General features: G+C 39.3%; 52 protein-coding genes and 2 pseudogenes (1 of these 54 running past the window's edge). 27 read left to right on the top strand and 27 right to left on the bottom strand.

Translation table 11 applies throughout. The features are described from left to right. Nucleotides 1-118: 118 nt before the first annotated feature. The gene (locus tag B3297_RS01360; protein WP_201639170.1) at nucleotides 119-1,459 is read right to left on the bottom strand and encodes a M60 family metallopeptidase; all 1,341 of its coding nucleotides are present in this window, start codon (nucleotides 1,457-1,459) and stop codon (nucleotides 119-121) included. 925 nt (nucleotides 1,460-2,384) lie between these two features. Here B3297_RS01360 and B3297_RS01365 point away from each other — a divergent pair. Further along, on the top strand, nucleotides 2,385-2,786 hold the full coding sequence (locus B3297_RS01365; protein ID WP_070561060.1) for a helix-turn-helix domain-containing protein: 402 nt from the start codon (nucleotides 2,385-2,387) through the stop codon (nucleotides 2,784-2,786). A 151-nt stretch (nucleotides 2,787-2,937) separates the two neighbouring features. Here the strand turns inward: B3297_RS01365 and B3297_RS01370 are convergent, their stop codons facing one another. The 3 genes from B3297_RS01370 to B3297_RS01380 form a co-directional block, all read right to left on the bottom strand. Then, nucleotides 2,938-4,236 (bottom strand): hypothetical protein, encoded by a 1,299-nt coding sequence (locus B3297_RS01370; RefSeq protein WP_070561061.1) that lies wholly within the window; start codon nucleotides 4,234-4,236, stop codon nucleotides 2,938-2,940. Between the two features lie 210 nt (nucleotides 4,237-4,446). Continuing rightward, nucleotides 4,447-4,962, bottom strand: coding sequence for an N-acetyltransferase (locus tag B3297_RS01375; RefSeq protein WP_070561062.1), 516 nt, complete (start codon nucleotides 4,960-4,962; stop codon nucleotides 4,447-4,449). Nucleotides 4,963-5,047: 85 nt separating this feature from the next. Continuing rightward, a complete protein-coding gene (locus B3297_RS01380) occupies nucleotides 5,048-6,463 on the bottom strand; it encodes a PLP-dependent aminotransferase family protein (protein ID WP_070561063.1) in 1,416 nt (471 codons plus the stop codon). A 58-nt stretch (nucleotides 6,464-6,521) separates the two neighbouring features. Between B3297_RS01380 and B3297_RS01385 the strand changes: the two genes are divergently transcribed. The 5 genes and pseudogenes from B3297_RS01385 (at nucleotide 6,522) to msrB (ending at nucleotide 9,725) form a co-directional block, all read left to right on the top strand. Then, nucleotides 6,522-7,172, top strand: a complete 651-nt coding sequence (locus tag B3297_RS01385) for a 1-deoxy-D-xylulose-5-phosphate synthase N-terminal domain-containing protein (protein WP_286778301.1) — start codon at nucleotides 6,522-6,524, stop codon at nucleotides 7,170-7,172. Between the two features lie 52 nt (nucleotides 7,173-7,224). Further along, nucleotides 7,225-7,317, top strand: a pseudogene (locus B3297_RS01390) (1-deoxy-D-xylulose-5-phosphate synthase N-terminal domain-containing protein); the annotation flags it as partial. A 54-nt stretch (nucleotides 7,318-7,371) separates the two neighbouring features. Then, nucleotides 7,372-8,442, top strand: a complete 1,071-nt coding sequence (locus B3297_RS01395) for a transketolase C-terminal domain-containing protein (RefSeq protein WP_286778302.1) — start codon at nucleotides 7,372-7,374, stop codon at nucleotides 8,440-8,442. A gap of 287 nt (nucleotides 8,443-8,729) precedes the next feature. Then, nucleotides 8,730-9,197, top strand: a pseudogene (gene msrA, locus B3297_RS24695) (peptide-methionine (S)-S-oxide reductase MsrA); the annotation flags it as partial. A gap of 108 nt (nucleotides 9,198-9,305) precedes the next feature. Continuing rightward, nucleotides 9,306-9,725: a peptide-methionine (R)-S-oxide reductase MsrB gene (msrB, locus tag B3297_RS24700; protein ID WP_349676162.1), complete on the top strand. Its 420-nt coding sequence runs from the start codon at nucleotides 9,306-9,308 to the stop codon at nucleotides 9,723-9,725. 59 nt (nucleotides 9,726-9,784) lie between these two features. Here the strand turns inward: msrB and B3297_RS01405 are convergent, their stop codons facing one another. Continuing rightward, nucleotides 9,785-10,540, bottom strand: coding sequence for a response regulator transcription factor (locus B3297_RS01405; protein WP_070561065.1), 756 nt, complete (start codon nucleotides 10,538-10,540; stop codon nucleotides 9,785-9,787). Between the two features lie 150 nt (nucleotides 10,541-10,690). On the opposite strand from B3297_RS01405, the gene B3297_RS01410 reads away from it, so the two are divergent. Together B3297_RS01410 and B3297_RS01415 are read left to right on the top strand one after the other, a co-directional pair. Next, the gene (locus tag B3297_RS01410; RefSeq protein ID WP_070561200.1) at nucleotides 10,691-11,497 is read left to right on the top strand and encodes a DUF5694 domain-containing protein; all 807 of its coding nucleotides are present in this window, start codon (nucleotides 10,691-10,693) and stop codon (nucleotides 11,495-11,497) included. An 86-nt stretch (nucleotides 11,498-11,583) separates the two neighbouring features. Then, on the top strand, nucleotides 11,584-12,315 hold the full coding sequence (locus B3297_RS01415) for a DUF3667 domain-containing protein (protein WP_236560211.1): 732 nt from the start codon (nucleotides 11,584-11,586) through the stop codon (nucleotides 12,313-12,315). Nucleotides 12,316-12,360: 45 nt separating this feature from the next. On the opposite strand, the gene B3297_RS01420 is transcribed toward B3297_RS01415, so the two are convergent. From B3297_RS01420 to B3297_RS01430, 3 genes are all read right to left on the bottom strand, one after another. After that, nucleotides 12,361-14,076 carry a hypothetical protein gene (locus B3297_RS01420; protein WP_070561066.1) on the bottom strand — a complete coding sequence of 572 codons (1,716 nt, stop codon included), beginning with the start codon at nucleotides 14,074-14,076 and terminating at the stop codon, nucleotides 12,361-12,363. Between the two features lie 140 nt (nucleotides 14,077-14,216). Beyond that, nucleotides 14,217-15,161, bottom strand: a complete 945-nt coding sequence (locus B3297_RS01425; protein ID WP_070561067.1) for an aldo/keto reductase — start codon at nucleotides 15,159-15,161, stop codon at nucleotides 14,217-14,219. Between the two features lie 190 nt (nucleotides 15,162-15,351). Further along, complete coding sequence (locus B3297_RS01430) at nucleotides 15,352-16,407, bottom strand: NAD(P)-dependent alcohol dehydrogenase (RefSeq protein ID WP_070561202.1); 1,056 nt, start codon at nucleotides 16,405-16,407, stop codon at nucleotides 15,352-15,354. Nucleotides 16,408-16,606: 199 nt separating this feature from the next. Here B3297_RS01430 and B3297_RS01435 point away from each other — a divergent pair, with 199 nt between their 5' ends. Continuing rightward, entirely contained in the window at nucleotides 16,607-17,173 is a 567-nt protein-coding gene (locus tag B3297_RS01435) for a YceI family protein (RefSeq protein WP_286778303.1), read from the top strand. A gap of 234 nt (nucleotides 17,174-17,407) precedes the next feature. After that, a complete protein-coding gene (locus B3297_RS01440) occupies nucleotides 17,408-17,992 on the top strand; it encodes a hypothetical protein (protein WP_070561069.1) in 585 nt (194 codons plus the stop codon). A 32-nt stretch (nucleotides 17,993-18,024) separates the two neighbouring features. Here B3297_RS01440 and arr read toward each other — a convergent pair whose 3' ends face one another. Further along, entirely contained in the window at nucleotides 18,025-18,768 is a 744-nt protein-coding gene (gene arr / locus B3297_RS01445; protein ID WP_083295751.1) for an NAD(+)--rifampin ADP-ribosyltransferase, read from the bottom strand. 268 nt (nucleotides 18,769-19,036) lie between these two features. Continuing rightward, on the bottom strand, nucleotides 19,037-20,263 hold the full coding sequence (locus B3297_RS01450) for an amidohydrolase (protein WP_175441938.1): 1,227 nt from the start codon (nucleotides 20,261-20,263) through the stop codon (nucleotides 19,037-19,039). A gap of 390 nt (nucleotides 20,264-20,653) precedes the next feature. On the opposite strand from B3297_RS01450, the gene B3297_RS01455 reads away from it, so the two are divergent. Then, entirely contained in the window at nucleotides 20,654-21,298 is a 645-nt protein-coding gene (locus B3297_RS01455; protein ID WP_201303541.1) for an ankyrin repeat domain-containing protein, read from the top strand. Between the two features lie 149 nt (nucleotides 21,299-21,447). Here B3297_RS01455 and B3297_RS01460 read toward each other — a convergent pair whose 3' ends face one another. Next, complete coding sequence (locus tag B3297_RS01460) at nucleotides 21,448-22,632, bottom strand: metallophosphoesterase (protein ID WP_070561070.1); 1,185 nt, start codon at nucleotides 22,630-22,632, stop codon at nucleotides 21,448-21,450. 317 nt (nucleotides 22,633-22,949) lie between these two features. Between B3297_RS01460 and B3297_RS01465 the strand changes: the two genes are divergently transcribed. The 5 genes from B3297_RS01465 (at nucleotide 22,950) to B3297_RS01485 (ending at nucleotide 27,826) form a co-directional block, all read left to right on the top strand. Continuing rightward, nucleotides 22,950-23,465: a DUF2975 domain-containing protein gene (locus B3297_RS01465; RefSeq protein WP_070561071.1), complete on the top strand. Its 516-nt coding sequence runs from the start codon at nucleotides 22,950-22,952 to the stop codon at nucleotides 23,463-23,465. A gap of 3 nt (nucleotides 23,466-23,468) precedes the next feature. Beyond that, nucleotides 23,469-23,675: a helix-turn-helix domain-containing protein gene (locus B3297_RS01470; RefSeq protein ID WP_286778304.1), complete on the top strand. Its 207-nt coding sequence runs from the start codon at nucleotides 23,469-23,471 to the stop codon at nucleotides 23,673-23,675. A 69-nt stretch (nucleotides 23,676-23,744) separates the two neighbouring features. Then, on the top strand, nucleotides 23,745-24,617 hold the full coding sequence (locus B3297_RS01475) for an ABC transporter ATP-binding protein (protein ID WP_070561072.1): 873 nt from the start codon (nucleotides 23,745-23,747) through the stop codon (nucleotides 24,615-24,617). A gap of 2 nt (nucleotides 24,618-24,619) precedes the next feature. Then, on the top strand, nucleotides 24,620-26,836 hold the full coding sequence (locus B3297_RS01480) for a hypothetical protein (protein ID WP_070561073.1): 2,217 nt from the start codon (nucleotides 24,620-24,622) through the stop codon (nucleotides 26,834-26,836). A 261-nt stretch (nucleotides 26,837-27,097) separates the two neighbouring features. Continuing rightward, the gene (locus tag B3297_RS01485) at nucleotides 27,098-27,826 is read left to right on the top strand and encodes a M1 family aminopeptidase (RefSeq protein WP_070561074.1); all 729 of its coding nucleotides are present in this window, start codon (nucleotides 27,098-27,100) and stop codon (nucleotides 27,824-27,826) included. Nucleotides 27,827-27,899: 73 nt separating this feature from the next. Here the strand turns inward: B3297_RS01485 and B3297_RS01490 are convergent, their stop codons facing one another. Beyond that, on the bottom strand, nucleotides 27,900-29,105 hold the full coding sequence (locus B3297_RS01490; RefSeq protein ID WP_070561075.1) for an aminotransferase class I/II-fold pyridoxal phosphate-dependent enzyme: 1,206 nt from the start codon (nucleotides 29,103-29,105) through the stop codon (nucleotides 27,900-27,902). A 144-nt stretch (nucleotides 29,106-29,249) separates the two neighbouring features. Here B3297_RS01490 and B3297_RS01495 point away from each other — a divergent pair, with 144 nt between their 5' ends. After that, nucleotides 29,250-29,708: an Lrp/AsnC family transcriptional regulator gene (locus B3297_RS01495; protein WP_070561076.1), complete on the top strand. Its 459-nt coding sequence runs from the start codon at nucleotides 29,250-29,252 to the stop codon at nucleotides 29,706-29,708. 6 nt (nucleotides 29,709-29,714) lie between these two features. Here the strand turns inward: B3297_RS01495 and B3297_RS01500 are convergent, their stop codons facing one another. Beyond that, the gene (locus B3297_RS01500; protein WP_046672841.1) at nucleotides 29,715-30,737 is read right to left on the bottom strand and encodes a bestrophin family protein; all 1,023 of its coding nucleotides are present in this window, start codon (nucleotides 30,735-30,737) and stop codon (nucleotides 29,715-29,717) included. Between the two features lie 266 nt (nucleotides 30,738-31,003). Between B3297_RS01500 and B3297_RS01505 the strand changes: the two genes are divergently transcribed. Next, nucleotides 31,004-31,540: a hypothetical protein gene (locus tag B3297_RS01505; RefSeq protein ID WP_139144872.1), complete on the top strand. Its 537-nt coding sequence runs from the start codon at nucleotides 31,004-31,006 to the stop codon at nucleotides 31,538-31,540. Between the two features lie 37 nt (nucleotides 31,541-31,577). On the opposite strand, the gene B3297_RS01510 is transcribed toward B3297_RS01505, so the two are convergent. Both B3297_RS01510 and B3297_RS01515 read right to left on the bottom strand, forming a co-directional pair. Next, complete coding sequence (locus B3297_RS01510; RefSeq protein WP_070561079.1) at nucleotides 31,578-32,147, bottom strand: gluconate 2-dehydrogenase subunit 3 family protein; 570 nt, start codon at nucleotides 32,145-32,147, stop codon at nucleotides 31,578-31,580. 21 nt (nucleotides 32,148-32,168) lie between these two features. Further along, nucleotides 32,169-33,857, bottom strand: a complete 1,689-nt coding sequence (locus tag B3297_RS01515; protein ID WP_286778305.1) for a GMC oxidoreductase — start codon at nucleotides 33,855-33,857, stop codon at nucleotides 32,169-32,171. A gap of 348 nt (nucleotides 33,858-34,205) precedes the next feature. Between B3297_RS01515 and B3297_RS01520 the strand changes: the two genes are divergently transcribed. Together B3297_RS01520 and B3297_RS01525 are read left to right on the top strand one after the other, a co-directional pair. Then, nucleotides 34,206-35,258: a sugar phosphate isomerase/epimerase family protein gene (locus B3297_RS01520; RefSeq protein WP_070561081.1), complete on the top strand. Its 1,053-nt coding sequence runs from the start codon at nucleotides 34,206-34,208 to the stop codon at nucleotides 35,256-35,258. Between the two features lie 34 nt (nucleotides 35,259-35,292). Beyond that, the gene (locus B3297_RS01525) at nucleotides 35,293-36,450 is read left to right on the top strand and encodes a Gfo/Idh/MocA family protein (protein WP_070561082.1); all 1,158 of its coding nucleotides are present in this window, start codon (nucleotides 35,293-35,295) and stop codon (nucleotides 36,448-36,450) included. Nucleotides 36,451-36,515: 65 nt separating this feature from the next. Here the strand turns inward: B3297_RS01525 and B3297_RS01530 are convergent, their stop codons facing one another. The 6 genes from B3297_RS01530 to B3297_RS01555 form a co-directional block, all read right to left on the bottom strand. Beyond that, the gene (locus tag B3297_RS01530) at nucleotides 36,516-37,739 is read right to left on the bottom strand and encodes a retropepsin-like aspartic protease (RefSeq protein WP_083295753.1); all 1,224 of its coding nucleotides are present in this window, start codon (nucleotides 37,737-37,739) and stop codon (nucleotides 36,516-36,518) included. Between the two features lie 106 nt (nucleotides 37,740-37,845). Beyond that, a complete protein-coding gene (locus B3297_RS01535; RefSeq protein ID WP_070561083.1) occupies nucleotides 37,846-38,385 on the bottom strand; it encodes a helix-turn-helix domain-containing protein in 540 nt (179 codons plus the stop codon). A gap of 67 nt (nucleotides 38,386-38,452) precedes the next feature. After that, nucleotides 38,453-39,457, bottom strand: coding sequence for a YihY/virulence factor BrkB family protein (locus B3297_RS01540; protein WP_070561084.1), 1,005 nt, complete (start codon nucleotides 39,455-39,457; stop codon nucleotides 38,453-38,455). Between the two features lie 65 nt (nucleotides 39,458-39,522). Beyond that, entirely contained in the window at nucleotides 39,523-40,803 is a 1,281-nt protein-coding gene (locus B3297_RS01545) for a hypothetical protein (RefSeq protein WP_115048823.1), read from the bottom strand. Between the two features lie 312 nt (nucleotides 40,804-41,115). Further along, nucleotides 41,116-41,748 (bottom strand): response regulator, encoded by a 633-nt coding sequence (locus B3297_RS01550; RefSeq protein WP_070561086.1) that lies wholly within the window; start codon nucleotides 41,746-41,748, stop codon nucleotides 41,116-41,118. Nucleotides 41,749-41,760: 12 nt separating this feature from the next. Continuing rightward, nucleotides 41,761-43,911: a sensor histidine kinase gene (locus B3297_RS01555; protein WP_201639164.1), complete on the bottom strand. Its 2,151-nt coding sequence runs from the start codon at nucleotides 43,909-43,911 to the stop codon at nucleotides 41,761-41,763. A 250-nt stretch (nucleotides 43,912-44,161) separates the two neighbouring features. Here B3297_RS01555 and B3297_RS01560 point away from each other — a divergent pair, with 250 nt between their 5' ends. Together B3297_RS01560 and B3297_RS01565 are read left to right on the top strand one after the other, a co-directional pair. Then, nucleotides 44,162-44,491: a DMT family transporter gene (locus B3297_RS01560; RefSeq protein WP_070561088.1), complete on the top strand. Its 330-nt coding sequence runs from the start codon at nucleotides 44,162-44,164 to the stop codon at nucleotides 44,489-44,491. Nucleotides 44,492-44,544: 53 nt separating this feature from the next. After that, nucleotides 44,545-45,843: a DEAD/DEAH box helicase gene (locus tag B3297_RS01565; RefSeq protein WP_070561089.1), complete on the top strand. Its 1,299-nt coding sequence runs from the start codon at nucleotides 44,545-44,547 to the stop codon at nucleotides 45,841-45,843. Nucleotides 45,844-45,983: 140 nt separating this feature from the next. Here B3297_RS01565 and B3297_RS01570 read toward each other — a convergent pair whose 3' ends face one another. The 3 genes from B3297_RS01570 to recQ all read right to left on the bottom strand — a co-directional run bounded on the left by B3297_RS01570 (nucleotide 45,984) and on the right by recQ (nucleotide 50,182). Further along, nucleotides 45,984-47,078: an SGNH/GDSL hydrolase family protein gene (locus B3297_RS01570; RefSeq protein ID WP_070561090.1), complete on the bottom strand. Its 1,095-nt coding sequence runs from the start codon at nucleotides 47,076-47,078 to the stop codon at nucleotides 45,984-45,986. Between the two features lie 84 nt (nucleotides 47,079-47,162). Further along, nucleotides 47,163-47,978 (bottom strand): 3-deoxy-8-phosphooctulonate synthase, encoded by an 816-nt coding sequence (gene kdsA / locus B3297_RS01575; RefSeq protein ID WP_070561091.1) that lies wholly within the window; start codon nucleotides 47,976-47,978, stop codon nucleotides 47,163-47,165. Between the two features lie 14 nt (nucleotides 47,979-47,992). Beyond that, nucleotides 47,993-50,182 carry a DNA helicase RecQ gene (gene recQ, locus B3297_RS01580; RefSeq protein ID WP_070561092.1) on the bottom strand — a complete coding sequence of 730 codons (2,190 nt, stop codon included), beginning with the start codon at nucleotides 50,180-50,182 and terminating at the stop codon, nucleotides 47,993-47,995. A 101-nt stretch (nucleotides 50,183-50,283) separates the two neighbouring features. Here recQ and B3297_RS01585 point away from each other — a divergent pair, with 101 nt between their 5' ends. From B3297_RS01585 to B3297_RS01600, 4 genes are all read left to right on the top strand, one after another. Then, a complete protein-coding gene (locus B3297_RS01585) occupies nucleotides 50,284-51,249 on the top strand; it encodes a KpsF/GutQ family sugar-phosphate isomerase (RefSeq protein WP_070561093.1) in 966 nt (321 codons plus the stop codon). A gap of 98 nt (nucleotides 51,250-51,347) precedes the next feature. Beyond that, entirely contained in the window at nucleotides 51,348-51,722 is a 375-nt protein-coding gene (locus B3297_RS01590) for a DUF1573 domain-containing protein (RefSeq protein ID WP_286778306.1), read from the top strand. Nucleotides 51,723-51,819: 97 nt separating this feature from the next. Then, nucleotides 51,820-53,019, top strand: a complete 1,200-nt coding sequence (locus B3297_RS01595) for a pyridoxal phosphate-dependent aminotransferase (protein ID WP_070561095.1) — start codon at nucleotides 51,820-51,822, stop codon at nucleotides 53,017-53,019. A gap of 162 nt (nucleotides 53,020-53,181) precedes the next feature. Next, nucleotides 53,182-53,475 (top strand): hypothetical protein, encoded by a 294-nt coding sequence (locus B3297_RS01600; protein WP_070561096.1) that lies wholly within the window; start codon nucleotides 53,182-53,184, stop codon nucleotides 53,473-53,475. Nucleotides 53,476-53,527: 52 nt separating this feature from the next. On the opposite strand, the gene cmk is transcribed toward B3297_RS01600, so the two are convergent. The 3 genes from cmk to topA are packed head-to-tail and all read right to left on the bottom strand — an operon-like array spanning nucleotide 53,528 to nucleotide 57,038. Further along, complete coding sequence (cmk, locus tag B3297_RS01605; protein WP_070561097.1) at nucleotides 53,528-54,223, bottom strand: (d)CMP kinase; 696 nt, start codon at nucleotides 54,221-54,223, stop codon at nucleotides 53,528-53,530. Beyond that, nucleotides 54,223-54,636, bottom strand: a complete 414-nt coding sequence (locus B3297_RS01610; RefSeq protein WP_046672862.1) for a hypothetical protein — start codon at nucleotides 54,634-54,636, stop codon at nucleotides 54,223-54,225. The genes cmk and B3297_RS01610 overlap by 1 nt, the downstream gene beginning before the upstream one ends. Nucleotides 54,637-54,638: 2 nt before the next feature. Further along, nucleotides 54,639-57,038, bottom strand: a complete 2,400-nt coding sequence (gene topA, locus B3297_RS01615) for a type I DNA topoisomerase (RefSeq protein ID WP_070561098.1) — start codon at nucleotides 57,036-57,038, stop codon at nucleotides 54,639-54,641. Between the two features lie 378 nt (nucleotides 57,039-57,416). Here topA and B3297_RS01620 point away from each other — a divergent pair, with 378 nt between their 5' ends. Then, nucleotides 57,417-57,671, top strand: the beginning of a protein-coding gene (locus B3297_RS01620) for a glycerophosphodiester phosphodiesterase family protein (RefSeq protein WP_070561099.1). It continues 660 nt past the right edge of the window; 255 of the gene's 915 nt are visible here — the first part of the coding sequence; its start codon is at nucleotides 57,417-57,419; its stop codon lies beyond the right edge, outside the window.

Raw genomic sequence — 57,671 nt, forward strand, 5'->3', positions numbered from 1 at the left:
AACGTTTAGGACGCAAGTGTTTCCATGTTTTTATTGTAAAACAACGATTAATTTTTTTTCCGCGATAACGTACTTGTTTCTATCCGTCTATCCTGTCCAACAGGGTATTTAAGAATGTTTAATCTCTTAAAGTAGTTAGATCCTGCATTGGCGCTGGCAAATTCAAATCAGCTATTGCTGTATAGACAGATTCATCAACTTTAAACCCCCATTTTCTAAAAAAATCCGAGAGATCTTTTTGAGCAATCTGACATGCAGACAGCATAAAATAGCGCATTTTCTCTGCATCTGTCGAAACTGCGGGCCTGTTCTCGCGCGTAGTTTTGCTAAGTTTGATGTAAAAATCGTCGCCAAATCCCAACCAGAGTTGATGAAACATAATCATTTTCAAATCATTATCCCCCAAATTAAAGTTACGATCAGCGATATTTTTTTGAAAGTAAGTCGTCAATTTAGGCCAGGAATTATTGGCTGTCACTCGACTTACCGGCAATCCAAATCCCCTTTCGCTGGCTAGGGAATAGACATTCACGGTTGTTTCTGTCAGATTGCCCCAGGTCCAAGCTTTTTGTTGATAGGTGTGGCCGACCTCATGCCATATTCCCCATCCATTTGTATTGGACAGATATTTTGGCTGCAACATACGATAAGATAAGGCATCGGTAAAATAAATAGAAATACCGGCTGCCATATAGCCTCCAGCACTCGAATCCCTCACGGTAATCAGATGCTTATTGTAAGGTATCGCATGAACTCCACTGGTACCATTCAAGCCACTGATCCGATTGGAAAAGTCAATAATTGAATCCAGTCTATTAACAATCAGCTGTTGATCTTCGTCCCTGTACAACAGGGCATCGGCAATTTTGGCTACCATAATGGTGTGATCCGACGAGAAGATGACATCCGGAACGGTACTTTTCAACGAATCCAATGTAGCTACCCATTGCTCATGGGAGGTTATCCCCTTTTGAAAGTAAGGGACCGGAATAAATCCATTGCCAAAAGAAAGCTCGATTTCTCCAGTTGTTGTATAATTATCAGCTGTATAAATCACATAAACCAATCCCCCGTATTGATCCACTGTGAAAGTTTGCGTACCTGCCTGGAGATTGAAATACTGCCGGACTGGTCGAATATTATCTCTAAAAGGCGTCCCGATCGCTAAGCGTGCTGCTGTAGTACCCGAGTTGACTTTTACGTTTATGGTTATGGTACTGTTTGGCGCCACATAAAATCCGGTCATTTGCATTTCATTGTGATTCGCTCGAAATTGAAGTCTATCAGCCTCCGTTGCGGCCGAAGGACTTACGTTGAATAGTTGGACCGAATCCGCTATTGCTAAGGATTCTGCGCCGGTATCGTTTGGTAAGGTGTACATTAAGCTGCCATCTTTCCGGCAGGAAATGCTCATAGCGATCACTAAAATCGTGATTAAGGAAAACACGGTCTTTCTCATAATTTTTAAATAAAGTTTATAAATTGTATTAATTGTCCGCACTTCTTCCGATCATCCTACAAAGCCTCAGCGGCTGTTTCGAAGTTTTTTATTTTTTTTATCGATTTAGGATTCCACAAAACTTGAAACAAGATGATCCATACAAAGAATTCTCTTCACCTTCGGTAAAGTATTAGTTCATAATCTTAAAGCAAGATATAATATATTGTACAGAAAAATAATCAACTGCTTCAGATCAAACGTTTGCACAATCAACGAAAACCTTTTCGCTTAGACAAACATCAAATAACCCAAAAGAAAGTATATTTTATAAAAAATGACAAGAATCGAGTAATAACCTTATTCTGTACCGCGATAGAAGCTAGATGTTATTCAAACTAATCGCTCAGATCTAACGCTATTCGCTCGAACACTCCATCATCCAGCACTAGCGGAGCTGCGCATGATCATCTCAATAACCATGATTAAATTATAGATGAAGATGACTTGAAGTGGATTAATTAGACGTGAATCCTAAAAAACCTAAAAAAAAGCAGTATAACCAAAGGTTATAATCAACGTATTTCATAGTTTTATTTTTAATAAAGATAACATACGTAAAAACCTATATTACAAAGAATAATACAAAATAAAACAAGAGAAAAATGAAATCAGAAAATAGAACAAAAAAACGATTTCTCTCTTCTCGGAGCCAAGTTTTAATTTATCCTTCTATTTTTCAAAGGATAATCTGCTTCGCTTCAGTTTACCAGAATCAATTATAAAAAATTATAATTTTAAAAAGCGAATCGTTAATTTCGAAAAGTACACTATGAAATTAATACCCTAATTTTGCTTGTATTCAAAAAAGTTTGATGAAACATTTAATCTAAACTATAGCCTCAGAACACTATAGTGAATCAATAACAAGCGATTATCTTAAAACATGAAAAATAACATAAAGGAACAAAAAGAAACATTAAATCAATTGGATCAAAATTCAGCACCGCTAGCGGAACACCCCATTATAGTAGAATTTAAAAAACTCATTCACCAGTATCCTCAGAATCACTGGGATCTCCAATTCTACTTGAAAAAGCTCAACGTTTCAAGAATGGCCTTACATCGATTGACACTTTCAAGCAGTGAAACTTCACCCAGCACGATCGTCAAGGAAATTGTCGCAAGTGAGATTGCCAAAAAACTTGCTACCACTGAAATTCCGATTAAAGAGTTGACTTCGTATTATGGTTTTAGTTCTTCAGCATCATTAACACGGTTTATAAAAAAGCATACCGGTCTGAGTCCCCGAAAATTTAGGGCATTAAATGCGCTGGATTATATTTAAAAAATAACTCGAAGCTATCTCCCGATCGATAGCTAAAAATTGAATAGCATAGGGTAAGCTTTTTATGAAATTTGGGCGATATTCCTATATTTACCAGTATTTAATGCTGATTTGGTAAAGCTGCATAGTACAAAAAATCAAGATAGTGTATCTACTGCTTTTTGATAAGCCTGTAGTTATTCAGCGGTTCGTCCTTTTGCACGGCATACTGATCTTTGAGTTGCATCACCCAGCCCTCACCCTCTACGCGTTGCCCTTCGATTTTTGTAGGCCTACTAACTGTTATTTTATCCCAATTGGGCCCCATAAGCGCTCCACTTTTGACTTCAAGAATCCCCCAGTTATCAGTAATCCTTATGGTTGGATAAACAGTTCCCAAATCTGCGATTGGAAGGATATTTCTCGGATCAAAAGACACATTCATTTTCTCGAATTTTATAGTCATATGAGGCTGGTCTACAAACAAGGAACGATAAAATGCGATTTGCTTTCTTATTTTTTCCGCACGTAGCCGCTCTTCTCTGAATACCAGGTTCCCGTTATACTTCGCTGCTATGACTTTTACTGTTGCCGCAAGATCTTTCGGAACCTCAATGTTCAATTCGCGCATAAAAAATGCGGTTAAATCCGTATTTACTGAAATCTTTTGGTTCCAAAGCGGATCCTTTAAACTCATTATATAACCATAGATCGGCGTGGTATTATAGGCAAAAGACCTTACATAAGTGGGATTCGAGAAAAATCTGTCTACAACATTAGTAAAATGTTTTTTTGTTTTTTCTTTGTTTCTCCCACTAATCATTAGCCCGGTATACTCTGCGATTCCTTCATTAAGCTCCAATTGGTTTTCAATGTGGGCAGAACCTGGAAAAAGTGAATTTCGATACTTCCGAAAAATCAAAGCACCCTTCAAATGCATTCGTTGTTCATCTTGCGCGTCTGAACAAACCGCCTTTTTAAGTGCTTCCAATTCTAAACGTAAATATATTCGTCCATTCTCTTGGTCGAGATGGATACTTTCGCTGTTATTTTGAACAAATCCCAAAACCGATTGTGCTGAATGAAACAATTCATGGGCCAACAAATTGATCCGTGTATAATAATCTTTAGATAAAGGCAGCATAATCATCGCCCAAGTAAGCCCATTCCACGTTAAAGATGTATTGGCAATATTTACACTATCGGGTAATTTACCGATATAGCTATTTTTGTATTGCACAAACGAACTATCGGCACCAGAGTTATTACTAAATAGCTGCCGCGTATCAGGGTTTACCAAAATAATATTATCATATAAATCCCTATTCCACAACGAATAACCAATCTTAGCCGCAGTTTTAATTTCACTAAAGTACTGAACGATACTCTCTGGCTTTATGTCCTTAAATTCTTGCCCAAATGCGAATACACAGAACCAAAGATATAGAAGCGTTATAACTATTTTCTTCATTAAACAATTATGAAAAGGGATTATAAACGATATTTTTTAGTTTAAAGATATTGTTAAAGTTTGACAAACACCTTCTTTTTAAAAACTAAAAATACACATTATAAAACTAAAATATCTATCATTAAACAAAAAAAAGCGCACTAATCTGTGCACTTTTTTTGCTAAACATTATTATGCTTTGTTTAAACTTCACGATAAAGTTCCTTTGAACTATGAGGTCGCCTTAAGATATATTGCTGATTCCAAGGCCAATCCCTCGAATCTGCTAATCCCTGGCTGTTTTATAAATCCATTCTGCTCAAAAAATCCTATCGACGAACTTATTATGGGTTCATTCACCCATATCACGTCATAGGGATTGCAGACGGCAAGACATTTGTCCATTAAAGATGTCTCCATTTGCTGCCGAGCTGCATGTTGGCAGACACCAAAGTCCGCGATTCGAATCGCACGTGTACCTGCCAGGGCATCCGGTTTCTGCCCTTTCGAGGTTATTCTTGCATAACCCATTGGTTGATCGTCGGCATACACCACCAGCCATTGGTTTGACATGCTGTTTATTTCGTTGACAAGTGTTCTGGAATTAAAATTGTCAGCGATGTAATGTTCCAGTTCAGCTGGCTCCACTAAGTTGGCGAATTTTTCTAGCGCCAGTGTTTTGGTGATCATCGACAACGCTTCAATTCCCTGCTCTGTTGCCACCGTAAATTTTGTAACTATATTCATATATGCATCTCCTATTAAACAAACAAATGTACATGCTATCACTTGCTATTATTCGATACACATTATTCATTTAGCATCAGTACAGCTACAGGTTCCCACATAAATACCGACCTATATGCTGGATCGCTTCAATTCGTTTATCAGAAAATTTATCCGCGATGACCAACCTAAAATAATGTCCAAAAGTATTCGCAAAAGAGAACGTATAACCCGGTGTGAATCTCGCACCAATTTTTTCACATTGCGCATAAAAATCCGACATATCTGTACTTTCGGGCATTTTAACCCAAAGACTATATCCACCTGCCGGGGCAATCACTTTGGTTTGTTCGGGAAAACTGGAAGCGATTAGGTTGGTGGCTAGATAGGCATTTTTTGCCAGTTGCATCTTCAGTGAACGAATATGCCGATCGTAACTACTGCTGCCGATTAAACGGCTTACAGTCTCCTGATTCAAAGGGGAAACTGTACTGCCCAACGCAAACTTGATCTGTTCGGCATCTTTCAGAAATAGCCCTGTGCTTAACCAGCCCAGTCGAATTCCAGGTGCCAGGGTTTTTGAATAAGATGAATAAGTCATCACCAATCCGCTTTCATCAAATTGTTTTAAAGTAGATGGTCTACTCCCGTGAAAGTTTAGGTCGCCATATATATCGTTCTCGATAACAGCAACATGATATTGATGAGCAATCGCCAATAAAGCAATTTTCTGTTCATCTGCAAGCAAAATACCTGTTGGATTATGAAAATTCGGTGTTAGCACGACGGCTTTTACAGCACTTCTTTGACATGCTCTTCTAAAAAAATCAATATCGAAGCCTTCTTTAGTCAGAACAGGAACTTCAATGACACGCAGTTTGAGCACCCGAATGACCTCCAATACAGAAAATACACATGGACTTTCCACAGCAACAATATCTCCGGCTTCGCATACGGCTGCCAAGGCGATATACAAGGCCTGTAAAGCGCCATCTGTGATCAGCAGTTCATCTGTATGCAGCAAGGTCTGATGAGAGGCCGCACGGCTGACAATGTTGTCCTTCAATTGTACAGAGCCATTAGACGGATAATAGCGTAGCAATCCTGCCCCTAGTTCCCGAATGACCTGTTGCATCGTCCGAAGTAAAAGTTTTTGCGGAACAAGGAGATCCCCTGGAGCCGCAACATTAAATTCCGAAAAACCCCGCCCCAAAGGTGACGCTGTTGTCAGGCCCAGCCTTTGTTCAAAGACAGCATCCCTTACTATTGGTGGACGACCATGCCCTCCTGGTTCTGCCAGCATTTCATTTTTCGCACTGACATAGTAGCCAGATTTCGGAACGCTTTCCACTAGGCCACGAATCATAAGATATTCGTATCCAGCTTGAACAGTACTCATACTTAAACCATAATAATCTTTAAAATCACGTACTGAAGGTAGCTTTTGTCCGGGTTTATAGACCCCTGATTTTATATTTTTCTCGATTGCCTGTGTAAAGATTTCAAATTTATAGTTCTTCATCTGTATTGATCACTTTTACCTATACTGTACCTGTATCGCAAATCTAATCAATCTAAATTTGTCTAAAAAAGAAATGACAGGTAATTATCAAATCAACAGCCCCAGTGAATTACGAGCTCTTCCACAGGAGGTATTACCCGAATTAGGTCAGGAATTAAGGAACCTCCTCATTGACCATATTGCTACACATGGCGGTCATTTTAGTTCAAGCCTTAGTGTTGTAGAACTTACCATAGCAATACATTATGTGTTTAACACCCCTGAGGATAAATTGATATGGGACGTTGGTCATCAGGCTTATGTCCATAAATTAATCACAGGTAGAGCGCCTCGCTTCCATTCGAACAGGCTTCTACATGGCATCAGCGGATTTCCTGTTATGGAAGAAAATAACTTTGACGCCTTTGGTACTGGTCATTCATCCACATCCTTATCAGCAATTCTGGGTATGGCCTGCGCGGCCAGGTATAAGGGTGATCATAACCGTCAACACATCGCTGTTATCGGTGACGGCGCCATGACTGCCGGTCTAGCATTCGAAGCTTTAAATAATATTGGTTTCGAGCAGCCCGACCTATTGATTATATTAAATGACAACAATATGTCTATTGATGCCGGTACGGGAGCGCTACAAAATTATCTGACCGACCTGACCTCGGGGCAAGCCTATAATCAGTTCAAATCACAGATCAAAGCTGCTGTCGCGTAATAAGGATCGGGCACAATGGTCAATTGCTGCGATTAGAAAAATAGAGAAACTGATAAAAACGGGACTACTTGCTTCAAGCAATATTTTTGAGGCCTTAGGTATACGTTATTTTGGACCAGTGGATGGGCATAATCTCCATAAGCTTATCAAAATATTCGAGCAGTTGAAGCATATAATGGGGCCCAAAATAGTACATTGTGTGACGCAGAAAGGAAAAGGTTTTGCACCGGCCATGTTAAATAAGGCAGAATGGCATGCCACGGGGAAATTCGACAAACTGACAGGTGAACGGTTAGAACACCAGCTACCGCAACTCCACAACGAGACTTTTCAGCAGGTGCTGGGCGAAACGCTGACACAGCTGGCCCGAAGGAATAGTCGTATTATGGCTATTAGCCCAGCGATGCTTTCCGGCAGCAGGCTAACCGCAATGAAACAGCAGATGCCCAACCGTGTTTTTGATGTTGGTATCTGCGAACAGCATGCCCTTACTTTTTCTGCTGGCCTTGCTGCCGATGGACTACTTCCTTTCTGCTTTATCTATTCGACATTCTTACAACGCGCCTATGATCAGCTTATCCACGACGTCGCTTTGCAGAAATTGCCAGTCGTGTTCTGTATTGACAGGGCCGGTGTTGTCGGTCCCGACGGCCCCACTCATCAGGGGGCATTCGACATTGCTTTTCTCCGATGCATACCCAACATTACGGGCGCTTCCCCCATGACGCTTACAGACTTTAAAAATTTGTTGTTCACGGCTCAGGACATCGCTCTCGACGGACCGTTTGCAATCCGCTACCCAAAAGGTCGAGGTAACCAAGAGAAGCAATCCGACAAATATAAAAGACTTGAAATGGGAAAAGGAAGAAGACTTTGTTCAGGTAAAGACATTGCCCTACTCTCTCTTGGACCCGTTGGTCAATATGCACAGGACGCCTGCTGCGAGCTGCTCCAGGAGGACATCCACGTCGGGCACTATGATCTCCGGTTTTTTAAACCGCTCGACGAAGCGTTATTACATGAGGTATTCCAATCATATTCGTCTATCATCACCATCGAAGATGGATGTATCGCAGGTGGAGTGGGCACCGCAGTGCTTGAATTTATGGTGGAACATGGTTACTCGGCTACGTTAAAACGTCTTGGTTTGCCCGACTCGTTCGCAGTACAGGGTACACAGCAACAGCTTCACCAACTTTATTACTACGACAAACAGGCTATTATAGCCACAGTGAGACAGCTACACAGAGATACAGCTGGCGAAGTTTAGCTAAAAGGTCTTTTTGTCAGGACATACCTTTCATAGACTTATTTCGTCTTCCAATTGTAAAAAGAATCTATTAGAGTCAAAACTGTTTATATCTTCTAAGTTAAACATCCAGAAAGGTACGGTGTTTGTAGCCTACATGAAAGAAACAATGTTGTTTCTTTCATGTAGCAATCCATACCATGAAACACTTATTCGTCCTCCTTGCTATAGCGACCGGCTTATTTCTGATCAGCAAGGTTTGCTTTTCACAAAAAGGGAAAGACTTAAAACCGTCAACACAAAATACTATGAATACTACAAATCAAAAAGATCATGTTGTCTATTTTGCAGGAGGATGCTTCTGGGGAACTGAGCACTTCTTTAAACAAGTGCGCGGGGTCACCGCAACGGAAGTTGGCTATGCCAATGGAAACCTTCAGCACCCTTCTTATGCACAAGTTTCGACAGGAACGTCCGGGTTTGCCGAAACCGTAAAGGTAAACTTCGACCCAGCGCTTGTCGATCTAAAGCTGCTCGTAGACCTTTTCTTCAAAACAATTGACCCAACTTCACTGAATAAACAAGGCAACGATATCGGTACGCAATACCGTACAGGCATCTATTATACCAATGCCGACGATGCTGCTGTTATCAAAGAGCAAATAGCTGCTTTAGCAAGTCAATACAGGAGCAAAATAGTGGTGGAAATAGAACCTTTACAGAATTACTATAATGCTGAAGCTTATCATCAAAAATACCTGGACAAAAACCCCGGTGGTTATTGCCATATAAGCCCTGATTTATTTGAACTTGCACGAAATGCCAACCCCGAAAAAGCGAAAGTGAACATTGAGAACAGGTATAAAAAAGCTGACAAGGAGACCTTGAAGAAGGAGTTAACTCCATTGCAATACGATGTTACACAAAACAGTGCAACAGAGCGCGCATTTGACAACGCCTATAATGACGAATTTAGGGAAGGCATTTATGTCGATATCACAACTGGAGAACCCTTATTTGTCTCAACAGATAAATTTGAATCGGGCTGTGGATGGCCAAGTTTTTCCAAACCAATTAGCGATAGCTTGATTCAAGAACACGCCGACAATTCGTACGGGATGCGCAGAACGGAAGTACGCAGCAAAACTGGTGATGCACACCTCGGCCATGTTTTTAACGATGGACCCGCAGATAAAGGTGGTCTACGCTATTGTATAAACAGTGCTTCACTTCGATTTATTCCAAAAGACAAGATGAAAGCACAGGGCTACGAGAAGTACTTGCCCCTATTGGTAAAAAAATAATCTGCAGCGCCTCGATTGAGGCGCTTGCCCTGAACATTTCAACATCCGTCAAGCCATCGTTACAATAACCTATTATTCAATGCATAAACCAATGCTTCATTCATGTTACTTACCCCCAGTTTTTCAAATAATTTTCGCCGATGAAATTTCACCGTGTCAATGGAAACGAAAATTTTTTCGGAAGTTTCATGAATGGTCAGACCGCGATGATAAAAGCGTAAAATTTCTATTTCACGTTCGGTAAGGTTAATCTTTTTTTGGGAGTTCCATCTCCCAGTCAACAGATCCAACTCCCAAACTAAGTTGGAGTGGAACTTTTCGATCGTCACGTTGCCCGAAGACACATTGGTGGATAAAGATACGATACAAATTGCCTTCCATATTTTCCCCTCTTCTGTCAAAAAAACCGGCGTCAGTTTATGATTAATCAAAATAAATTTGTTATGCGCATTTTGTATCTGAAAATCATACGATATAACGTAAAGCTTCCGTTCCTCTATGGGTATTTTTTCGTAAAAACTGAACCCCGCTTCGTTAATCGTAATGAGCATCCGGAAATCATCGGACGGAACATATTTTTGATAAAAGCCATAGCCCATTTCCATCACCTCTGTGGCTGTTAAACCAGCGAGAAACAGCGGGTTGTCTGAAACAAACTCAAAGCTTTTGGCCTGATAATCGATTAGATAGATACTCTGGTAAGTAATTCGTGAGAAAGCTTTGACAAGCTCAATATAGCCATGCGTCTGCAGGATGTCCTTTTCTGAAAGACGATCAACATTATTTTTTTGTGAAAATAGCGCGTTAAAATCCATAACGAAATTCTAAGTTTCGAAGTTAAATAAAACTACACTCAAGTGTAGCTTTTATTTGGACAAACTGTAATACTTTTGGACAAAACAGCTAGAAAAATACAGCTAACTGAACGAAAAGCCGGAAAAAACATAAATCCATTTCTTACACAGATGCTTATTAAAACTATACAGATTCGAAATATTGGAATCGCCCTTGGGGTCTTATTTTTTGGGAACAGCTACGCACAGCAGAAAATCGAAGTTTTAAATTTTGGGACATTTCACATGAGCTATACCCCTGATGCCCATAAAGTAGAATTTGATGAAAAAGATCAAAAAAACAGAAGAGAAACTTATCATGTAGCCAAACTGTTGGCTGATTTTAAACCAACCATCATTTGCGTAGAAGTCATTTCTGAAAAAAACAAAGAATTGAACAGTGACTACAGATCTTTTATCGACGACAAAGGCCATAAAGCTAAGTTTGGTGGTGAAATAGCGTTAATCGCTTATGAAGTTGGCAAACTTGCAGGGGTAAAAACAATTTATGGAATTGATGAACAACAAACTGCAGCATATAATTACAACATTGCCAATGAACTGGAGAACCAGGTGGATACTGTAACGTATAAAAACTACATGGGAAAAATCATGAAGGAATTCACCCATATTGACCAACTCTCCATTTTAGATAAATTAAAGGTATTTAATCACAAAGAGACCCTGCAAAAATTTATCAATGTAAACGCTGATATCTTAACCTACAGTAGTACAAAAGGTAATTTTGAAGGAGCAGACGAAGCCACTAAATTTTACGGAAGAAATCTACGGATACTCTCCAATTTAAATCAGATCCCTGTCACGGCGCAAGATCGTATTTTGCTGATCACCGGTGCTACTCACGCAGCTTTTCTTGGTGAGTTTTTGCAACGGAGCCCCAAATACAAGCTTGTGGAAGTTGCTGAATACCTCCAATAAAATGGTCCGTAAAGAAAGTTTGCCTTTATAGGCTTTAAAAATGATATAGAGTACCTAACCTTAATTACCTAAAGAAAAACTTCAACATGATAACTTGCAAAAACTGCGGTACAGACATTACGTCAAAATTTTGTCCCGATTGTGGCCAACCTGCAACGCTGAAAAGAATAGATGCGCATTATATCACCCATGAAATAGAACATGTGCTTCACTTTGAACGCGGCATTCTCTATACCATTAGCGGATTGGTAACAGCGCCGGGGAAGAATGTGCAAAACTACATTTCTGAGAATCGTAGCCGGCTGGTCAAACCTATTATTTTTGTTATAGTAACCTCTTTAGTGTACTCAATTATTGCCCACTTTTTCCATACTGAAGAACGGTATATGCAGTCAATCGACAGCCATGGTATTGAAAGTAAACTCATCATCACGACCCACATCTTCCGATGGCTACAAGATCATTATGGTTATGCTAACATTATCATGGGATTCTTTATCGCCCTTTGGACTAAATTATTCTTTAAAAAATACGGCTATAATCTTTTTGAAATCATCATCTTATTATGTTTTATTATGGGGATGGCGATGTTAATTTATGCTTTTTTTGCAATAATTGATGGTATAACCCACCAGCGTTTTATCTTATACGCAACATTGGTGACCTTTGCATATTACTCCTGGGCCATGGGACAGTTTTTTGATAAGACTAAAAAGATCAGCTATTTCAAAGCATTTGCCGCTTTAATAATAGGCTTTATCTCCTATTTGATCGTCATAATGTTCATTGGTATTACCCTGGATATACTTATAAGATAGCCATATTGTAACGAACGCAGCCTTGTGTATCAAAAATCACCGTGATCAATTGATGCGATAAATAGGATAAAGAAGATGTGACTCTTCATAGTAAGGTGAATGTTTGTATATCCAATCCAGCTGCGCACTACTACTCGCAGCAAGTTTAGGGTTGTTCATCTTCTCGCGTTCAAAGGCAGCTCTTAAATCTTTATTCTCTTTTAGAAGTTTGGCTGCTGTATCTTCAAAAACATATGCTGAATAATATTCTTTCTGTCCTAAGATCGCATCAAAGAAATTCCAATTAAAATAAGAGTCTATTGCTTCAGGTTCTAAAGTTTCCAGCAAGAACTTTACACCGTCCTGATTCAAGGGGACTAAATAATCACCAGCACGAAAGTTTACCTTATTGGATTCCCGGAGGAGGCTGGTATCAAAATGTAAATAATGCCCTTCATAAGGACTTGAAGTTGTCTTGAAATCCTTAATTCGATACTGTTCCACCGCTATTACCGTATCTTGTTTTAGCGGAATCATTTTGATCTGATTGAGTGTTAGCAAGTTAACAATTTCCCATTCAGACTGCGGAATGACATAATACGATGGAATAGTTACTTCTTTTGTCGGAACATAGGTATTATATAACTTAACTTGTTTTGAAAACTTAGCGTTTCTATCATACCACAATCTATCTTTCGAGGAGACATCGCTCGGCTTATATTTTGCCTCGAAGCCCTTAAAGTCCAGTGGTTCATATTTCGATGAATCAAGCTTCCATGCTATGGCATATTTATCCCCTATTTGATATTGCTTGAGGTTTTCAGTTCTTTTTTGTTTAATCTCCTTATAATGCTGTTCCATAAAATCCAGATTACAACGCATATAATCATAAGTCGCTTTGACACGTTCTTGATAAGGTTTCAACATATGTGTTTCCACCACGGTTCCGATGACATTAAATAGACTGGTGTAACCTGTTGCATATCTTGGCGAATCCATAAAAGTTGGAAAACCACCATCAGGTACATCGTTGTGGATGTTAACATAGGGAACAGACATAAACCCTTTCTCCTGGAGATCTTTCAGTAAGGTTTTTTGCATGTTGTTATTAAAATAATTACCTAAAAGGTTTCCCAGACGTTCTTTGTTTGTTGAGATATAAGTAAAAGTGTACTGATAATCGGCCCCATTGCTCACATGATTATCGATAAAAACATCCGGCTTGACCCAGTGGAAAATCTGCTGAAAACTGCGCGAGTTTTTAGTGTCTGTCTTAATAAAATCCCTATTTAAGTCATAATGCCTTGCATTTCCACGAAAGCCATACTCTTCAGGGCCATTTTGGTTAGCTCGGGAAAAGCTCCCACGATTTAACATCCCACTGACATTGTAACTCGCGAGCGCAACAACGATAACATTTTGAGGTGCCTTTACCTTTCCTGTCGCCAAATCCCGCATGAGCATCATAGTGGCATCAATACCATCGGGTTCTCCGGGATGAATACCGTTGTTGACCAATAAAATACACTTCCCTTTCCTAGCGACTTCCAGTGTCTTTCCAAACGGATTAAATACGACCACATCTATTGGTTTATTGTTATCGTCTTCTCCCTTTGTTTCATAATGAATTGATGTATATTTCTCCGCCAATTCCTGATAGTAGGCCCGCATTTCTTCAAATGTTGTGGATTGATTACCATTGCCCCGTTCATAAGGTGTAGGCATTTGCGCATAACTTCTGCCAAAAAGCATAAAAGAAAATAATATCAGGAACCGTTTCATAAGATCAATTTAGCGTCCAATTTACGATAAACTTGTTAAAATACATAAGCTATCTCCACCGTCTATCAAGAACGACTTCTCAATAAAAACAAAATCCCTCAGAAATGTAGGGATTTTGTGATTGCTCTTTTACCGGTATTTTAATTGCTGACCTCGTTTAATAATTCGATATCTTCTGTATCCAACTTAAGAGCCGGCGCCGCACATAGCGTATCCAATTGACGCTCACTTGTGGCACTCACAATGGGAGCGGTAATCAGCGGTTTAGCCAACAACCATGCTAATGCTACAGTAGCCTGTTTTGTCTCATGCTTCTCGGAGATAGCATCGAGCGCTTTCAGGACAGCTTTACCTTTAGCATCAAAATATTTTTTGATCCCACCGCCCCTTGCCGTTTTATCAAAGTCAGTTTCAGTACGGTATTTACCGGTCAAGAAACCTGCTGCAAGCGACCAATATGGAAATACACTCAACCCATACTTCTCGACCAAGCCCGCATAATCTGTTTCAAAACCTGCACGCTCTACCAAATTGTAATGCGGTTGCAACGCAACATATTTGGGAAGACCGTTTTTCTCTGCTACATCAAAGCTTTCCGTTAAACGCGCTGGCGATAGATTGGAAGCGGCGATATAACGTACCTTGCCTGCCTCTATTAAGTCCGCATAAGCCGACAACGTCTCTTCCACGGGGGTTATGTTATCGTCAAAGTGGGTATAGTATAGATCTATATGATCTACTCCCAACCGTCGTAATGATTCATCAGCCGATTTCAAGATATGTTTCCTTGAGATATCATATCCGTGTTCCTTGGTCTCCGATCCGACTTTTGTTGCAATTACTATATTTTGACGGTTACCACGGCTTTTTAACCATTTTCCAATAATTTCTTCGGACTGCCCTCCGGTTCCATTTACCCACCACGAATAGGTGTCTGCCGTATCAATAAAATTAAACCCTGCTCCTACAAATTTATCTAACATTTCAAACGATTGCTGCTCATTTAATGTCCAGCCAAAAACATTCCCACCAAAATTAATTGGAGCTATCTGCAAATCTGTGTGCTGTATTTCTACCTTCTTCATTGAAATTATCTATTTTATTGTTCCTTTAAATAAAAAAATAGCTATGCCTTTCCAGCTGAAAAGCTCAAGCTAAAGTTACGGTATCCATCTTGAATCATGTCAGCATTCTTCAAATCCAATTGTCAAAACGCGTAAAGATTTTATTGCGATTAAAAAAATAGGTCGGCTCTTTAACCGACCTGTTCTTGGATTACTTTTCAATAGACGACATGTCGATTACGAAACGATATTTTACATCACTATCCAATACCCTTTGATAAGCCTCATTTACATAGTCGATATCAATCATTTCTGTTTCGGGTAGAATATTATGTTCAGCACAAAAATCAAGCATATCTTGAGTTTCCTGTATTCCCCCAATGCTGGAAGCCGTTAGGATCTTATTTCCCCCCATAATTGAGCGTCCATTGATTTCCATGGGCGCAGCTGGAATCCCCACACAAATATAAACTCCCTTTGTTTTCAATAATGCAAGATAGAGGTTATAATCATGCGGTGCCGATACGGTATCAATAATAAAATCAAAATACGATGAGAATTCTCTTATTTCATCTGCCTCATGCGTATTTAAGAACTTGTGTGCGCCAAGTAGAGCCGCATCCTCCTTCTTACGTGGAGAATGGCTTATCATTGTGACTTCTGCTCCCATTGCTACTGCAATTTTAACAGCCATATGTCCCAATCCACCTAAGCCCAACACACCAACTTTATGTCCTTTGCTAATATTCCATCTTTTTAATGGCGAATAGGTGGTGATTCCAGCACAGAGTAGCGGTGCCACCTTTTTAATATCCAACGATTCCGGCACATGCAGCACAAAGTCCGCATCCGCAACAATATTATTGCTATAACCACCAAAAGTATAGCTGTGATCATGCATCACATCCTTGCTGTTGTAAGTCCAGACGGTCTTCTTTTCCGAACAGAACTGTTGTTGGTCTGACTTACAGTTATCGCATTCGCCACAGGAAGCCACCATACAACCGACACCTGCCAGGTCTCCTTTTTTGAACTTAGTCACTCCACTACCAACGGCACTTATCCGACCGACAATTTCGTGCCCGGGAACAATTGGGTACTGTGTACCACCCCACTCGTCATGTACTTGATGAATATCGGAGTGACAGATCCCGCTGTATAAGATATCTATTAAAACATCGTTTGCACCAAGCTCCCTCCTTTCAAACTCCCAGTATTCAAGTGGAGAACTGCTGTCTTTCGCCGCATAACCTTTCGACTTAATCATATTATCTTTTTTTATAGACCACAATTTGGATGCGAAGATATCTCCGATCCCCTTTTTATATTGTACTAAGTTAGCGGGTATTGATGACGAATAGAGCAAGGCAAACACAATATTGACACTCCGCAAACAAAAAAACAAGTTTAAACATAGAAATATCCGCACAAGACCATGTATATTTGAGTTCATATAAATCATTTCAATGAAAAGAACCAGTCTAACGCTAGCAATTATTTGCTTAACATCAATGGCTTTCGCCCAAAAGATAAGCTACAAAGTGAACACGCAAAATTCGACAATCAAATGGAATGCTAAAAAAGTTGTCGGAGGACATGTGGGAACAATCAATATACAAGAAGGAACGGTACAGACAGAAAAAGGGAAAATTACCGGCGGTGGTTTTACCATAGATATGAATTCCATGGCTTGTACTGATGCACCTAAATTGACCGGGCAACTAAAAAATGAAGATTTCTTCAATGTGCCTGCCTATCCCAACAGTAAATTTGTCATCAGTAAGGTTGATAATAGCAAAGGCAATCCAATCATAACAGGCAATCTGACGATCAAGAATAAAACAAAATCGATCTCCTTTCCAGCAAAAGTCACCACAACTGCAGATGGGCTTTCCGCTGAAGCTATCGGAGTCAAAGTAAATCGACTGGACTTTGATATACAGTATCGTTCAGCAAGCTTTTTCTCCGACTTAGGCAATCGCGCTATCGATGATGAATTCACCTTAGATATCCTACTTAAGGCTGTAAAATAAAAACTATTAGAGCCATTTGTTAATACAGATGGCTCTTCCTTCATTGCATCGTACCGAGAATCGATATGATCTTCCCTCCTCAACATAGCGCGTCCGCGCATTTCTACAGCAGCAAACAAAGACTCCGTTAAATTAGATTTGATTCAAATTGCACTTAGTAACCGATAAGATTGACGAAAGTAAAGTTTTAAAATTATCTTTAAACTCCCAAAAGTAAGGTTAGACAAATTATATATGGAGAAAATAAAAACTTTTCAACAGCACGAGCTTAATAGAATTAGAAAAAATTGGAGTGACAGTGGCCTCGCATTTGAAAAGTTGGGAAGATCTTCTAACATAGCAGATTATTCAGATCGCGAGATCAATGAAATGCTTCTCGGCGTATATAAAGACAGTAAACATCTTATGGTCGATGAAGGCTACTTTATCGATCTCACCCAAGCCCGTAAAGCCAGCTGTATTTTGGTTGATGTATCCTATTCAAGACGTATCAAACCTGCTCCAAACAGCGTCCTTAGTCTTCAGGATATCCGTAATTTTTATATTGAAGATTATTTCATAGAAACGGAAGAAGCATTTTCCAATAGATACAAACATAAGATAACCGGTTATTTAAAAAAGATCGGCGGAATCAGTTTGGGCAAAGGGCAATACAATTACCTGTATTCTATTCCGAACGATTTCAAAACTTTTTTCGGCGATACGCCAGCCGATCTGTTCTATCCGATCCAACGTTATATCAATGGTTTATTTTTTGACGACGATTATCGAATTTCAGCCTTCGAAGTTATCAGCAAGATTGTTATCAGTAAGACATAACTCCGATTGCCGGAGCAGGCACTCGTGATTTCTTAATTGATAATGTCGCCGCCACTCTCGTCTAGTTTATCACGAAATTTTTCAAGTTCCTGAGTGCCGGGTTTTGCCCAATTAGCAACTTCACCAATAATTTTTAATGGAAATTCAGATCGATAGGAACGTGTCGGATTTCCGAGGAATTTCTGATCCGTCAGGTTGGGATCATGCTCATAATCACCGGTAGGTTCAACAATAAATACGCGCTCGCTACGCTCACCTTTTGCGAGTGCCGCTGCAAGTCCAGCCCCATTCATCAAGCCTGTAAAATAAATGTGGTTCATTTTTAAGTCAGCTTGATAGTTGGAATTGAAGCCTGGAACCAATAAATCGCCGATTTGTGCATCTGCTTTTGTCCCATGATAAAAAGGTCCCTTATCAAAGGGGATATTTTTATAAGAAGAGGCCAGCCGAGCATACTCACTTGCCATTGCTTCTTCTCCTAAGCCTGTGTAACAGGCGCAAATCTTCAAATACAATCCGGGTAATGCACTGGTCGTCCGGTCATCGTTGATTACCAATGCATGCTCTAAGGCTATGTGTAGCCATTTCAGACCATCAGACAGCGATTTTTGTTGCCGCGATACAAAATAAGCCGCAAAAAACTTTTCATGGTCATCACTTGCCTCCCGATAACCTTGCATAAAAAATGACAGTGATTCTTCCGCTCTACCGCTTTCTTCCAGTTGTATTCCTTTTAGACAAAGTTTGACAACTTCATTAAATGGTGAAAATTCCATCGTATAAATTATTTTTTATCCAACATACATTATTCTCGCCTCAATTACAAATGACCACTCCTTAAAAACATCTGTTCTACAGCAAGGCCTTGGACGTGAAAAGCCAGTTATGAGGATAACCGGCTCTTCAACAAAATTGTTCTCTTAATTTCAATATTTCTCCACGCAATAACGTACAATTGGTTGGGCATTTAGGAAACGACACATTGCTGGAATCCCGAAGGCAGTTAGCGTTCGGAACGCAATCATTATCCGATAGTGGCGTCCTTTAGAACACAATATTGCCTTTGTGAATCAATGAAGTCACAGGTGAAATCCGAGAAACTGCTTCAGCAGAACAACTTGCCTCAACAAAAACCATACTGGCTTCATCGCCCACTTTCGGCCATTGTTGATTTCCATTATTATCCAAAGGCAATTTGTAACGTGTGGCGAAAGCGAGTGTTCTGGATAAGCCGAATTCTGTTCCATAGCCATACAGCTCAGCAATTAGATTCGCTTTCTGGAGCATGTTTCCCGAACCAAAGGTATTCCAGTGATCCTGAATATTGTCATTTCCAATCAAAACTTCCACACCATATTTTCGAAGTGTCGGAATAGGCATAATCATATTGCCAAAAGGCACTGAGGAGACGATTCCCACGCCCGCCTCGGCAAGACGCGCCGCAATTTTTTCGACTTCGACATTTGCGAGACGGCTAAGTGCAAAAGCGTGGCTAACAAAAGCTTTTCCTTTTAATTGGGGGTTTTCCAATGTTCGGTCGATCAAAAAGTCGATTGTCTTTAGACCACTTTCTCCCATTTCATGGAGATGTATGTCAACTCCCTTATCGTTATCAAGCGCCAACCGGGTAATCTGCTCCATACTTTTTTCAATACTTCCGTCCAAAGAGTACGGATCTACTCCACCGATGAAACTAACAGCATCCAGTTTTGCAACATCCTTCAAAATGGGTAAGGTATCCGTATAATAGAGACCATGCTGTGGAAAAGCAACCAGCTCCACGTCTACCGTGTCTTTTTTTGATGCAAGCGCCTTTTCTAAATTTGTTAGCGATCTTAGTCCAGATGTTGGATCAACATTGAAATGCGAACGAATAAAATCAGTTCCGTATGCCTGCAGAAAATTCAGCATTTTGCCCGTTCTTTCGACCGAGGTGCTTAACCATTCAGGAATCATCTTTTGCTCATACGCGATCATATCTTTTACGGTATGCCGCGTGGGAGATACTGCTTCCCATGGCAAACCAAACAACATTTTATCCAAATGGGCATGCATATCCTTAAAGGCCGGCAACATCAAATGTCCTTTTGCATCGATTCCATTGGCATTTGGGGTATTTGGTTTGATTCCTTTGATCTTACCCGCTTCAACTTCTACACAGCATAAAGCGGTATTTGTACTTATTACTTCCTCTCCATCAAACTCGAATCCCGTCTCAAGCCGTACGTTTTTTAAAATATATGTTTTAGCTTTCATATTTCTTTTGATCATATTCTTTTTTCTAAAATTTACTAGACAATGGAAACGGTATTATTTTTTCCGCATTTATGACTTAGTATGACCAAAACAAAGGTCGCGATGATTTTTCTGGATGTTTTGCAGAATACATCTCGAAGCTTGAACAATTTATCACAACGCAAACTTTGACTTAACATTGTGTGTGAGCAGGAGCTACACGAGTACACTTTCAGCCAGTGTTTGACCAATAATAGCGAAATTTAAGATCCACGCTTGTAATAAATTGTCCAACAGATGGAATGAAAACCACATTGTAAAAACAGCCCTATCTCCTATTTTTGTACTAGACGTCAAACTTATTCGACAGTTTATCGAAAATTACAGCATAATAGAATGATGAAAACGACTTTAATACTCCTGATCATGATGAGCATAACAAGTTCGTGCCGATCGGCATTAACAGAAAACTCCTATACTGAAAATTCGTCCCAGGAAGAGATTATTCAATTGGTCATCAAAAATGACCTGCAGGGAGTAAGAAGAGCACTAGAAAATAAGGCCAACGTAAACAGCAAAGATGCGAACAAACGTACTCTTCTACTTATCGCTACAAACAATGGAGCTCTTGAAATGGCCAAATTATTGGTAGAATATGGCGCCGATGTCAACATTCAGGCTGATAATATGGATAGCCCACTTTTATACGCGGGAGCAAGTGGGCAAGTTGAACTCGTCAAGCTTTTCTTAGATCACGGTGCTCGCTTTGATTTATTTAATCGATATAATGGCACAGCTTTAATACCGGCATGTGAACGTGGACATGTAGAAACGGTAAGATTATTGGCCAATACTAAAAATTTTCCGTTAGATCATGTCAATCGCTTAGGATGGACCGCTTTGATGGAAGGAATTATACTCGGTGACGGAAGCAAAAAATATCAGGAAATCGTTCAGATTCTAAAAGATGCCGGAGCAAAATTAGATATTCCGGACTTCAATGGCACAAGCCCGTTGCAACACGCACAACAAAGAGGCTTCAATGAAATTGTTAAGATACTAACATTATAAATATCAAGGTTCATCTTCCATTAAATGGTCAAATTTAAATAAAATTTCAGTAAGGATCTCACCATGCTGCAGATCAGTGTATGTTTCACCAATTGAAGGAAATGAACCTTATCGATTAATAGATGAGTGTTGTATCTCATACCGAAATATCAGGCAACGCTTTTCCGTAATGTAATAACTGTAATTTCCGGCCAAACACCTATCCGCCCCTTTAGGCCATGAAAACCAAAACCACGGTTGACATAAAGATATTTTCCCTGTTTTTGATAAAGTCCAGCCCACTGTTTATAAAAATACTGAATTGGACTCCATTTTAACCCAAATAGTTCTATCCCAAACTGCATACCATGTGTATGACCAGCCAGCGTTAAATGGACATGTTGATCATAGTCCAAAGTAACATGATCCCAATGTGAAGGATCATGAGACATTAAAATTTTAAACGTATCTTTTTCTAATCCAAGAGTTGCCTTAGCCAAATCGCCATATTGATGAAACCCTCCTTTTCCCCAATTTTCAACACCAATTAACGAGATACGCTCACCTTGCTTTTCTATAGCTATCGATTCGTTTAGCAACAATTTAAACCCCATTTCATGATGAATTTCCTTGAGCCTATTCAAATTTAAGGCTTTTGATTTCATGCTTTCCCATTGCACATAATCCCCATAGTCGTGATTTCCAAGGACAGAAAACTTTCCCGAAGGAGCTTCTAATCGATTGAAGTCTAAAACCCAGGGTTCCATTTCGGAAGCCTTATTATTGACTAGATCGCCCGTAAACAATAACAGATCACTGTTTTGTGCATTGGCCAATTCGATACCTTTACGTACTCTTTTGATATCAGATAAACTCCCTGAATGAATATCCGACAGCTGTGTAATTTTAAAACCGTCGAACGCCGCAGGTAGATCAGGAAAAGTCAAGACTTCCTCACGCACTTTATAAAAATAACGACCTTTCGTTAAACCGAAAAAAATAACCAACAGCATGGCTCCCGCCAAAAACAATACAATTTCACTCAAAAATAGACTTCGTGGAGGAAAGGAACTAAAAATACGCATAAGATCTTCAACAAATAAAAAGGGCACTGCAAGCAATTTTGGGATGAAAACAATTAAAAATGCTGTGATCAGACTTGTGGCGGTCCGCTGGACATCATAACCCGTTCTCCGTAAAAAAATTAAAATAAAAACACCCAAAAACAGCAGAATATCAATCCCCCAATACATGTTGTGCCAAATTGAACCATGAATAACCGTACTAAACGCCTGAAAAAAATAGATATCTCCCAAAACGAATAGGAATATTATCAGTAAGAGTCTCTTTGCCATAGTGATTAAAGTATTGATTTTAAATCACTAATGATATGCCAAAAGATATTTTTTAACTTTTACAGCCCTTATCCTCTTAAATAGTGATGTCTATGTGACAATCGCATCGCTGTTGGCAGGGATCGATATAAGGGTTGTACGATCGATTTAAATTCCTGTCAATATGTCGCACTAGCTCCACATTCTCGCAGGCGCCAAAGTCAATGTAAGTGTTTGAGCATCCTATCATTTCTCTATAAATATTCTATTTTAATAAATAATTACCGTATAACGGTAATTATTTATATATTTACAGTATCAAACCAAATTATTACATAATGAACCGGACAAAAATAATCGGCAGAATCTTATTCTATATAACTTCACTTTTAGGGAGCTTATATTTAATCATAACCCTGTATGCCTTGATATGCCTGCTGACAGGCTGGAACACAGCATCCTATGGCAATGGGATGTTTCTTCATATCAACTATCCATTTACCATAACGCCCTTGATGAATGTGGATAATAACGTATCGTACAAAGTATTTTCATTCTTACTACCCCTGTCATTCTATACCATCTTTTTTCTCTTGTCTGCGCAAATATTTAAATTGTTTACCCGAAGGAAGCTATTTACCAAATTCCACCTGCTTATACTCAAACGATATTACAGGTTAAATATATTGCTACCAATCGTCTGCACGGCTATTGCTGCAGTATTTGTTACAGTCGAAGGGGGTATTGCCATACTCATTGCTGTACATTTCATTTTAGGCATTTTTGTTTTTTTCCTCGCGGAAATCTTCCGGCAAGGCCTCCATTTACAGGATGAACAAGATTTATATATCTAGTACATGGCTATTGTTGTAAATATAGATGTAATTCTGGCCAAACGAAAAATGCAAAGCAAAGAACTTGCAGAACAAATCGGCATTACACAAGGTAATCTTTCGGTATTAAAAACGGGAAAGGCAAAAGGTATACGTTTCGAAACGCTACAAGCGATATGCACTGTATTGGAGTGTCAACCAGGTGATATATTGGAATTCGTGCCAGATTAGCGCATAAAACCATGACATTAAATATTAATAGGGCCCAGATTGCGATGTGGGTATAAAGACAAGTCTGTTATGAACCAGTTAAAAATCCAGAATCTTTCGAAAACGTATCCTAACGGGATGAAAGCAATTACGGGACTTTCATTACATATCGGTCAGGGCATGTTTGGACTGCTAGGTCCAAATGGAGCTGGAAAATCGACATTAATGAAGATCATTGCCGGCTTAGAACAGGCAGATACCGGTTCCATCGTATTGAATGATGTCAATATTTTAAATGAGCCCTCTTTTATAAAAAAACAGCTCGGTTACCTACCGCAAGATTTTGGAGTATATCCGCATCTGTCGGCTTATCAACTCATGCATCATCTTGCCGTACTTAAAGGAATTAAAAAAGAGGGACGAAAAGAACATATATTAGATTTGCTCGCACGTGTAAATCTTTACGAATTCCGTGACAAAGAAGTTCACAATTTTTCGGGAGGAATGCGGCAACGTTTTGGTATTGCGCAGGCGATGTTGGGTTCGCCTCAAATTATCATTGTAGACGAACCCACAGCGGGCCTCGATCCGCAAGTGCGCAATCGTTTCAACAATCTACTTAGTGAAATCGGGGAACAGATGATAGTGATCCTTTCAACACATCTAGTGGAAGATGTGCGAAGCCTCTGTGCTCAAATGGCCATTATCAATAACGGAAGTTTGATGGTCAATGGCGCACCCAACGACTTTTTAAAATCGTTGGAAGGCCGTATTTGGGCAAAAACGATTGACAAGAATGAATTACGTTATTTTAACGAAAATTTTCACACCTTATCAGCCCAATTACACGGGGGGCGGCTAGACGTCCATATTTATGCCACAAAAAGCCCAGGGAATGGTTTTGAGCAAATTAAACCTGATCTTGAAGATGTCTATTTCACACATTTATCTCAAATTGTATAGCCATGTTTATCGACTACTTTCTACTGGAAGTCAGCTTTTACTTTCCAAAAAAATGGTTTCTGGCACTATTATGTTGTTTTTTTGCATTTGGTTATTGGGTTAGTGTCATAGCTTCTTTTTCATTTGCCGGTGTTTACGCCAATTCTCCCTTTGTGTTAACTTACACCATAGGATTAGTATCGCTATTGAATATCTTTACTATCGTTATTTTTTCATCACAAATATTTTTACGTGAAATAGATGCACGATTTTCATCACTCCTGTATACAACCCTTGTCAATAAAAATATTTTTCAACTGAGTCGTTTTGTGCTGGTGTTTCTGATCACGGCCCTTACATTTCTATTCTTTATCCTTGGGCTGATGTTCGGTCATGCTTCACAAGGAGATGAACATGAGAAATTTATGCCATTCCGTATGCTCAACTACCTACAGCCCTATATACTACTCGTCCTTCCAAATATTTTTTTCTGCACCGCAACTGTTAGTGCAATTGCTTGGACCAGCCGTAGTAAAATGCTTGTTTTTCTTTCGGGAGTTTTCATTTATATCCTATACTTCGCTGTCTCTTTATTTTCGAATTCGCCATTATTTGCCAACGCATCCCCCGTTTCCTCCGAGACCATGAGCCGGATGGCCATAGTCGACCCTTTTGGTCTGGCTGCTTTCTTTGAACAATGTCAGTCATGGAGCCCAGCTTTGAAAAACTCGACATTGCTCCAGCTCAAAGGAAATTTTTTGATAAACCGGATTGGTCTACTTGTATTTTCATCTGCATTGACGTTACTTGCGATCCGTCGAGCACGTTTTCATTGCACGACAAAAAAGAATATAAAACCGCCGCTGCAAAAGGCTGGAAACCAGCCAATCCTTCCTAGGGGACAAATAAGCATATCCGAAAAAGGTTGGCTTTATGATTGGCATACGCTTTATAGCTTTCTAAAGATTGACCTTCGAGCCCTACTAAAAGGTTTACCCTTTGTCGTTGTCATTGCGCTATGGTTGTTTTTTCTAGGTATGGAAATATACAGTAACATCGATGCAGGAATGCGCCTACCACAACGCTATGCCAGCACGGGATTAATGGTTCGGAACATCATCAATAGCTTTCCTCTTTTTTTACTTTCCGTCCTATCTTTTTATGGCATGGAAACAGTCTGGAGATCTCGAAGTACGCGGATATATGTACTCGAAGACAGCACTCCAGTACAAGTAACAGTTGTCATGCTGGCCAAGTGGATCTCGTTGTGCTGTATTGCATTATTACTTATTACAATAAGCATTCTGCAATGCATGGTTCTTCAACTTATATTCCAATATCCAAAAATTGAATGGAATCTATATCTAAGTCTTTTTTATATCCTTGGCGTCCCATCTCTACTGGATGCTTCAGTTATTATCAGTATACAGACTATTGTGGGACTAAAATATCCAGCATTACTTTTGACAGTCTTGTTTTTTGCATTGACCAATTCCTTTATTGGTACCATGCTTGGCATAGAGCATCCACTTTTCCGTTTTGCAAAATCACCCTTAAACTATAGCGGCGACATGAATGGGTTTGGCGCCTATCTGCATGCATTTGGCTTTAAAATGATCTACTGGACTTCCTTTTCGGCCCTTATCGCTATTGGCACAACGCTCACCCGGCAAAAGGCAAGATCTTTTTCAGTAAACTTAAAATCGCATTCAAAGTTAAAGGTCTTCGCTGTGTTAATGGTTGCTGTCTTGTTGATTTCAGGCCATTTCATCTATCAGCGAACTCAAGTCGGCAATTCAGCAGCGGAAATAGATTGGATGCAACATTATGAACAGAAATACAGGCACTATCAGCATATTCCCCAGCCAACGATCGTTTCGGTCAAAACCGAAATAGATCTTTATCCGACGTCAAATGAATATATCATTAGTGGTCTATATAAGCTAGTCAATAAATCAGCCGCTCCGCTGGATAGTCTATTACTTTACACGGATCCTGCTATGGAATTAGCACATGTCAACATAGACCGCGCCGTACAAAAAGCTACCGACAGCACCTATGGTCACCACCGATTTAAACTAACAAGCCCCTTCATGCCTGGAGATTCTATTACAATGGAATTTACAATAAAATACAAATGGACACCGTTCAATCGTCACGATCCCATGAATGCTATCTTAGCTAATGGTTCTTTTATGCGTATCAGTCGCTATTACCCCATATTTGGTTATCAGCAATAAAATGAAATAGAAGACCCACTTGAGCGTAAAAAGCGAGCGCTGGGAAAAGCAAGCGCTTTAAAAAAGTTAGAACAGCCTGATGCTCTTCCCTACGACTATGGATATGTCGACCTTGAAACAATTATTTCGAGTGACAGTGACCAAACCTGTATCGCGACTGGAGAATTTATCAGAAAATGGCAAAAAGGAAATCGAAACTTTTTTCACTATAAATCAACAGGACCAATTCCCTTCCGTTTCGGTATATCATCAGCTGTATATATGGTTGAAAAATCCTCTTACGACAATATATCCATCGAGGTATATTATGACAGCAAACACGCGGAGAATGTTAAACAACTTATAAACGACTCAAAGCAAACTTTAGCCTATTGTCAAAACAACTTTGGAAAATATCCATTTAAAAGCATACGTTTCGTCGAAATATCTGGATTTGTTAGTGGATTTAACGCGACGGCTTATCCCGGTATGATTTTTATGAATGAGAACATGACCTTTCATTCAGATCTACGTCGCGAAAAAACAAGAGACGTCATTAATGAACTTGCCGGCCATGAGTTATCGCACCAATGGTGGGGTAACAGTCAAATTGACCCCGATGACCGGAGAGAAGGCGCTACAATGCTAACAGAAACGCTCGCTATGTATACCGAATTAATGTGTTATAAACACAAACATGGTCCCGAAGGAGTAAAGAAAATGGTCAAAATGTATCAAGATCTTTATGACATTGGAAAAGCAAACAGTGTAGACGAAGATTTAATGAGAGTATCCCCTGGAAATACAAACGTTGCCTATTATAAAGGCCTTTTAGCCATGTATCAATTACATGAATTGATAGGTGAACAAAAAATAAATACTGCTTTGAGGACTTTTTTACAGCACTATGCCTTTCCACATCGACCGCCCACAAGTAAGGACCTAATTCATGAATTTCTCAGGATCAGCGAACCAGCATTGCACAAGAACATCCGTAAACTATTTTTGTAGAAAATGTCGAAACAGTTTACGGATCCTCTCTGTCGTCGTGAACTTTTTATTCAACTAATGGCGATTATCCGCATTATTGTAGAATCCCAATCTTTTGCATGCATGCTCTCATTTTTTGATAAGTGCGCTCAATGTCTTGATCTAGGCCAATGGAAAACCTGATCAATCCATCGGAAATACCCATCTTTAAGCGCTCTTCTTCAGGAATTTCTGATGACGTAGAACTACCTGAACAGGAGAATAGCGTCTTATAGAATCCTAGGCTGACGGCTAAATACCCTAAATTTTCAGCCTGCATCAGTTCCATTAATTCATTGGCTTTTTCAGTGGTTTCCACATCAACTGTCATTAAGCCTCCAAAACCATAGGTCTCATGCATCATACTTTTCATTAATTCATGATCTCGATGCGAATGTAAGCCCGGATAAGATACCTTTAGTCCATCTTTCTCAAACCGTTCGGCAAGATACATCGCATTATAGCTATGTTGTCTCATCCGTATATGAAGTGTTCTTAAATTTTTCAATATACTCGCCGAACGTAAGCTGTCCATCGTTGGTCCCAATAACATACAGGTCCCTGTGTTCACATTTTTCGTTTCATTAATAAACTCCTGACTTCCACAATAAACCCCACCTACTGTATCACTACTGCCATTGATAAATTTCGTTAGACTATGGATGACAATGTCTGCTCCCAAAAGTATCGGCGATATAGACAACGGAGAAAACGTATTGTCGACAATCAGTTTTAGCTTGTGTTTTTTACAGATGGCTGAAAGTTTTCTTAAGTCAGCCACATGCAATAAAGGGTTGCTCACGCTTTCGCAATACAGCACCTTTGTATTAGGTCTTATCGATCTTTCGATTTCGTGGGCATCATTAATATCCAAAAATGTTGTCTCAATCTGGAAAGGTGGGAGAAAATTTTTGAGAAAGGCATAAGTTCCACCGTAGATCGTCCTACTGGAAATAATATGGTCGCCGCTTTTACATAACTGTAAAAGAACTGTTGTGATCGCTCCCATACCCGAAGATGTTACATTGGCCGCAGCGGTATTCTCCATTTTTGCTAAAGCTTGCGCCAAATACAAATTCATTGGCGAGGAATGTCTTGAATAGAGATAACAGCCTTCTGCATTTCCTTCAAATGTGTCGAACATTTTTTTAGCGGAAAGAAAGGTATAGGTAGAGCTGTCTGAAATTGACGGATTCACACCTCCAAACTCTCCAAAGTATTGCAAATCTTGAATTTCATTTGCTGCATTAAAATTATCCATATTTTTATCTTTAAAATTGAGATATTTTAGATTATATCACAAGTATTTTTATCTATATTAGAATATAAATCTATTATATCAACAATAATTAGTTAAAACATCTGAACACTTTAAAAACTGATACCAAACACAAAAAAATAATCTATGCACTTTGACGAAATTGACCTTAAGTTATTGCGTTTTCTCCAAGAAGATGCGAAACAAACGACCAAAGAACTGTCCTACAAGCTGAACTTGTCCGTGACAGCAGTCTATGAGAGAGTCCGCAAGCTCGAAAATACGGGAATTATCGCAGGCTATGTCGCCATACTTGATAAAAAGAAGATAGCAAAAGATTTCCTCGTATTATGCCACGTAAAATTAACACAGCACAAAAAGGAGTATATTTTACAGTTTGAAAAAGAGGTCATGAACCTTCAAGAGGTAACCGAGTGTTTTCACGTGAGTGGCGACTACGACTATATCCTCAAGATTTGTGTCAAGGACATGGCAGACTATCGCAGCTTCATGTTAACAAAACTAACTAGCTTACAGCACATTGCAAGCACCCACAGTTCCTTTATGATCGCTGAGGTAAAAAATACATTGGTAATAGATCTGTAAGAAGTTCTAAACCAACACACCGTTTTTCGATGCAATAGCTTCCGGAAGATCCTCATCTCCCACCATCTGCAATAAATCAATTTCAATGGTCCTACAAATGGAAAGCATCGGTACATCAAACATCAGACCTCCAAAAGGATTTTCGGTATAATCGCCGACCAATTCCATCACAATATAAATCCATCCTATGACCACACAAAAAGGAATACTGGTCCAGATACCCCAGTCCCCTAATTTCGCAAATTCATTCACGAGGCCCAAAGGAAGTAGAATGATTAAAATAACATTGAAGACAAAGGCTGTACTGGCAAACTGCCTAGGTGATGGAAATTTTTTGATCCTTTCTGCCTGTCCTTGATAATCGTAAAATTGATTCAGGCAATTCTGCAGTTGCGTTTGGTTAAAATCCGAAATAATCTGATCATTTTTCAACGCATTCACTTCTTTTGCTTGTTTAGAAATCAAATAAGTCGCAAAATTTTTATATTCGCTCTGCAACTTAAACTCCTCCGCAGAAAGATATTTACGCAAAAAAATCGAAGTTCTACTATAATCTGGAAAGCCAGCCTTTATCAACCTGTTCCGTTTCACATTCATTGAACCAAAATGTTTTTTCATGCTGATATGCTCCCACTCTGTCGGGACCAACAACTGCTCACGAAAAGTATAGAGCCAGGCAATGTGACGATAGGCGATTCTTTTCCTCCGTTCCTCCAAATCGGTATGATCACCGTCTTGGGTATCAAAAGCATATAACATAGCCGTGAACGAACGACTTGAATTGACAATTCCACCCCAGATTTTTCGGGCTTCCCAAAGCCTGTCATAGGCTTGATTATTTTTAAAACCAACGTAAAAAGATTCGGCCGTTCCGATTAATGCCAATGGCACCCACGGAATTATCATCCACTGCCAATTGAAAAAATAATAAATGACCGCCACCAAAGAACACCAAAGCGTCAGCCATATTAAATGTGCGCCCGCTAAATTAAATATTTGTCGATAGTTGAAATACTTGGTTGTGATCATAAAAAGTAAATATCTTCCTTTATTAAAAACGCTATGAAAGTACAATTTAAATTGTAACTGTCCAATACTTCAAATTGTTTTCGGCATAACGATATTTGATCAACTAATTTCAGCGCGATAGATAGGTCCAACAACTACAACAACATTACCATCATTCCATTACTGATTAATAAAACAAGTATAAAGAACTATTGTATTTTTTTATGTATTTGATTAATTTTAATCTTACGGATAAAAACAATTGCCAAAGATATAACAAAGATACGATGAAGATAAAAGCACTAACATTAAATATAGGTCTTTTCCTTTTTGCGGCAACGACTTTCGCGCAGAATAAAGCCGACTTAAAATCATTGTTAAATAAAAACAGTGAATTTGTATTTCCACAGACAGTGGATAAAATTGCTGCTACATTGAATGTGAAAACAGAATTCTATGAAGATGCCAACGAAGAAAAGTATGCAAAATGGATCACAAAATCCGGTTTAGAACTTTATAGCAATTATGGGGCTGATAAATCCGTCAATGAACTATTTTTTGATATACCAGAAGACAAGTTTTTGATTGTCGAAGGATTACCTTTTGATCTGGCGATCAATAAAACAACAGTCAAAGAGGCTCTTTCAAAATTCAGCCAACACCATGTCAAAAAGCAAAAACTTGATGCGGGAAGCTCGTTTCCGGGCGGTACCAGACTGACGATGAAAACAGGGACACATTTTACCACTCTACTTTTCGATAGCAAAAATTTGTTAAAGTTCATAGGCTTGACAACCTCTTTAATTGACCCCGCTGCCAATTAAGGACAAGGGGTCAATATTAAATTTATACGATTTTTAGCTAGGTTGCCCAGGCATGGTCACCCTTTTGATAAGGGAAATCGCCATCATATTTCCCTGGGATTTTCACATAACGGAATACTTCCGTGGCTCCCAATTTTGAGCTAAAAAATGTAAGGAGAGTAAGCTGTTTAAACAGTGTGAAAAAATGAGGTAGATCGTTAGCGGATTTCTTTTCGTCATAATCCTGCGCTTCCTTGTCCAAAATATCGACAAAGGCCGTTTGGTCTTTCTTTTCGAGTTGCTGAAAATTGCGTCCAAATTCTTTCTTGGCACGTTCGTCAATTCCGGCTGTTCCAGCCAGAAAGACCTGCTGTTCTTCAGGTTTATAGCAGTCTCGCACCAGAACGGGAATCTCAGAACCTACACCAGCTTCCTTCGCCCCCGGTGTAGTGGTTTTAGGAAGAATGGCCTCAGCGAGATCACCCAAAAAATCGATTGATTTTGAATCAAAGAGCATTTCTATATCTTTCGAAGCAGACCTTTGGCATCCTTCCAAAAATAATGAAGCACCAATAACTGTTCCGCCCATGAGCATGGCTACACGTTGTATTGCTTCTCGTCTATTCATAACTATTACATCATAAAATAATTAAAGATTCCCTTTTTTTAATTCATTTACAGCAAAATCTACTGCCCTAGCTGTAAATGCCATATAGGTAAGCGATGGATTCACACAGGAAGAAGAAGTCATAAAGGCCCCATCTGTCAAAAAAACATTTTTAGCATCCCATACTTGGTTAAATTTGTTTAATACCGAGGTTTTCGGATCATTTCCCATTCGTGCTGTTCCCATTTCATGAATTCCCTGTCCCATACTAAACCCGCTATCGTAGGTTGTTACGTCTTTGACACCGATAGATTCTAACATTTCCTTCATTTCATTGCTTGCATCAACCCTTATTTTCCGCTCGTTATCCTTAATCTCTGCGTCTATTGCCAATACGGGAAGTCCCCATTTATCTTTTACCGATGAATCCAATAGGACTTTATTTTCGTGATATGGGAGTATTTCACCAAACGCGCTGAAACCCACTCCCCAGCTGCCCGGCTCGGCGATAGCATCTTTCCAAGCGCCGCCCACGCTCTTATTATCGACCTTACCCGACCATTGTCCCCTCGAAGCCCCACCCTGATAGCCAAAACCACGGACGTAATCTCTCCTCTTGGTATCGCCGGCAATATTGGCAAATCGGGGCACATATAATCCATTGGCCCGTCGTCCAAAAATATATTTATCCTCAAATCCCTCTACTCTTCCCCCAGCCCCACTATTTAACATGTGATCCATTAGGTTATGTCCCAGTTCACCACTACTGCTTCCAAGCCCACCCTCCCATACATTGGTAGCGGAATTCATTAATACCCAGGTGGAATTTAACGTTGAAGCACATACAAAGACGATTTTAGCAAAATACTCATAGGTTTGATTCGTCTCCGCATCAACAATTTCTACTCCTTTAGCTTTCTGGGTATCACGATCGTAAATAATACTCTTTACAATTGAAAATGGCCGTAAGGTAAGGTTCCCTGTCTTCACTGCTGCAGGCAATGTTGCAGATTGTGTGCTAAAGTAAGCGCCGAAATTGCAACCCAACCAACATTTATTTTGGTATTGGCAATTAACACGGCCATGGTGGGGCACTGTTATGTTGGCTACCCGGCCAATTATAAAATGTCGTTTTCCCTGATAATGCGATTTTAAGCGTGCGGCAAGGTCTTTTTCCACGATATTCATGTCCATGGGTGGCATAAATTCACCATCAGGCAACACCGCTATACCGTCTCTATTACCCGAAATGCCGGCAAATTTTTCAACGTGACTATACCAAGGTGCTATTTCTTTATAACGTACGGGCCAGTCAATGCCATGTCCGTCTCTGCTATTTGCTTCAAAATCAACATCCGACCAACGATAACTCTGCCGTCCCCACATAAGCGAACGCCCGCCAACGTGATAACCCCGGAACCAATTAAAGGGTTTTATCTCCTTATACGGACTCTCTGTCTCATTAGTCCAAAAGTCGATGTTCCCTTCATTCATCCATTGATTTTTAATTCCAAAAGGTAGGTAGTGCTGGGCGCGATCCAATGGCACCCGGCCCCGATGCGGAAAATCCCATGGATCTTTATTGGGTGATGGGTAATCTTTGATATGCTCAATATTGCGTCCTCTTTCTAACATTATGGTTTTAAGTCCACGCTCTGTTAGCTCCTTGGCTGCCCAGCCACCTGTGATCCCAGACCCGATGACAATTGCATCATAAACATTATTTGCCATTTATTTATAATTGGTTTATTGGGTTATTACTCGCGGGGAAATTTCCCGCTCAAATCAAGTCTTCTCCACAATCAAGCGCCACACTGGTGCCTGATAGCTTTACTTGTTTAGACGAGACATTCTTATATCATTTGGAAAGCGTAAGAATGGATCGTCTAGACAAGTTTAAGGTTTTTTTTGATTTTATTGCAACCGGTTGCAAATTTTTGTAATATTGTATTAAACAAGCAGGTAGCTTGGATAACCAAATTATAATAGTATAAACGACAGACGCAGCCATTTCTTTAAACGTATTGGAATATGGATCTGTTTTGTACATAACGTAGTCTTTTTCTAAACGCAATACATATGACAACAATTAAAGGCCCTGCCATCTTCCTCGCGCAGTTTATCGGTGATGAAGCGCCATTTAACTCCTTGGACTCTATCTGCCAGTGGGCTGCAGCACTTGGCTATAAGGGTATACAACTGCCCACCTTGGATGCCCGTTTTATCGATCTAGAAAAAGCAGCGCTCGATAAAAGCTATGCAATTGATCTAAAAGCGAAAGTACAGTCTTTCGGATTGGAAATTACCGAACTCTCAACCCATCTCCAAGGGCAATTAGTGGCTGTAAATCCAAGTTTCGATGATCTATTTGATGCATTTGCACCACAGCATTTACATGGTAATCCTCAAGCACGACAACAGTGGGCGATCCAGCAATTAAAATATGCCGTACGAGCTTCCCACAATCTCGGGCTTAAAGCGCTGGCGACCTTTAGTGGAGCCTTTCTATGGCCATTTATATACCCTTGGCCACAAAGACCCGCGAAGTTGATCGAAACAGGTTTTGCTGAGCTTGCAAAATTATGGTTACCCATTCTTGATGAATGTGACCTGTATGATGTCGACCTATGCTATGAATTACACCCTGGAGAAGATCTCCATGACGGTGCTACTTTTGACTTATTTCTCGAAAATGTAAATTATCACAAGCGGGCAAACATTCTCTATGATCCCTCCCATTTTGTCCTTCAATGTCTTGACTATCTTCAATTCATCGACATTTACCATAAACGAATTAAAATGTTCCATGTTAAAGATGCTGAATTCAATCCTTCTGGTCGTCAGGGCGTCTATGGTGGCTTCCAGAGCTGGCAGTCAAGAGCAGGTCGTTTTAGATCAATTGGTGATGGACAAGTGGATTTCAAATCCATATTTACCAAACTCACACAATATGATTATCAAGGCTGGGCAGTACTGGAATGGGAATGTGCATTCAAAAATGCTGAAGATGGTGCACGGGAAGGCGCGCTACATATTAAAGACTATATTATCCGTGTTACTGATAAGGCGTTCGATAATTTTGCTGCCGTCGAAACCAATGATAGCCTTAACCGCAAACTATTGGGTTTGTAAATACGAAAGATATCCTCATTAAAAAATCAACTTTATGCGCAATACAAAACTAAAAATGGGCATGATCGGCGGTGGAAAAAATGCATTTATAGGGGCTGTACATCGCATGGCTACTGGAATTGACGGTCTGATTGAATTATGTTGCGGAGCACTGAGTGCTGATCCACTTGTCGCAAAAGAATCCGCTGCGCTTTTAGGGCTTCCAGAGGAAAGGAGCTATGGAAGTTATCGGGAAATGATTGTCGAGGAAAGTAAACGTCCGGCGGATGATCGCATGAACTTTGTGAGTATCGTCACGCCCAATTTTGCTCATTTCGAACCAGCAATGATGGCGCTGGAACATGGCTTCCATGTCGTGCTTGAAAAGCCGATGACTCTGACAACAGAACAGGCCGAATTGCTCCAACAAAAAGTAGCGGAAACTGGACTAATACTCTGTGTCACATACACCTACTCTGCCTATCCGATGGTGAAACAAGCCCGTCATCTTGTCAAAGAGGGCCAATTAGGTTCGATTAGAAAAATTATGGTCGAGTATCCGCAGGGATGGCTAAGTAAGATGATCGAAAATAGTCCTTCTCTGGCCTTCTGGCGGACAGATCCGGAAAAGAGCGGAAAAAGTGGTTGTATGGGCGATATTGGGACACATGCTGCCCACCTAGCGGAATATATCTCCGGTTTAAAAATCACTAAAATGTGTGCCGATCTTCAAACATTTGTGACCGGAAGAAAACTTGAAGATGACGGCAACATATTACTTGGATTTGAGAATGGAGCCACCGGCGTACTATCGGCATCCCAAGTTGCTGCAGGAGAAGAAAATGCGTTAAAAATTAGAGTATATGGTGAACTTGGGGGATTGGAATGGAACCAGCAGGATGCAAATACACTCATCTTTAAACAGCTCGATGCGCCAATCCAGCTATTTCGTGCAGGTCAGCAGTACCTTTCACCAATCGCCAAACATAACATTCGTCTACCGGCCGGTCACCCCGAAGGATATATCGAAGCATTTGCCAATATTTATAGAAATTTTGCAGCCACACTATTGGCATCAATGCAAGGTATAGAGCCGCGAGAAGAAGATACTGATTTTCCAACTGTAGCTGATGGTCTGCGTGGCATGAAGTTTCTAGAAACTGTAATTGCCTCGGGAAAATCCGAACAGAAATGGACCGATTTTATTCGTTAGATACATACTTACCATAAGTAGCCAATGTCATTTGCTCCCTGAACAAACGGCATTGGCTGCTCACTTTAATTTTTCTGCATTGACTGAGACATCTGTTTCAAATAGCCCTCATAGTTTGAATAAGGTTCCTTGATCCTGCTGTTTGGTTTCAGATAAAGAAATCCTTCCTGATTATCCAAAATGACATTAAAATGGTTCAGAATCTGATTTCCGAACAGGCTTGGTCTGCCATTGGGCTTGGCCGGATCAGCGGCATTCGTCACAATATCTTTAAACTCCACACCAGCTATTGAAGCATCCAAACGGATAATCTTACGGTTACTGATCATGGTAAGCGGCGTTAGATCGGTCCAATTATGATCTATACCGGTAAAATCTTCCCCTAACAGCATCGTACCATCACGACCTGTATCAAAAAGGAACCAAAAATCGTAGTCTTGTTGGTTATGTCTAAAAGCAGCTTTAAACTTGGGTCGGTTTTGCTCATAGTATACTGGAAGCTTTGTATACTTCTTTGCTTTAGTGGGGAGATCGCGATGAATTACCAATTCCATTTTATCATAATCGATTTCAATAATGTGATTTCGAAAGAAACTGTTGCCAATAATAAGATCTTCAAAAGGCTTCATATTACCGACCTCAGTCACTGACACGTTTTTCCAAACAATCGGCCCAATATGCAATTCATTGCCCAGACTTGTCCGCTCGTTATTAAGCCCGTCGGTATTCGCAACTGTCGTAAACGATGAAAATGATAAATCCAGCTGCTTTGCGTTATTTCTATTAACAACGCCAGTTCCAGCTCCTAAATCAAACTGTATCGTAACGTCTTTTTTGTTAATTGTACCGTTCAGGAAAATCCGTGAGCCAATAAGACGAAACGGTATCCGCATCGGAAATAAATTACTATTATCCATTGTGGGTAGATCCGGCGGTAATTGAGCGCTTATACGAACGTGACAAGAATCCGTTCCATTCAATAGTACTATGAAATCATACATCGACCCGGGTTTAGTCATCACAGTCAATTCCTCCTGATCTGTTTTAAAAACAACTGTACTTTCTTTTGTTGGAATATTTACGAAATAGACGTCGGGATCTGCCTTGGGATCTAATTTCCAGTCAACATGGCAATAGGCGCCATCTGTAATACCGGCTTTCTCAGATGAAGCTTTGATCAAAGGAATCTTAGCTTGCGGAAAGACGTTCGTCATCGTAAAAAAAGAAAGAATAATAGCAAAGGTAGCCAAGGCAATATGGCGTTTCTTCTTTTGATTGTCTGTTTTCATAATTTTGCATTTTTTTGAAGATCAAAGAAAAAAAATACCAGACGAAGAATACCCTTTTACAGCCCGACAATGTCCCGACAGCTAGCCGACAATTGTATAAAAGCACCTATAATATACTTATATCGGGCAAAATACGTGCATGCCCAGCTTTATTTAATCCAATCGCATTTCGCAGTATAATGATTATATTCATAAGTATCCAACATAACGGAATAAGCAATTTCACATTGCTTTTAATACCTACCCAATCGTTCAGTATAAAAATAATAAGCATCAGTAAAACAGCAATTAAAGTCGATACGATTTGAATTGAGATTAACTGGCGAACTTTATATGAATGCTGTTTTTTGAAGAGCATAATTGCGACAGGTACCAAAATATTTAATGGTGGCAATATAGAAAAGGGTAAGGAAGACAGGTTGATAATCTTGATCCATCTCAAGTTTTCTGACTCAAGAGGTATATCATACGCAGAAAACTCCGATTCCTCCACATTCAATGCCTGTGCAAGTGCGCGAAGGGTGTAACCCTTTGGCGACTGCCCCGCTTCAATCCGCTGAATTGTTCTTACTGAAATATTTGATTTTTGCGCTAGTTCCTCTTGTGTTAAATTGAGTTTCTCACGTAATGATTGTAATTTGTTCATAAACAATAGATCGATCTTACCATCAAATTTACAGAATTTGGTGGTAAGAATTCAGTAAATCTAATGTTTATGCTTTCTTGGGGATCGTAGTATCCTCTTCGGTAATCGTCTGCTCCTCTTGTGTTAACGGGGCCGGAGGTATTTCGGTTACATTACGCTCAATTTCCTGCGTTTCAACATGCACGGCATATTGCGAGGGTTCAATAGGGATGCCCATGACAGTGGCGTACTCCCTTGTATAGATTGCACCAAAATATAAAATAGCTGCTGTGTAGTAGACCCAAAGTAAGATCAACACAAATGAACCTGCCGCACCATAGGTATCTTGGGTTGCAGAATGCTCCAGATAGACTCCAATTAAATAACGTCCCAATACAAATAAAATTGACGTAAATAAGGCACCCGCCCGTACGGTCCGCCAGTGAATATTTACATCCGGAAGTGCTTTAAATATGACACTAAATAACAAGAATATAATTCCAAAAGACAATGCAAAGTTAATCCCATCCATTAACATTACGGTCACGTCCGGGAAATAATGCTGTAGCTGATCTGTCAACGCCAATATTACACCATTTACGATGAGTGTAACGACTAATAAAAAGCCCAATCCAATCACCAAAGACGAAGATAACAATCTATCCTGAATCAATTTTAACCAGCCTTTTTTCGGCTTTGCCCTTACGTGCCAAATTTTGTTAATCGAATTCTGTATATCCCCAAAAACCGTCGTTGCTCCTAAAACCAATGTAATGCTACTGATAAGCAACGCCAGGTTTGATTTTCCCGAAAGCTGCAAATTCTGAATAACTTCTTGAATCTGTTTTGCAGCATTGCTTCCCACCAAACCGCGGAGTTCCAGGAATACTTTCCCTTCAATCGCATCCTCACCATAAAAAATTCCAGCTAAGGCAATCATTAAAACCAATATAGGACCAATAGAGAAAACAGTATAATAAGATAATGAAGCACTATATTTCATCGAATCCTCATTCAAAAATCCAGCCACCGTACTCTTTAAAATTCGCCAATAGGTTTTCACCTTACTTCTACTTTTAGTTCGTTTATCCATGTTCTTGTACTTTGTACTCCAAAACAAACCATTGAGAAGCTAAGAATGTTTGTCGTTAACGCGTTTTAATGCGAGTAGTCTCCTATTGTTCCCTGGAGAACCAAGCGATTGTGGTCTGCAACTTTAAGGCTCAGCGTAATGTCTGACGCGATCGTTTTCAATAATAGAATCGGTGATATTTTAGCCTCATTTGGCCAATCCGCCAAATGAACTGCCACATGGGATAGTTCAACCGTCTTATTGTAAGCTACGTTAAGTTTATCAATATCCTTTGATGTGGACAGCAAACTAAATCCCTTATCTTGTTTTTGAAACCAGTGATAAAATAATTTATTGGGGAGGAATCTACTCATGTCGCTATCTCCACGCATGGCTATTCTTACATCCGGAACTTTCGTTTCGTACGGTGTTTTCTCTTCGATCGTTTCAAAATTTTCATCAACCGCATAATTTATAATGGTATCTGTTTGAATGACCTTATTTTTCAAAATTTCAATATCGACGTAATTTCCATCCAAATGTGTTATAATAGAATCGGCGGCTAAAGGGAGTTCACTAAGTAGTTGTTTTAGCTGATTTTTAAATTGACTATTGGGTATATTGATCCAAGCTTTACCAATGTATTTTGCGGAAGCGAGTTCTCTCACAAGATATTCCTTTGGAAAATTCCAATCTGTTGAGAAAAATTCGCCGGATACTTCGACATGGTCTCCTTTCAAATCAAGTTCGATAAAATTATCTGTTGAAATATTGCTATAACGCAGTGATTTTCCGGTCAACGTGCTTGGACGGTTGATAAATTGTTCTATGGTAACCCGGTCCTCTTTTGATTGAATTAGCTGAAGCATTTCTTCCTTCTTTGTATCAAGATCAAAGCCTAGACCTAGCAGCAGATCATCCCCTTTCCAGATAAAGGCGATTTTACTCGGTTGATGATAGGCATAGCTCACATCAGGGGCGAGATTACTTTCCACCGCACCAACCTGTAATACATCCTTTAGAAAGGTCAAAAATTGTTGTTTATTTTTTAGCTGAAAAAAAGCATAAAAGTTTTTTGGATGCGGTTCCAAAGCAAAAAGAAATACATTCGCTTTTATATCAATACCATTATCTTTGAGTTTACTTAGTTTTTTGCCAAAATCCTGTCCCTCTTTCGGCGCTGACTGCCATTTATTAAAAAACTGATTCAGCAGGATATCATCCAATGATATGGTCAACAAAGCCTTACTTTTTTTATGGACCAATGATTTATAGGATTCTTGCTGTCGTAGTATATATCCGCCCCAGGCGACAATCGCCAACAGTACGAGGACAGCTATCGTCCAAAGCATTATTTTTTTAATCATAACAATTGAATCAGTAATTTTTGGTAGTTTATCTCGTAAAGAACTATCTGACAGACCCCTCAACTAAGAAATTAGATTCTGCAGTATTGAGCTCCTTAAGAAAATCCTAGATTTGAAATTTTGTTCTGAAACCTATTCGATTTAAAATAGATCAATGAATCAAAGGCTGAAACAATACCTTCTCTGAAAAGAGCGTAAAAACTAGGTTTCAGCAATGCACTTGATACCTTCTATTTTAAAATCAATAATAGCAAAAGTATCAAATGCCTGGGGATCTTTTCATCCCTGAAATCAGGGAATTGGGGAGTCTAATTAGGCTTCCCGAATTAATCCGTATTCTATAGCCGATTTTACTGCCGCAGTAACACTTTTGGTTTGAAATTTTTCCATTAGATTTTTGCGATGGCTCTCTACCGTATGTGAACTGATAAACAATGAATCGGCAATTTGATTTGTTGTCATTCCTTGCGCCACGAAAGTAAGCACCTCTTTCTCGCGACGTGTCAATTTTGGCACCTGCTTAAGCCCCATTTCCACCTTCTTGTTCAGGATCGCCTGCGTTTTCTCACAGAGATACCTTTTGCCGACAAGAACAGCGGAAATGGCAGCAATTATTTCATCACCATTTGCATTTTTCTGTAGATAGGCATTGGCACCCTCATTTAAAATGCTGTTAATCACTGCAAATTCATTATGTACACTAAACGCAATAATTTTCAAATCCTTATTGCTTTCCTTTAGACCTTTAACCAAATCAATACCGTTAGCATCCGGCAGATTGATATCGAGCAGCAATACCAATGGCATATCAGCAGGAATACGATGGAACAGTTCAGTGGCGCTGGAATACATGCCCACAACTTCAAAATCTTCATGCGCATTTATAATGTTTTTCAATCCCTCAAGTAGCAAAGGGTGATCGTCTGTAATCGCTATTTTTATCATTTTTCCAAAAAGTTAAATCATAGGTAATTCCAATTCTATGGTTGTACCCGCTCCATTCTCCGACATAACCTTCATTTCCCCGTGTAGAAACGAAAGTCTTGACCGCACATTATGCATTCCCGCAGAGTGCTGCAAATCGACACTTTCCATATCAAAACCCTTGCCATCATCTTCAATAGTAATATGTAAACGTTTATTATGTGAAGAAAGCTGTATTAAAATGTTGGCCGCATTAGCATGTTTCAACGCGTTATTCACCAATTCTTGAATAATTCTGTACAAAGAAATTTCCTGTTCCGTGCTTAAGGTTGATTCAAATTGTAAAAATTCACATTCTACTTGACATGTCGATTGACTCATTCGGTTTGCATAGTCTCTTAAAGTTTCTTTCAAACCATATTTTACAATTAAATCTGGCATAAGATTATGTGCAAGCCGGCGAAGTTCATCTACAGCCCCGTCCAGCAAATCAATACTTCGATCGATTCCTTCTTTCATGGATTCCTGCTCCAATACATTTTTATTTATGGCTGATAATCCCAATTTGGTACTTGACAGCAAACCTCCTAATCCATCATGCAGGTCGCGAGCAAGACGGGTACGCTCTTTCTCTTCCCCGGCCAGCATTGCAGTCAGGTTTTTAATAGCATGTTGTTGATTATTCTTTTCCATCTCCAGTTCATGCAAATGAACCTTCTGCTTCAAGGCCTTTGAACGTTGCCAATACGCATAAAACAGCAAAACAATCACAACCAAACAACTGACGAACAACCAAATATAAATTGAATTCATTCGTGATTTAAAGGCAATTTGCTTTTTTGACACGTCAAGTTCTTGCAAGCGCTGTTCATTTTCCAGTTGGCTTAATTGCAAATCCTGTTCCTTTTTATCCCGTTCAAGTTGGAGTACCTTGAGCTGTTGTGTTCGATTGAGTTCATTTAATTTCAAATTCTCCACCAGTTGACGTTGTCTATCGTTCAAGACTTTCATCAGCTTGATCTGCTGTTCCTTTTTCTCGCCTTCCAATCGAAGCCGCATTAACTTTTGGTTTTGCAATTCACGCTCATACTTTAGCTCAAGTTGCTTCGTCTTATCCAGTTTATCCGAATTAAATGCTTTTTCAAATACATCTATGTAACTTTTTTGATAATTGAAAGCTTCCTCATATTTACCCTCTTCAACACTTACTTCAGCCAGTCTGCTAAACAGGCTTAACCCGACTTGGTAATCATAATGGGGCTCTCTTTGAAGATTGTGCAGTGCCTGCTGCAGATATTTTTTTCCTTCCTCTCGATGTCCGACTTTGAAAGATTCATCAGCGAGGATACCGTAAGCAGGTATTGTAATGGCATATTGTCCCGTTTCAGCAGCAATATCTAAGGCCTGTTTCGCATATGATATTGCTTTTTTACCACCATTTTCTGGATAAAACTCATGGTACAGATTCGCTAAATTAACAGAAACGTAAGCTAAATCTGTTGGATTAACAAGATGTTTCTCGTTCTTTTCTACCAAATTGTAAGCCTCAAGATAGTGTTGTTCAGCTTTCCTTAATAGATTTTGGTCTGCATTATTGGATCTATACTCCTCTTCAAATAGGTAACCAGCCTGCATGTAAGCGTCAAATAGGCTATTGACATTCTTTCCTTCCTTCGCCGTTTCCAGCAGAAGCGTGGTGTACTTTTCTTGAAAATCATAATTGCGTTGGTTTGCATAGATCGCTGTAAGCTCCTTATAAACTGCCAATTTTCGGGCGATATTTGCCTCAGTCGGTGGCGCCTTCTCTAAAAATGAAATTGCTTTATGGAATTGGGAAACAGCCTCATCCTCTTTATTCTGTCGTGTCATAACCCATCCATCACAATAATGCACATACCCCTTTATTCCATTATCGTTAACTATGGGGAGTACAGATTTAGCATGTTCTAAATAATAGCGTGATTTTTCAAATGCATGATCATTAAAACTGTTCATGGCAGCAATACAATTCAAATAGGCATAATATTGCTTGTCAGGATAATTTCTGGCCAACTGAATATTATCATTAAGCAATTGACTGGCCAGCGCTTTTTCATTACTAAAATATAGGGCTTGTGCATATTTACCCGTTAACACAAACCGTTCTTTACTTCCTAAAGGAAGACTGTAATACGACTTCTGCAAATCTTGCAGCTGTTCTTGCGCAACAATAGCATCGCAAAAGCACAATAAAACAAAGAATATTAGTACAGATTTCCAAAAAGTTCGAACATGCCCCATAAAATCAAATCTAGCGTCTAGCTATGTGAATTGGCCAAACATAGATAAAATTGCTCTTATACGCAATTCGTTGTCTCGAAAATAAATTAACTTCCCCCTGTTATTGACCTAATTAACCGAACCTTGCTGAGCAAAAAATTGTACCTTTGTAACAATGAAGTACACCTATCTTTTTCTTGCTATAGCCGCAGAGATATTTGCAACCACTTTCCTCAAGAAGTCTGCGGGTTTTACCCTTATAAAGCCTACCATTCTCTGTATTGTAGGCTATATTATTGCCTTCTATTTTTTAAGTATCACACTTAAATACCTGCCCGTCGGAATATCCTACGCAATTTGGTCTGGCGTTGGTATTGTAGCCATTACGCTTATTGGTATGTTCTTATTTAAACAGATTCCCGATACAGCAGCCATTATCGGTATGGTCTTGATTGTTGTTGGAGTCATTATTATCAATCTGTTTTCAAAAATGGGCGCACATTAGTTGATCTAAGATCAAAATTTGTATTTTTGTAACTTACATAAATAAAAGGATACGTGTCGTTAGAGAAACTAAAACTTAGCAAAAGATTGAATGCTACGATGACCGAACTCGGTTATCTTGCTCCAAAGGAAATTCAAAGTAGATGCATTTCCAGAATTCTTGGTGGACAGGATGTGATTGCCATCGCTCCAGAAGGTGCAGGCAAAACCACAACTTATGTCTTATCTACCTTGATGAAGTTGAAATTCACAACAGATGAAGCTCCGAAGTTTTTGATCTTGGCGCCTAATGAAGAACGTATCGACGAAATTGTTGAGAGATTCTATCAATTAAGCAAAAATAAAGATCTTCGCATCATTGGATTGCGGGCTTCAGGCAGCATGGAAGAAGAAATCGAAGAACTGGTTGATGGAAAAGACATTGTTGTAGCTACCCCAAATCGTGCAAGAGCTATCTATCTTAAATTGGCTTTGAATCTCAACCGTATTCAGACACTGATTATCGATGATGCTGAAGAGATTATCAAACAAGGAATGCAAAATACGGTAAGGGAATTAGCCGAAAGCTGCGGAAAAGTACAACATTTAGTTTTCAGTACTGTTGAACACCAAAAACTTTATGACATGATCGACAATTTCATGAATGAAAATTGTGCCTCGGTCGAAATAGATGAACTTGAGAATGACACTGTCGACACCCTAGATCTATTATTATATCATGTTCCTAATTTCACAACAAAGATCAATTTATTAAATCTTCTGTTGCAGGATAAAGAAGTATTTCAAAAAGTAGTCGTCTTTGTAAATTCGAAGCTTACTGCCCAAAAGTTGGCCAGCAGTTTGTTCAGTAGCAATAAAGAAGAAATTGCTATCCTCAATCCATTGTTCTATGATGATTTTGGCTATGAGACGATGGAAGATTTCAAGGAAAATAGTCAATCTCGTGTCCTAATAATTGCACGGGAAAATACGAACGATGTAGACCTTTCCGCTGTTCCATTCATTTTTCAATTTGAGTTACCAAATGAAAAGGAGGAATTCTTAAATCATCTTGTTAAAAATGACGAAAATGAAGAATCAGTCGTGTTGACTTTCACAACAGATCTGGAATTACCCATGGTTAAAAAAATAGAACAGGCTGTCGGTAAAAGAATGGATGTTTTGGAACTGCCAGAGGATCTTGTAATCTATAATCCCATCACCGACAAAAAGAAAAAGTCGAGCAAGGAGGAAGATAAAGAAGATCTTTCCCGAGGTGGCGCATTCCACCAAAAGAAAGAAAGCAATGCCAAGACTTTTAATTATGGCGGTGGCGAAAAGGCAAAAATGACCATGAAAATGAAAAAGAAATAAAAAAGGGAAGTTTAAAACTTCCCTTTTTTAAATAACAGCATACTGTTATCATTTTATCAACAAATCCTTTTCATACACAATTTCCCTTCGATGAGGTAAATTCGAAATACTGCTATGGTGAAGTCCTCGTTGACTGTAGTTTACTTGAGAATTTTCTTCAACAATTTAATATACGCATTTGCGATTCTTTCCATACCTTGATCATTTGGATGAGCGTAGTCAACGGTCGAATTCAGATCCAGATTAAGGTCTTGACTCGACAATAAGAAAAGCTGACGGATTCCTTTTGATTGTAATTTTTCAAAAGTCGCCTTCAGCACACGGCTACTTTGCTGGTATTCCGCATTTTTATCTTCATTAAAGACTTCGGCTATGCTCCCCGAACTATGCTGTGTCAAAATAATGGGTGTCGTCGGATGTTCTTTTCTTAAAAATGTCACCGCATTGACCAACAGTGAATCCAATTGCTCTTCTGTTAGCGACTTTGAAATAGCAAGATTAGGAATACAATCCAACACATAACAGGCAGCATCTACACTATTCATCACATTCAAAATCGGTTGTTCCAATCGACCGTTACCAGAAAAGCATAAGTTGATCATTTCATGGTCAAACGCACGTCCCACTTGGTTGGTCCAAGCTAAGCCTGGGCGACTGGTACAGGCCCCCTGTCCAATCGAGGTCCCATACACAACAATAGGTTTGGCTGCTGTGGTATGGGTATACGTTAATTTAGCGGTATTTGGCACACCAATCTTTAACCACTTAACCGTATTGTATAGCGGAAGATATAAGCGGTAATTAAATTTTCCATTGCGCCCTATATTCTTCCATGTATAAGAAATGGTATCCGAAAAATCATAATTGCCATAAGCCCATTTCCATTCCTTGTTTACAGTATCATAAGCATAAAGATCAAGCCCACTGACACCTGTTGTTGGCATATGGGGCATATTTAAACCGCCAGCCACTTGGTATTGAACCATAATCTCAGGTGAAGTAGTTTGAAAGTCAATATAGAATCCCGCACTATTCTTCCCCAGTTCCCATACGGGTTTACGTACCTGGCTTTCCAGTTCATCCGGAAGTCTATTGAAGGCCGAAAGCTTCTGATTCTCCAGCCTACCTTCCACATGCTTATCTTCTAGTGGAGAAAACCAACTATAACTCTCCTGCGCTTTGATGGCAGAAAAAGACAACAACAAAAACGCTGTCAATGCAACTTTTGAGAACATACAATAATTTAGCTTTAAGTTTGGTGTAATTGATTATAAAAAAGGAGCCTATTGGCTCCTTTCTATTGCGATTTATTTATTATACTATAAAATAGCTTGTCTAACTCGGACCAGTTTTTCCATCAAGCCTTCAAGTAAATCCAAATGTAACATATTGGCGCCATCAGACTTCGCATTTGCCGGATCAGGATGTGTTTCTATAAACAGGCCGTCGGCTCCCACCGCTATTGCAGCTTTGGCTATTGTTTCAATTAATGCTGGTTTCCCTCCTGTTACGCCAGAAGTTTGATTCGGTTGTTGTAAGGAATGTGTACAGTCCATTATTGTGGGCACGTTAAAAGAACGCATTTCGGGAATCCCGCGATAATCTACAATGAGATCCTGATAGCCGAACGTATTACCCCGATCAGTTAAAAAAACCTTCTCATTTCCAGATTCCACGATCTTATCCACTGCAAATTTCATAGATCCAGCACTCAAAAACTGACCTTTCTTTACATTGACCACCTTGTTCGTTTTTGCTGCTGCAACTAATAAGTCAGTCTGTCTGCACAAAAATGCTGGAATTTGAAGAACGTCAACGTATGCGGCTGCCATTTCCGCCTCATGGCTCTCATGGATATCCGTCACCGTCGGTACACCAAAAGTTTTCCCAACTTTCTCTAAAATCTTCAACGCTTTCTCATCACCTATCCCCATAAATGAATCTAGCCGCGATCTATTGGCCTTACGGTAAGATCCCTTGAAAATGTACGGAATATTTAGTTTATCTGTAATTGTAACAATCTTTTCAGCAATACGCAAAGCGATTTCTTCTCCTTCAATTGCACATGGCCCCGCCATTAAAAAGAAATTCTGCGATGTCCCATTCTTGATTTCGGGAATGTATTTGTTAATCATATAATTATAAAAAATTAATTGCCGAGTTCTGATAAAAATTTGATTCGCATCAATTGGAGATCCTCATAGCTATAATCGTCTCCACCTAATTCTTTAAGCGCATCATTAATTGAATCAGTCTCTGCTGTCTTAAAATAGTCATATACCTCATCTTGACGATCCTCATCTATGACCTCATCAATAAAGTAATTGATATTGATTTTCGTTCCTGCGTTTACGATCGTCTCAATTTCTTTCAATATTTCTTCATAAGTTATCCCCTTAGCTGAGGCAATATCATCTAATGCAATTTTACGATCGATATTTTGAATAATAGACACTTTTAATGCCGATTTATTAGCTGTACTCTTAATGACAAGATCCACAGGTCTATCAATTTCATTCTCCTCAACATAGTCTTTGATCAAGGCAATAAATGGAGCACCAAATTTAATCGCTTTACCATTCCCTACCCCCTGAATCTGTTTCAACTCATCGATAGCAATTGGATAATGTGTACACATCTCTTCCAGCGAAGGATCTTGAAAGATAACAAACGGCGGCAGGGACTTGCCCTTTGCAATTTTCTTACGTAAATCTTTAAGCATACCCAACAAGACGGTATCTAAGGCCCCTGTACCCTGTCCTGTATCTTCCGAATTTGTATTATCCCCCCCTTCAATTGGACGATTCAAAACAAATTTTAGTTGATAAGGATTATCCAGATAATGACGACCAATAGCTGTCAATTTTAAAAGGCCATAATGATCAATATCTTTTTCGATAAAGTTATCAAGCACTGCCTGCCTAAGTAAGGATTTCCAATAAATAACACCTTTATCTTTGCCCTTTCCGAAAAGACGATGTTCATCATGTTTATAGGCGGATACGGGTTGGTTGTTTTGGCCGATCATGACGTTAATCACGTGATGATCATCAAATTTTTCACCCTGTTCTTGAATAAAGCCCAATACATCTTTTAAAGCGTCTTCGGCCTCAAAATATTCTTTTTCCGAACGACAATTATCACACATATTATTACAGCCCTGCTCGTCAAAATTTTCTCCAAAATAATGAAGAATCTGTTTACGGCGACATACTGCAGACTCCGAATAATCAATAACCTCTTTTAAGATCTGCGTGCCAATCTCACGTTCAGCCACAGGTTTATCTTTCATAAACTTGGTCAGTTTTTCAACATCTTTTTCCGAATAAAAAGCCAAGCAATAACCATCACCCCCATCACGTCCAGCACGTCCAGTTTCCTGATAATATCCCTCCATGGATTTAGGAATATCGTGGTGAATCACATAACGAACATCAGGTTTATCTATTCCCATACCAAAAGCAATGGTAGCCACAATCACTTCGACATCCTCCATCAAAAATTTATCCTGTGTATCTGCTCTTGTTTTGGCGTCTAAACCCGCGTGGTAAGGTAAAGCTTTGATGCCATTTAGGTTCAAAACCTCACTGATTTCTTCTACCTTTTTACGGCTCAAACAATAGACAATGCCCGTCTTACCCGATTTGGTTTTGATAAAACGTACAATTTCTTTTACGACATCTTTTTTAGGTCTTACCTCGTAATATAAGTTGCTACGATTAAATGATGACTTAAATAAAACAGCATCAGTCATCTGCAAATTTTTACGAATATCAGACTGTACTTTAGGTGTTGCTGTCGCTGTAAGCGCAATAATAGGAATATTGGCCCCTATTTCATTAATGACCTGGCGTATTTTACGATATTCTGGTCTAAAATCGTGTCCCCATTCGGAAATACAATGCGCTTCGTCAACCGCTACAAATGACACGGTGATTTGGTGTAAGAAGTCCAAATTATCTTGCTTAGCAAGAGATTCCGGAGCGACATACAGCAATTTGGTCTTCCCAGCGATTACATCATCCTTAACCTTTGTAATCTCACTTTTATTCAATGAAGAATTCAAAAAATGAGCGATACTATCTTCGCCACCGAATGCACGAAGCTGATCTACTTGGTTTTTCATTAAAGCAATCAACGGAGAAATAACAATTGCAGTCCCCTCACTCATGAGTGCTGGAAGTTGATAGCAAATTGATTTCCCTCCTCCGGTTGGCATAATTACAAACGTGTCTCTCCGTTGAAGAATACTGTTTATAATTGCCTCCTGATCCCCCTTAAAAGTATCAAAACCAAAAAAATCTTGTAAATTGTCGAAAAGTGATTTTTCTATTTCCATTGCGCCTTGGGCAAAAATAAGATAGATAAATGAAGAAATAATCTTGAAAAATAATCTATTTTTGCAATCTATTCTAATACATAAAAGTAAGAGTATTTTTTGTGAAAAACAACTACGAAATAAAAAATATAGCTATTCAAGCTATTCAAGAAGAAGCCAAGGCAGTAGCTGCTTTAGCTCAATATATTGATGATGATTTTGTTACCGTTGTCGATCGTATTCTTAATTTGCACGGCCGAGTTATTGTAACTGGAATTGGTAAAAGCGCTATTATTGCTCAAAAGATAGTTGCAACGCTCAATTCGACAGGTACACCATCGATTTTTATGCATGCTGCTGATGCTATCCATGGAGATCTTGGTATCATCCAACAAAATGATTTGATTATTGCCATCTCTAAAAGTGGTAATACACCTGAGATTAAAGTACTTGTTCCCTTTTTAAAACAGACAAAGAATGTATTGGTTGCTTTGGTCGGAAATACAGATTCCTACCTCGCTAAAAATGCCGACTATATTTTAAATACCACCGTTGAGAAAGAAGCTTGTCCCAACAACCTTGCACCAACTTCAAGTACAACTGCTCAGTTGGCAATGGGTGATGCGCTTGCCGTGGTATTACAAGAGTGCCGTGATTTCACGGATAAAGATTTTGCAAAATACCATCCAGGAGGAGCATTAGGCAAAAAGCTGTACTTGAGAGTCGGCGATCTATCCGATCAGAATGGCAAACCTAGCGTCCCACAACAAGCCACAGTAAGTGATATCATCATCACCATAACACAGTTTAGACTGGGAGCTGTCGCCGTGTTGGATGATGAAAACATACTTGGCATCATCACAGATGGTGATATCCGTCGTATGCTGGAGAAACACACGGATTTAGCGACAATTACTGCCGCCGATATCATGGGAAAATCACCTAAAATTATCGATAAAGATGAATTGGCCGCCAATGCGCTCCATATTATGCGTGAAAACAATATCACACAACTATTGGTTTCCGACAAAGGAAATTACGCTGGTGTTATCCACATACAGGATCTATTGAAAGAAGGGATAATATAACTGTAATAAAGTTGTTAGATGTACAATAAATTGGCAATAAATATTAAATTTGGCATATCAGTTGTACTATTTTAATCGTAAAGTAATATTTTAGAAGCATGAAAAAGTATATAATAATCTTAGCAGTGATCATTTCCTTTATTAGTTTTTCTTCGATGCAAACAGGACAAGGAGAATTTAAATTCGAAAAAGAAACACATGATTTTGGTAAAATTCCTGCCGGCACGCCCGTTTCGTATAATTTCAAATTTTCTAACACCGGTAGCGAGCCAATTATCATTTCCAACGTGGTGCCTACCTGTGGATGTTCTGTAGCAGAATTTACAAAAACGCCAATCAAACCAGGAGAAAGTGGTACGATTAAAGTGACTTACAATGCTGCAGCAAAAGCGCCATTCACAAAGAGCTTCACGGTGCAGTCGAATACCAAGACTCCTGTAAAAACGCTATACATTAAGGGTATTGTAGAATAACAATTCCCATAGATAAAACGAAAAAAGCCACATTATCATGTGGCTTTTTTCGTTTTATTTTGGTTAGCTTTGCACTACTAATTTTAAAAAAACTATAATGCCAGTAATATCAGAAAAAGGGCTGAATATGCCTGCGTCGCCTATTAGAAAGTTGACGCCATATGCTGATCAAGCAAAAAAAGAAGGTAAAAAGATATATCACCTCAATATCGGACAACCTGATATCCAAACACCTGAAGTGATGCTTAATGCTTTGAAAAATATACAGTTCAAAGTGTGGGCCTACACACCTTCTGAAGGTACAGCCTCTTACCGAAACAAGTTAGCAGAATATTATAATAAGCTAAATTATAATATCGAGCCGACAGATATATTAGTAACAAATGGTGGTTCGGAAGCGATTATGATCGCTATGCAAGCCTGTTTAAATGAAGGCGAAGAGATCATCATTCCAGAGCCATTTTATGCGAATTACAATGGTTTTGCTTGTTCCTCCGATGTGGTAATCAAACCAATCATGTCCTATATTGAAAGTGGATTTGCATTACCTTCCATCGCCGAATTTGAAAAAGTAATTACCGCTAAAACCAAAGCAATCTGCATCTGTAATCCAAATAACCCTACAGGTTACCTTTATTCCAGAGAAGAACTCGAAGCTCTTCGTGAACTTTGTCTAAAATATGATCTTTACCTTTTTTCAGATGAGGCTTATCGTGAATTTTGTTACGATGGCAGAGCGTTTATCTCACCAATGCATTTAGAAGGTCTCGAAAATAATGTCGTTATTTTTGATACAGTATCAAAACGTTACTCCGCTTGTGGTGCGCGTATTGGATGTATCATTACCAAAAATAAAGAACTATATCAGACAGCACTGAAATTTGCACAAGCGCGCTTAAGCCCATCCTTAGAAGGACAAATAGCGGGTGAAGCTGCTGTTGATACACCAGACAGTTACTTCGAGGCGGTATCCAAAGAATATACAGCAAGAAGAGATACCCTCGTAAAAGGGCTCAATGCCATTGAAGGAGTTTACTCTCCTAACCCGGGTGGCGCATTTTACGTCGTAGCCAAATTACCAATTGATAATGCAGATAAATTCTGTCAATGGATGTTGGAAGAGTTCTCTTACAATAACGAAACAGTTATGATGGCTCCAGCTACGGGCTTTTATAGTACAGAGGGTGCTGGAGTAAATGAAGTCCGCCTGGCCTATGTACTGAATCAGGATGATCTTAAAAGCGCTTTAGTTTGCTTAGAGAAAGCACTCCAAGTGTATCCGGGACGCACAAATTAACAATAAGATAACAGCACTTAAGAAAGGCGGAACATGCATGTTCCGCCTTTTTCTTTTTTCATGGTTCCTTCCCATAAACCCCAATTCTATTTCTTTTTAAAAAAAAACAAAACAAAGTTTTGAAGCATCTTGTTCTTCTAATAGTAACAAAAGCGATTTCATATGGATAAATTGAAGAAATTCCAATTGATGGAAAAAATAGCGAGAGAATTAGAAGATGTCAGAAATAGCCAGCAAGCTGTTTTGGAAAAAATAGGCAAAATCGAAGTTGATAACATTGAACTCGGCGATAAAAATATCGAAAAAACAATTCCCGATATCTATCAACGTACAGCAGATAATTCAGATGCTATTAAAGCTCTTCTGGAATCTTTTCAAGATGAGACAGCAGAGTTTGGAGAAAAGAACAATGTTGGAAAATTATTGGAACAACAACAAATTAACAGTATAAAATAATGATATTCCAAACACAAAGAAGGTCGATTAAATAATCGGCCTTCTTTGTGTTTTATAATTGGACTTTTGCAGCCTTAGCTTTCAAATACTCTTCTTCAACAAAATGGAGCTGTTGTTCTGGTGTCAGATTAGAATTATCCAAAACAATCGCGTCTTCCGCTTGTCGTAATGGACTTTCCGCACGGGTACTGTCGATACGGTCACGTGTTGCAAGATTTTCCACGACTTCTTCCAACGTCACATCCTCCCCTTTTTCCGTCAACTCCAAATAACGTCGCGCAGCACGTACTTTAGGATCGGCCGTCATAAAAATCTTCAGATCAGCATCTGGAAAAACAGTAGTACCGATATCACGGCCATCCATAATAATATTTCGTCTGCTACCCAATTTTTGCTGCTGGGCAACCATGGCAACCCGGACAGCTTTAATTGCACTCACATCACTAACTTTATCAGAAATATACATCTGACGGATCTCTTCCGAAATATCCTCATCATTTAGATGGATCTCCGTCTTTATTGCATTTGGGATAAAATCAATATGGATATCTTTTAGTGCGCTTTCGATCGCTTCTTGATCATCCAGCGCTATTTTATGCCGGATAAAATAGAGTGTGACAGCCCTATACATGGCTCCGCTATCAATAAAGGCAAACTTCAGTTTTTTTGCCAAAGCTTTTGCCAGTGTACTCTTACCGCAGGAGGAAAAACCATCTATGGCAATAATAAAATTGTGACGTCCACTCATTATTCGTTTCCTCCTATGATTACACCTGGGCGATTGACCAAAGGAACCTTAGTCAGGTTACCATCCACAATGCTTTCAGGTAAAAAGATATATTTTTTATCGTAAATAATGTTATCAATATAAAAACTCAACCAATATTCATTTGTAAGCCCGAATACCTGTTCATCAATCGCTTCAACACGATCGAAAGATTTAGCTTCTATATTACCAATAAAATGACGCAAAGTCGTTGTTGTTACTTGTCGGCCATCCTTTTCGCCATAACCTTTTGAGCTAATCAGCACGTTCTGAATAGCAATATTCTTGTCGTTGATAACATAGACAGTCCAATTTTTTGTCTCCACCGTCTCACCTTCCAAAACGACGGCGATCATAATGTCTTTGACTATATTTTCAGGCAAATCTGCTTTCATGCTTATTTAGACTTTGTAGTTTTTTTAGCTGGAGCCTTCTTAGCGGTAGTCTTTTTTGCTACAGTTTTCTTTTCTGTTGTTTTTGTTTTAGTTGCTTTTCCTTTTGGCGCATCCGCCTCAGCCCATTTTAACACATCTTCATAGGTAATTTTTTCAATTTCCGTTCCCTTAGGAATCTTCAGATTCTGCTTGCCAAAACGAATAAATGGCCCCCAGCGTCCCTGTTCAATCTGAGCATCCGGATTTTCATCAAAAACCCGAATCACTTTTTCGATATCTTTCTGACGTTTGTCTTTGATAATCTGTATCGCCTCTTCTTCTGTCACATCCAATGGGTCAACACCTTTTGGTAGTGAGTAAAACGCCGAATTGTGACGGATATAAGGTCCAAATCGCCCAACAGCAACCGTCATTTCCTTATCTTCAAATAAACCAACTTTTTTCGGTAATTTGAACAATTCCATGGCATCATCAAAAGTAATGGTTTCGATCATCTGTCCCTTTCTCAAGGAAGCAAAACGAGGTTTCTCTTCATCGTCAGGAGAACCAATCTGTACCAATGGGCCGAACTTACCAATGCGAACCGAAACAGGCTTACCGGAAACCGGATCGACACCGAGCTCACGCTCATTATTCGCACGATCTGCATTGACTAAAGTATCTTCTACCTCAGAATGAAAAGGCCCATAGAAATCATGCAGCATTTTTGTCCATTCGGTCAGTCCATGCGCAATATCATCAAATTCTTTTTCTACGTTGGCCGTAAAATGAAAATCCACAATACCGTTGAAGTGTTCAACCAAAAAGTCATTCACGACAACACCGATATCTGTTGGAAACATTTTTCCTTTTTCGGCACCAGTGATTTCGGTTTTTGTTACCGCTGTTAATTCGGCATCCTTTAATGTCAGTACACGGTAATCGCGCGATTTACCTTCACGCTCTTCCTTTATGACATACCCGCGGTTTTGAATCGTTGAAATCGTAGGGGCGTAGGTTGAAGGACGGCCAATTCCCAATTCCTCTAATTTTTTCACCAAAGCAGCTTCCGTATAACGTGCTGGAGGTCGTGTAAAACGCTCCGTCGCCGACATGTTTTTCAACGTTAATGGCATACCAACAGCTAATGGTGGAAGAATAGCATTGTCACTATCTTCGTCCATCGCGTTGTCTTGATCGTCATCCAAGGATTCCATGTAAACTTTCAAGAATCCATCAAATTTCATCACCTCTCCTGAAGCATTCAAATCTTCAGTACGAGTTGATATGTCGATTTTTGCCAATGTACGTTCAAACTCCGCTTCACTCATTTGAGAAGCAATTGCTCTTTTCCAAATAAGCTCGTATAATCTTTTTTCGGATGCATCGCCATCGATGGTGTGCTCAGAGAAATAAGTAGGACGAATAGCTTCGTGCGCCTCTTGTGCACCCGATGTCTTTGTTTTATATTTTCTGACTTTATGGTACTGGTTACCATAAGCCGATTTGATTTCCTTTTCAGCAGCCTCAATCGCCGTATCACTCAAATTAACAGAATCGGTACGCATATAGGTAATTCGTCCTGATTCATACAGCCTTTGAGCCACCTGCATGGTGCGGGCAACCGAAAATCCAAGTTTCCGGCTTGCTTCCTGCTGTAATGTTGATGTAGTAAATGGCGCTGCCGGTGAACGCTTCGCAGGTTTTGTTTCGAGATTTTTTACAGAAAAAAGCGCTGCTTTACAATCCTCCAAAAATTTGGTCGCCTCTGCCTCTGTCGCAAAACGCTGCGGAAGCTCGGCTTTAAAACTATCCTTAACTTTTCCCGTATGAAAAAAAGCAACGATCTTAAAAGCCGCTTCGGGTTCAAATTTATTGATTTCACGCTCACGATCTACAATCAGACGAACCGCAACTGACTGCACGCGTCCGGCAGATAAAGAAGGTTTCACCTTTTTCCATAGAACCGGAGACAATTCAAATCCGACTAATCGATCTAACACCCTTCGCGCTTGTTGTGCATTTACGAGGTTATAATCTATTTTACGCGGGTTGTCAATAGCCTTCAAAATAGCTGGCTTTGTAATCTCATGAAACACAATTCTTTTTGTGCTTTCATCTTTTAATCCCAAAGTCTCAAATAAATGCCATGAAATAGCCTCTCCTTCGCGGTCCTCATCGGACGCTAACCAAACGGTTTCTGCAGCTTTAGCCAATTTCTTCAGTTCACTTACAACCGCCTTTTTGTCGGATGGAACTTCATACTTTTGTTCAAAATTCTTTTCGGTATCAATTGCATCATCGGTTTTCACCAAGTCGCGAATATGTCCATAACTTGACTTGACCAAAAAATCCTTTCCTAAATACCCTTCTATCGTTTTCGCTTTCGCCGGAGACTCAACTATCAATAAATTTTTCGCCATCTAATTTGAGATTTGTGCAAATAAAGGGAATTCTGAAAGGAATGACAATAATTTCTTACAAAAAAGACAAAAAAAATAGATTTCATGTCGACAATTAAGAAATTTATCCTACAATCAAGAAGCAGGTAACGAGCTCATGGTTGGCATAGAAACGCTGTCAGATCAAGGTAATTTGCCCATCGAACTACTTTGTGCCCCTCAATTTCAAACCAAAACAAATTCATTTAACTTTATTCGGTTTCGAATTCACCTTCATAAAGTTGCAAAATCAAGTATTCGAAACAGTTAAAATACGTAAAAGCAAAATATATATGTATATTCGCTTATTCAAAAGGGCAATATATAACAACTCCGCTATTTTGTTTAAATATTTTAATAATGAAAAGAAGTCTTCTCAGAATTGCCTTTTGGGGCACGTTATTACCATTTGCATCTTGTTCAGTTATGAAAGATTCAGCAAAATCAACTTCAGACAATTTCCCTAAACTTAGCTTGGAAGCGCATCGTGGTGGCCGCGGCCTATACCCTGAAGAATCTATCGCTGCCATGAAAAATGCAATAGATTTTGCAAAGGTGACAACACTGGAAATGGATTGTCATATTACCAAAGACCGTAAGGTTGTTGTCTTTCAC

It is taken from the genome of Sphingobacterium sp. UBA3519 (genome assembly GCF_002377215.1).
Lineage (GTDB): Bacteria > Bacteroidota > Bacteroidia > Sphingobacteriales > Sphingobacteriaceae > Sphingobacterium > Sphingobacterium multivorum.

Bases quoted from the DNA above. Each gene is read 5' to 3' on its own strand.
- B3297_RS01525 (WP_070561082.1), top strand. From the start codon at position 35,293: ATGCGCAATACAAAACTAAAAATGGGCATGATCGGCGGTGGAAAAAAT.
- B3297_RS01435 (WP_286778303.1), top strand. From the start codon at position 16,607: ATGAAAAGAACCAGTCTAACGCTAGCAATTATTTGCTTAACATCAATG.
- B3297_RS01455 (WP_201303541.1), top strand. From the start codon at position 20,654: ATGATGAGCATAACAAGTTCGTGCCGATCGGCATTAACAGAAAACTCC.
- B3297_RS01515 (WP_286778305.1), bottom strand. From the start codon at position 33,857: ATGGCAAATAATGTTTATGATGCAATTGTCATCGGGTCTGGGATCACA.
- B3297_RS01510 (WP_070561079.1), bottom strand. From the start codon at position 32,147: ATGAATAGACGAGAAGCAATACAACGTGTAGCCATGCTCATGGGCGGA.
- arr (WP_083295751.1), bottom strand. From the start codon at position 18,768: ATGGAATTTTCACCATTTAATGAAGTTGTCAAACTTTGTCTAAAAGGA.
- B3297_RS01440 (WP_070561069.1), top strand. From the start codon at position 17,408: ATGGAGAAAATAAAAACTTTTCAACAGCACGAGCTTAATAGAATTAGA.
- B3297_RS01590 (WP_286778306.1), top strand. From the start codon at position 51,348: ATGAAAAAGTATATAATAATCTTAGCAGTGATCATTTCCTTTATTAGT.
- B3297_RS01470 (WP_286778304.1), top strand. From the start codon at position 23,469: ATGGCTATTGTTGTAAATATAGATGTAATTCTGGCCAAACGAAAAATG.
- topA (WP_070561098.1), bottom strand. From the start codon at position 57,038: ATGGCGAAAAATTTATTGATAGTTGAGTCTCCGGCGAAAGCGAAAACG.
- B3297_RS01560 (WP_070561088.1), top strand. From the start codon at position 44,162: ATGAAGTACACCTATCTTTTTCTTGCTATAGCCGCAGAGATATTTGCA.
- B3297_RS01425 (WP_070561067.1), bottom strand. From the start codon at position 15,161: ATGAAGAAGGTAGAAATACAGCACACAGATTTGCAGATAGCTCCAATT.
- B3297_RS01380 (WP_070561063.1), bottom strand. From the start codon at position 6,463: ATGAAGAACTATAAATTTGAAATCTTTACACAGGCAATCGAGAAAAAT.
- kdsA (WP_070561091.1), bottom strand. From the start codon at position 47,978: ATGATTAACAAATACATTCCCGAAATCAAGAATGGGACATCGCAGAAT.
- recQ (WP_070561092.1), bottom strand. From the start codon at position 50,182: ATGGAAATAGAAAAATCACTTTTCGACAATTTACAAGATTTTTTTGGT.
- B3297_RS01485 (WP_070561074.1), top strand. From the start codon at position 27,098: ATGGTTGAAAAATCCTCTTACGACAATATATCCATCGAGGTATATTAT.
- B3297_RS01405 (WP_070561065.1), bottom strand. From the start codon at position 10,540: ATGGATTTTAACGCGCTATTTTCACAAAAAAATAATGTTGATCGTCTT.
- B3297_RS01550 (WP_070561086.1), bottom strand. From the start codon at position 41,748: ATGATAAAAATAGCGATTACAGACGATCACCCTTTGCTACTTGAGGGA.
- B3297_RS01415 (WP_236560211.1), top strand. From the start codon at position 11,584: ATGATAACTTGCAAAAACTGCGGTACAGACATTACGTCAAAATTTTGT.
- B3297_RS01365 (WP_070561060.1), top strand. From the start codon at position 2,385: ATGAAAAATAACATAAAGGAACAAAAAGAAACATTAAATCAATTGGAT.
- B3297_RS01570 (WP_070561090.1), bottom strand. From the start codon at position 47,078: ATGTTCTCAAAAGTTGCATTGACAGCGTTTTTGTTGTTGTCTTTTTCT.
- B3297_RS01545 (WP_115048823.1), bottom strand. From the start codon at position 40,803: ATGATTAAAAAAATAATGCTTTGGACGATAGCTGTCCTCGTACTGTTG.
- B3297_RS01430 (WP_070561202.1), bottom strand. From the start codon at position 16,407: ATGATTAAGTCGAAAGGTTATGCGGCGAAAGACAGCAGTTCTCCACTT.
- cmk (WP_070561097.1), bottom strand. From the start codon at position 54,223: ATGAGTGGACGTCACAATTTTATTATTGCCATAGATGGTTTTTCCTCC.
- B3297_RS01460 (WP_070561070.1), bottom strand. From the start codon at position 22,632: ATGGCAAAGAGACTCTTACTGATAATATTCCTATTCGTTTTGGGAGAT.
- B3297_RS01535 (WP_070561083.1), bottom strand. From the start codon at position 38,385: ATGAACAAATTACAATCATTACGTGAGAAACTCAATTTAACACAAGAG.
- B3297_RS01375 (WP_070561062.1), bottom strand. From the start codon at position 4,962: ATGAATATAGTTACAAAATTTACGGTGGCAACAGAGCAGGGAATTGAA.
- B3297_RS01600 (WP_070561096.1), top strand. From the start codon at position 53,182: ATGGATAAATTGAAGAAATTCCAATTGATGGAAAAAATAGCGAGAGAA.
- B3297_RS01410 (WP_070561200.1), top strand. From the start codon at position 10,691: ATGCTTATTAAAACTATACAGATTCGAAATATTGGAATCGCCCTTGGG.
- B3297_RS01500 (WP_046672841.1), bottom strand. From the start codon at position 30,737: ATGATCACAACCAAGTATTTCAACTATCGACAAATATTTAATTTAGCG.
- B3297_RS01480 (WP_070561073.1), top strand. From the start codon at position 24,620: ATGTTTATCGACTACTTTCTACTGGAAGTCAGCTTTTACTTTCCAAAA.
- B3297_RS01420 (WP_070561066.1), bottom strand. From the start codon at position 14,076: ATGAAACGGTTCCTGATATTATTTTCTTTTATGCTTTTTGGCAGAAGT.
- B3297_RS01490 (WP_070561075.1), bottom strand. From the start codon at position 29,105: ATGGATAATTTTAATGCAGCAAATGAAATTCAAGATTTGCAATACTTT.
- B3297_RS01360 (WP_201639170.1), bottom strand. From the start codon at position 1,459: ATGAGAAAGACCGTGTTTTCCTTAATCACGATTTTAGTGATCGCTATG.
- B3297_RS01450 (WP_175441938.1), bottom strand. From the start codon at position 20,263: ATGATCAAAAGAAATATGAAAGCTAAAACATATATTTTAAAAAACGTA.
- B3297_RS01540 (WP_070561084.1), bottom strand. From the start codon at position 39,457: ATGGATAAACGAACTAAAAGTAGAAGTAAGGTGAAAACCTATTGGCGA.
- B3297_RS01595 (WP_070561095.1), top strand. From the start codon at position 51,820: ATGCCAGTAATATCAGAAAAAGGGCTGAATATGCCTGCGTCGCCTATT.
- B3297_RS01530 (WP_083295753.1), bottom strand. From the start codon at position 37,739: ATGAAAACAGACAATCAAAAGAAGAAACGCCATATTGCCTTGGCTACC.
- B3297_RS01370 (WP_070561061.1), bottom strand. From the start codon at position 4,236: ATGAAGAAAATAGTTATAACGCTTCTATATCTTTGGTTCTGTGTATTC.
- B3297_RS01475 (WP_070561072.1), top strand. From the start codon at position 23,745: ATGAACCAGTTAAAAATCCAGAATCTTTCGAAAACGTATCCTAACGGG.
- B3297_RS01495 (WP_070561076.1), top strand. From the start codon at position 29,250: ATGCACTTTGACGAAATTGACCTTAAGTTATTGCGTTTTCTCCAAGAA.
- B3297_RS01520 (WP_070561081.1), top strand. From the start codon at position 34,206: ATGACAACAATTAAAGGCCCTGCCATCTTCCTCGCGCAGTTTATCGGT.
- B3297_RS01465 (WP_070561071.1), top strand. From the start codon at position 22,950: ATGAACCGGACAAAAATAATCGGCAGAATCTTATTCTATATAACTTCA.
- B3297_RS01505 (WP_139144872.1), top strand. From the start codon at position 31,004: ATGAAGATAAAAGCACTAACATTAAATATAGGTCTTTTCCTTTTTGCG.
- B3297_RS01610 (WP_046672862.1), bottom strand. From the start codon at position 54,636: ATGAAAGCAGATTTGCCTGAAAATATAGTCAAAGACATTATGATCGCC.